This window comes from Halomonas shengliensis (genome assembly GCF_900104135.1).
Lineage (GTDB): Bacteria > Pseudomonadota > Gammaproteobacteria > Pseudomonadales > Halomonadaceae > Halomonas > Halomonas shengliensis.
Window position 1 is genome coordinate 57,672 of the sequence record NZ_FNIV01000007.1, and the last position, 54,473, is coordinate 112,144.

Consider the following 54,473-nt stretch of genomic DNA (forward strand, 5'->3'; position numbering starts at 1 on the left):
TGGGACGGCCTCGACGACTACGAGCGGCGCCGCGCCGACATGCTCGCCGAGCTTGGCTACGACGCCTTCGCCGCCGACCTCTATGGCCAGGGCAATCGCCCGGTCGAGACCGAAGCCAAGAAGGCCGAGACCGCCCGCCTCTACGAGGACCGCGAACGCATGCGTGCCCTCACCCTGGCCGGCCTGGCCGAGGCCCGCGCCCAGGGGGCCGCCGCCCCCGCGGTGATCATGGGCTACTGCTTCGGCGGCGCCGTGGTGCTGGAGATGGCACGCTCCGGCGCGGCCGAGGACGTGGCCGGCTACGCCACCTTCCACGGCGGGCTCGCCACCCCCGAGGGGCAGAGCTGGCCCGAGGGCGCCGGCCCCCTCCTGATCGCCCACGGCGGGGCCGACCAGTCGATCTCCCTGGACGACGTCGCCACCCGCGGCGAGGAGCTCGAGGCCGCCGGCGCCACCTACGAGATCGAGGTCTACTCCGGTGCCCCCCACGCCTTCACCGTCTTCGGCAGCGACCGCTACCAACAGCGCGCCGACGAACGCTCCTGGGACGCCTTCCTCGACCTGCTGCAGGAGGCGCTTTAACCCTGCCCCCCAGGCCGGCGCCCTGCCGGCCCCACAGCTTCCTTGCCCCCACCGACCGCGGCCTGAAGCGCCTCCATGACGCAGAGCATGGAGGCGCTTTTTTTGCGAGAACAGCGAAGGGTCTTTCTGTAGAATCGCCGCCCGTTGCGAAAGATCCACCATAAAGCCAACTTTCTACAGCAAGGAGTCATGTCATGCCTCAGTCACCCGACGCCACCGAGGGCAACCTCTGGCGGCGCATCCCGCTATGGCAGAAGATCCTCGCCGGCCTGCTGCTCGGCGTGCTGGCCGGCGCCCTGATGGGCGAGGGCGCCAGCGTCTTCAAGCCCATCGGCGACATCTTCATCAGCGCCATCAAGATGCTGATCGTGCCGCTGGTCTTCTCGACCCTGGTGGTCGGCATCACCGCCATGCGCGACCCGCAGAAGATGGGCCGCATCGGGGTCCGCACCATCGCGCTCTACCTGATCACCACCGCCTTCGCCATCGCCATCGGCCTGCTCGCCTCCTGGCTCTTCCAGCCGGGTGTCGGCATGGAGATGAGCTTCGAGTCCGGGGTCGAGGCCAAGGAGGCGCCCAGCCTGGTGGAGATCCTGGTCGGCCTGGTGCCCCAGAACCCCGTCGACGCCCTGGCCAGCGGCAACATCCTGCAGATCATCGTCTTCGCCATCGGCCTGGGCATCTCGCTGACCCTGATCGGCGACAAGGGCGAGCCGGTGGTGCGGGTCTTCGAGAGCTTCGCCGAGGCGATGTACAAGCTCACCGGCATCGTCATGGCCTTCGCCCCCTTCGGGGTGTTCGGCCTGATCGCCCATGTCGCCGGCAGCTACGGCCTCGAGGTGCTGCTGCCGCTGGCCAAGGTGATCGGCGTCGCCTACCTGGCCAGCGTCCTGCACGTACTGGTGGTCTACTCCGGTCTGCTGGCGCTGCTGGGTCGCCTCAACCCGCTGCGCTACCTGCAGGGCATCCTCGACGCCCTGGTGGTGGCCTACTCCTCCGCCTCCTCCTCGGGCACCCTGCCGGTCTCCATCCGCTGCGCCCAGAAGAACCTCGGCGTCTCCGAGGGCGTCTCGGGCTTCGTGCTGCCGGTGGGCGCCACCATCAACATGGACGGCACCGCCATCTACCAGGGCGTGGTGGCGGTGTTCATCGCCCAGCTGCTCGGCGTCGACCTGAGCCTGGCGGACTACGGCATGATCATCGTCACCGGCACCCTGGCCTCCATCGGCACCGCCGGGGTGCCCGGCGCCGGCCTGGTGATGCTCTCCATCGTCATGGCCCAGATCGGCCTGCCGCTGGAGGCGATCGCGGTGATCGCCGGCATCGACCGCATCCTCGACATGGCTCGCACCAGCGTGAACGTGGCCGGCGACCTGATGGTCACCACCCTGGTCGCCAAGAGCGAGGGCGAGCTCGACGAGACCCTCTACAACGCGCCGCGCAAGAGCTGACCCTTCGGGGGCCGGCGCCCTGCCGGCCCCACCGACGCCTCCATGCTAGAGTGACCGCCACACCCCGACGCGCGGAGGTCACCATGCAGCTCACCCAACTCACCGGCAGCCGGCGCGAGATCGGCGTGGGGCACGGCCGTGCCCATGCCGGGCTGATTCGCTCGAGCATCGCCGTCTACGACCGCCTCTTCCAGGACTTCGTCGGCCTCGACTGGGGCCAGGCGAGGCAGGAAGCGCAGCGCTTCGGCGCCATGATCGAGGCGCGCTTCCCCGCCATCCTCGAGGAGATGGCGGGCATCGCCGAGGGCGCCGGGGTCGACACCGCCGATATCCTCACCCTCAACTGTCGCAGCGAGATCTCGCTGACCCAGGCCAGCGGGGGCTGCTCCGCCTTCGCCCTGGCCCGGGAAGGCCACCAGTGGCTGGCGCAGAACTGGGACTGGCGCGCCGACCAGCTCGACAACGTGGTGGCGCTGCGCATCGAGGGCGACGACGCCCCGCCGCTGGTGAGCATCGGCGAGGCGGGCATGGTGGCCAAGATCGGCATGAACGCCCACGGCATCGGCGTCTGCCTCAACGCCATCCGCTCGCGAACCTGCGGCGAGGGACTGCCGATCCACGTCGCGCTGCGCAGGATCCTCGAGAGCCCCGACATGGCCGGCGCCCTGGCGGTGGCGGAGCAGGACCGCGTCTGCTCTCCGGCGCACTTCCTGGTGGCCGGCGCCGGCGGCGAGGCGCTGGGGCTGGAGGTGCACCCGGGCGAGCCCGGCCGGCTGCCGCCCCGGGGCGGCGTGGTCACCCATACCAACCACCTCTGCGCACGGGAGGTGACCTGCCGGGTGGAGGACTTCCCGCGCGTCGACTCCCGCCCACGCCTGGCCCGGCTGGACGCCCTGCTGGACGAGCTGCCGGACGATGTTGCGGTGAACGAGGGACGCCTGTTCGAGATCCTCGCCGACCACCACGGCCATCCGCTGTCGATCTGCCGCCACTTCAACCCCGACCAGCCGGCGGAGGAGCGCATGGAGACGCTGTTCGGGGTGGTGATGGACCTCGACGCCCGCCGCCTGATCCTGCGCCACGGCAAACCCTGCGAAAGCAAGACGAGCCTCGAGGTGACGCTGCCGGCGGCCTGACGCAGGAAAGTCTGACGCAGAGCAAAAAAGACTCAGGCGCAAATAACAATGCTTGTCATTATCCTGGATGACGACTAAGGTTATCGCTGACAACGATTCTCATCGACAGCGAGGACACCCCATGAAGAAGCTGCTGTTCACCGCCCTGTGCTTCGGCCTGCTGGGCACCGCCGCCAATGCCGACGAGCAGGAGCGCGCCGACCACTTCGAGGGCGAGAGCGCCGAGACCCTGGAGCAGGCGGTCACCCACTTCACCGAGACCAACCGCCGGCTGGCCGAGCTGCTGGCCCAGGACGAGCTCAGCAACGCCGACCTCGGCACCATCCACGAGCTCACCTACACCCTCGAGAACGCCCTGGCCAGGATCGACGAGGAACTCGACACCATGGCCGTGGACCTCGAGGAGGTGCACCTCGGCTCCGAGACCCTGGAACAGGAGCGCGTGCGTACCCACGGCGCCGCCTACCTCGAGGCCGCCCAGACCCTGGCCGAGTAGCGCGATCGCCACCCTCCCCCGAACGCACGACGGGCGAGCCATCCGCGATGGCTCGCCCGTCGTCATGTCTGGCCTGGTGCTGCGGGGCTAGCCCGCCAATGCCTCCTCCACCAGGGCCCGCGCTTCGCCGCTCATCGGCAGCCCCAGCGCCAGCTCGTGGGCCCGCGGCGACATCTTCTTCCAGGTCTTCTGCACGATGCGGATCAGGTGGTCGTGGTCGATCTGGCGAGAGAAATCGGCGAAGTAGTTCTCCAGGAACACCAGGCAGGCGCAATCCTCCACCGCCTGGGCGCCGGCATCGCGCCCCAACCCCTGCTTGCGGATCATCCGCGCCACCGCCTCGGCCTCCTCCTCGCCATAGCCCGCCTCGCGCATCAGCCGTGCGGTGGTCTCGCCGGCGCGCTGGCCCTGGTCACGACGCCAGGTCAGGTAGCCCACCCGGCCCTCGGGATAGTCGCCGCGCGGCACCGTCCAGCGCTGCAGGTGCTGGCCGCGCACCGCCAGCCGCATCCGCTCATCGGGGGACGCATGCAGCCGCTCCAGCCAGGCGCTCATCCGCCCGGCATGCCACAGCTCCTGGGGCAGGCGCTCACCCGCCACCTCGACCCGGCGGGGGTCCTCGGCGTGCAGCGCATCCAGGGCGGCCATCACCCGGTCGAAGGGGGAGGCATCGGTGGGCAGGTCGGCAGGCTGATCGGCAGACATGGGCAGGCTCCTTGCGGGGGCGGGTTCCAGGCCCCTCAGCATACCCATGCCGCGGAGATAAAAAAGGTCCCCCGAAGGGGACCAGGAGGAGCACGCCAGCTCACTTGGGAATCGCCACCGTCGGCGGCGACTCTGCCCAATGTATTGCGATTAGCGGGCCACTCCCGAAATAGCCATTTGATAACAGTGAATTAACGAGAATATTGCGACAGCGGCCAGGGCCAGCCGTCGGCAGAATGCCTCGTCGCTGCACCGCAGCAGGGCGACGACAGGGCCGCCTGCGCCATGATGGCGCCCGGCAGAGCCGACCAGCCAGGCAGAAGCCCCTCGGCCATCGCGTCGCCGGGCCGGGATCTCCGCCTGGGAGGCACCAGGCCGACAGGGGTCAATCGCCCTGACCGCTCTCCTGCTCGGCAGGCGCTCTGCCCCAGCCCGCCGGTATCTCGGCGTCCTGCAGCCCCTCGAAGCGATCGGTCACGTAGGCGCTGTGACAAGCCACGCAGGATTCGGTCATCTGCGCGTACAACGCCACCTGCCGCGCGGTGTCCCGGGACTGGCCTGCCTCGGCCAGGGACGCCGAAAGCTCGTGCAGGTAGCCATCCATCTGCAGGAACTCCGGCGGCACGGCGGCCTTCAGGTCCTGACGGTCTTCATCGGTCAGCGACTGTGCCAGGATGAAGCTGTCGTGAATCGCCTGTCCCTTCTCGGCCACCACGGCGTGGCGCCCCTGGATGATGGCGCTGTAGATCTCGTGCATGGCCAACTCGATCTGGATCATCTCCTTCTTCAGCAGCCCCTGCAGCTTGGGAGTCAGGTCAGGCCTGACGGGCTCCGCCGCAAGGCTCGCGGCGCTCAACCCAAGTCCTAACACCGTGCCGGCAGCGATGACCGCGGTCCGGCTGCGATGGCAAGCGCGGTCGAGCGGGCGTTTCGACGTGACGTAGCACATGGTCAGCCTCCTGGGATCGGATAATCATGGATTGACGATGCTCCTTCCTGCCAGGGTAGCCGTTGCCACGGGGGAGTGAGTTGAGTCAGGTCACATCACCCTGGAAGTGCTGGCATCAGCCGCCACACAGCAGGCCGCTGCCGCGGATCGCCGCCAGGCGCCCTTCGCCGATGCCAGAGATCCGCGTCAGCTCCCCCGGCGAGCGCCACGGCCGGCCGGAGACGATCGCCTCGGCACGGGCCGGCCCCACATGGGGTAGCTCGGCCAGGCGCTCGAGGCCGCTGGCGTTGAGGTCGATGCAGCTCGGCCCGCCCTGGCTCGCCATCAGCGCGCCCCCGTCGGCGGCGCGGGGCGCCAGGCTCGCCCCGTTCAGCGCCACGTAGACCGGCACATGGTCCGAGACCCGGTCGCGCGCCTCCTGGTGGGCCAGCGGCAGCAGCGTCGGGAAGCGCAGCACGCCCCGCTCGTTCGGGGCGAGGCGCTCGGCGTCGTACCAGAGGTTGTCGTAGAGGTTGGCGTAGCGGCCGGCGGTGGTCGCCAGGGTGGAGGCGCCCTCGGTCACCGCCGGCACCGCCCCCTGCTCACGCAGGGGTGCCCAGCCGGCATGGTCCGGCGCCAGGTTGAAGTCGCCCATCAACAGGCGCGGGGTATCGGCATGCGCCTCGCCCAGCCACCGCCAGTAGTCGGCCAGCGCCGCGATCTCCGGCAGCCGGTCGCTCACGCTGTCGCCGTAGACCACATGCACCGTGGCCGCGGTGAACCGGTCACCGGTCTCCACATCGCGGAAGCGTGCCGAGTAGGGCTCACGCGAGAAGACATCGCCGTGGTCGATGAACACCACCGCGCCATCCTCGTAGGCCACCTCGCTCTCGCGCCACAGGAAGCCGTAGTGCTCCTCGTAGGAGCTGCGACCCAGCGCATGGCTGGCCATGGAGGACCACGCCTCGCCGGAGAGCGCCTCGAGCTCTCCTTCCAGCGCCGCGAGCGCCGCCGGGTCCATCAGCTCCTGGATCGCCAGCAGGTCGAAGTGGTTGGCCACATGGGCCACCTGGCCCACCGCCTTGTCGTTGTTCCAGCCCAGGTGCTTGATGTTCCAGCTGCCCACGACGACATCCCCCTGGGCCATCAGGGGAGCGAGGGCCAGTAACCCGGCCAGCAGAGAGCGGCGCATGAATCCTCCACGCAAAAGGCCGCCATGCTGCCGGCTCCGCGCAGAATCATCAATGGCTTAACAAGGAAAGTCGCAAAGGGAAGCCGTCTCAACCCTTCAGGTGGAGAAACAGCGCAAACCCCGCCATCGCCAGCAGGAACAGCGTCAGGCCGATGCGACGCACGGGGAGGCGCGACGGGCCAAACTGGGCGAGGCGCGGATCATCCGGGGCGTGGCGCACCTCCAGCGCCTTGCCGACGGGATAGTCCCGCAGCCAGGCCTGTGCCGCCTCTCGGCTCCGGAAGGAGGGCGCCGCGTCGAAGCGACGATTATCGGTGGCGACCGCCTCGCCGGCCACCTCGAAGCGCACCGCCACCCGGGCCAGGTAACGGCGCTCCTGCTCGGGCCCCTCACGATTCTGCACCCGCGACCCGAGCTCGATCACCTCGGTGGCGACCACCTCGGCTGTAGCCCGGGGCCAGGCATTGACCGCGCGGCGCCGCCATACGCCATAGGCGGAGAACGCCGCTCCGGCCAGGGCGGCGATGGCGATCAGCAGGGGAAGTTCGGGCATGGGCGGGCTTCCTTTTCCGAGGGACACGCCATCACGGCGCCTCCCGCCATGGAGGTGTGAAGATCCTGCCGCAAACGCCGATCACCGCAAAGCCCCAGGGGGATGGATTATCCTCAGGGGTGAATCCATTCTCCGACCAGAGGCGCCCCATGAAATACCTCTTCGAGGTGCATATCCGCGACGGCTACACCGCCGAGGACTACGCCGATGCCTGGGTGCGCGCCAGCGAGCTGATCCAGCAGGCGCCGGGCGCAAGCGGCACCGAGCTGCACCGCAAGATCGGCGACCCCAGCACCCTGATCGCCATCGCCCACTGGGACAGCAAGGCCAGCCGCGACGCCATGGAGGCCCAACCGGCGCCCCGGGTGAAGGCGATCATCCAGAGCGCCGCGCCCTTCTGCGAGATCCGCGTGATCGGCGAGTTCGAGGAGCCCGAGTGGGTGGTGATGCCGCCGGGCCAGGGCGACGCCCCTGGCCGCGGCGCCGGTTCGTGACCGACCGCTGACGTCTCCCGCCCTGGCTGGCCAGGGTCGGGAGCGCCCCTTATACTCCGCTCGCCTTTCCCGGGCACCCGCTCGCCTCGCGCCTATGCGCGTAAGACGTGCCGACAATCACTCATGGTTCAAGGAGGAATCGCATGGGGATGTTCTGGGGCCTGAGCTTCCTGCTGCTGGTCGGTCTTCTCGTCCACCACCGTCATACACAACGCTGGCGTGGCGAACCGCTCGAGATCACCGGCATCGACGCCCAGTACCGGGAGCGCAAGGTCACCTCGCACGACCAGGATAGCGGCGTGGTGTTTCACCACCGCCTGGAGCTCGGCATCCCCGGCGTCAAGGCGCTGGATCTCACCCTCAAGCGGGAACGCTGGTGGGATCGCCTGTTCCGCAGGCTCGGGGTGATCGTGGAGTGCCAGACCGGCCGACCAGACCTCGACAGCCGCCTGCATATCCTCTCGGACAGCAGCGCGGCATGCCGCATGCTCAAGACCCAGCCCGAGCTGCTGGACCGCTTCGAGCAGGTGCTGCAACGCTGCCGGCGGCGTGCCGTCGGCTTCCGCGCCCTTCACCTGCGCCAGCGACGCATCTGGGTGCAGCTGGACCCGCAAGGCGCCGGGCCCCATGACGCGCACATCCAGCTGCTCTTCAGCGAGCTGGTTCCCCTGCTGGACGAGATCCGCCAGGCGCTGGAGACCTACATGGCCACCGCCAGCCCGCAGGCCCTCAAGGACCGCTCGGCCGGGCGCGCAGCCATCTTCCTCGGCACCAGCAGCGCCCTGATATTCGGCGGCACCGCGGCGATCATCGCCATGGCCATGACCCACCATGGCAACATCGACCAAGGCGTGATCAGCGGCCATGCCTGGCAGGTGGCCTGGGCAGTGATCGCCACCCTGCTCGCCGCCGCCTTGCTGGTGCTGCGCCGCAGTTCCCGCCTGCATCTCGTCGCTCTCGAGCTCCTGCTGGTCGGGCTGCCCGGCGCCACGCTGTTGGCCGGGGCTGGCCTCAACTATGCCAATGCCGCCTGGGACCGTGGCGAGACTCAATGGCACCGCGTGGCCATCGTCGCCAAGGAGCAGGCGTCCTGGGGACGCGGGAGGATGTTTCCGGCGCGGACACTCGTCCTCGAGGAGTGGATGGGCCGGGACGACTGGAGCCTGAAGGTGGACAAGGCCACCTTTGAAGACTTCGATCCCAGCCGACACCGCCGCTACGCGCTGCTGGAGGTCTCGCCCGGCCGGTTCGGGGTGCGCTGGGTGAAGCAGAAGCGGCTGGAGGAGTAGTCGGCATGGCTCGACGCTTTGCAGGCTGCCTCGCCATGGCGACCTCAAGGCGACGGCGCTTCCTGGCTGCCGAGCGCGGCGAGGATGCCGCGCAACACCGCGCGGTCCCGGAAGTAGGCCTTGTGGGTGACACCGGTCAGACGGTCGACCAGCGGGGCATCGCGCTCCAGCCGATGGCTCTGGAATGCCCCGTCATGCTGGGCGGCATCGAACATCGTCGTGCACATCCAGTCCTGCTCCGAGTAGTAGTCATGCCACTCGGCGATCACCGGTGCGCCATAGGCGCGCTCGAGGGTTCGCCGCAACCAACGCGAACGGTAGGCGAGGACCCGTGCCGGTGAGCCCAGCGTGATCAGCCTCAGCGGCCGCGCTACCGGGGCGGACATTTCGGCGATCAGATCGGTAGCAATGACGGTGCCGAAGCTGTGGGCGACGATCACCACCCGGTCATAGCCCTGTCCCTCGGTGGACCTCAGGATGCGATGGACACGCCCGCGAATGACGTCGCGAAGCCCCGTCTCATCGGCGGTGGCCATGTTGGTCAGATAGCGGCGCGTGAACCCGGCAATCGCCACCAGCGCATTGACCGGCATCAAGGCGAGCAGGCCGGCCACCGCCACCCATATCGCATGGCCACCGATCGCCTCGGCCACCGCGCCGGCCTTGGCGCTAAGCGCACCGAGGCTGCCGTCGGCGCCGATCGCGGCCAGCCCGGCGGTCAGGATACCGACATACCACAGCAGCAACAGCAGGGAAGAGAGCACCAGGCTCAAGGTCAGGAACCGCGACTGCCTGAACGCGGGTCGCAGGCTGGGGTGAAGCCAGTAGGCCAGCAGCTGGAACCCCTCGAGGATGGCCCGCGCCGGCGTCTGCTGCTCGGGCCGCGCCACCAGATCGCCCCACCACGCCTCGTACACATGCACCGTGGTGCCCTGCTCGCTGCCATCCTCGACCTGCAGGCAGGCCGCCCGCTCGTCGGGCACCCCGGCGTCGCCCCACTCGAGGATGCTGACCGACGCCTCGGCCGTGACAAGGTTGCGCACCAGGACATCGCGATAGTGGTCCTGCTGGACCGGGTCGAGCCCGGGAAGGAGTATCAGTGCACACTTCATCGGTTCACCCCCCACCCTGGAGACGATGCCCCAGGGTTGCCTTGCCCCTCATCGCCCGGGACACAGCACCACAGAAAGCAGCCAGGGCGTGCTGGGCCCGGCATTGGGTAGCGCATGCACGGGCAGCTCAGCCACGGGCGCCAGCCGTTCCTGCAGCCCCTCGACCTCGGCCGCCTCCCCATGCCCCGCATCGTAGATCAGGGTGGCGGCCCCCTTGAGTTCACTCTCGGGCAGTTCCTCGTACAGGGCGCCATCCCATACCTTCAGCACGATGCGCCCGTAGTGCCCCGACCCCTCCAGGGTGCGATGCACCTTCTCCACCAGCGCCTGAGCCTCCAGGCTGGTCCTCGCCGAGCCGCAGACGAAGAGGTCGATATCGGTTCGGCTGGCATTCTCCGCACTACTGGGGGTCAGGCTTACCCGCTCGCCGCTCTGGATAAAGGAGGTCACCTGGGGCGGTTCCCGCGGGGTGTCCCCCTCGAAGTACTGCTTCAGTCCCTCGCGCGTCTCCTCGTTGGCGATCAGTCGTGCATCCACCAGCAGCCGCAACGACTCACGCCGGGACTCCACCGACGGTGAACCCAGCGCGTCGAGGATCAGCTGGGAATCCAGCCTGGCGCGCTCGAGGTAGAGATCCGCCACCCCCTTGGCCCCGACCCCGGCGATCGCCAGGAAGCCCGACACCAGGGTCACCCACAGCCCCTTCGATGTATCCGCCATTTGACACCTCCCGGCATCGCCTGCCCGGCACCCTGGCCTCCGGGCCGCCCAGACGCACGACACGATACAAGAAGCTTAGGTAAACCCTTGCTGACCCGCGAGAGACGCAGAGCGACGGCGGCATCGGGCTATCCCCGCGCCTGCGGGGACCGGACGGCGGAGAGTGTCGAGACCGAGCCACGGGCTCAGCAGGTCGAGATTACCAACCGGCAGTCACTCGCAAAGTGGATCAACTGGGAGTAGCCACCTTGGCCTCGGCGTCCAGCCGCTGGGCGGTCTGGTCCACGCCACGCAGCCAGATCAGCAGCACCGCGCCCAGGGCGACGAAGCCGCCGGCCAGCCACAGGCCGGTGTCGTAGTGACCGCTGGCCTCGGCGAGCATGCCGGTAAGCGCCGGGGCGAGGATCTGGGCGGCGCCGTAGGCCAGGGTCATGCGTCCCATCAGCCGTGCCGGGCTCTGCGGGTAGAGCCGGCCGGCCATGGTCAGCACCAGGCTGACACAGCCCAGGAAGGTGCCCCCGTAGAGCACCGCGCTTACCAGCACGCCGGCCAGGCTGTCGGTGAGCGCCGGCAGCACGATCCCCACCACCTGCAGCGCCATGGCGGCGATCAGCGCACCGAGGTAGCCGATCCAACGCGCCACCAGGTCCCACAGCATCACCGCGGGGGCGGCCGCCAGCCCCACCAGGGCGAAGGTCCAGTTGCCGGCGCCGGCCAGCAGCGGCTCGCGCTCGACGATGGCGACGATGAAGGTGGCGCTGATCACGTAGCCGTAGCCGGCGCAGAAGTAGGCGGCCAGCATCAGCCGCATGAAGGTGCGACTGGGCGGCTGGGCCTGACGCTGCCCACCGGAGCTACCCTCAAGCGGCCTGGCCGGCCGCGGCAACCAGGCCCAGGCGGGCACCAGCAGCGCCACCGCTAGCAGGGCGAAGCCCCACCACTGGGCCTGCCAGTCGAGGGCCAGGCCCAGCATCAGCTCCACCGCCAGGGCCGCCAGCAGCATGCCCAGCCCCACCCCGGCGAAGTGGATGCCCAGCTCACCGCGCTGACCGTGCTGGATCAGCCAGTGCAGGATCAGCCCCGAGGCGAGCAGCATGGCGCCGCTGCTGGAGAACCCCGCCACGAAACGCAGTGCCGCCCAGGGCCAGAAGCTCTCGGTCAGCGCCATGCCGGCGGTGGAGACGAGCGCCAGCACCAGGGTGAGGCGATAGAGGGTGTCCTTGAGGCGGATGCTGCCGATGGAGGCGGCGGTAAGCGCGCCGAGCATGTAGCCGGCATAGTTGAGGGCGGCCAGCCAGCCACCGTCGGCGTCGGAGAGCCAGGTCTGCTGCTGCATCACCGGCAGCAGCGGGGTGTAGGCGAAACGGGCCACGCCCACGCACAGCAGCTGGCTGAAGAGCCCCGCCAGCAGCACGCGGTAGCGCGGAGAAAGAAGAGAGGACTTGGCCATGCCTGGCGCTCCGTAATCCTTTTCAGGTGGCGCCGCCGGGCGCCTGTCACGGGCTACCCTACCGCATGCTCGGGTCAGGAATGGCGTCGTTCGACCAAATGGGCAGACGTGACGCAAAAGGGGCCCGCCCCCGGGGTGTCAGGGTGCGGACCCAACAAACAGATCTGCTGCGAAGGACGTAAGGCGCGTCCTTAGAACTTGATGCGCATGCCGGCCAGGTAGCCCACGTCGGCGTTATCCTCGTCGGTGTCAGCGATCTCGGCGAACACGGTCACGTTCTTGTGGGCCGGGAAGGCGTAGGTGACGTTGGCGTACCACTCGGTCACATCCTCTTTGCCGACCAGGTCGTCGTAGCTGGTCTCGGTCATGCCGATGGCGATATCGGTGGTCTCGGCGGCGGCGAACACGGCGGCCAGGTTGTACTGGTCGGCGTTATTGTCCGTGGTATCGTCGTTGGAGTCGGACTCACTGTAGTCGGCGGCCAGGGTGGCGATACCGAAGTCATAGGCGGCGCTGACACCCCAGGTGTCGACGGTTTCATCGTTACCACCATCCGCTTCGTTCCACTCCTGGTAGGCCGCGGCCAGCTCCAGCCCACCGAACTCGGTGGAGGCGAACAGGTCGACGTACTCGCCGTTCTCGCTGTCGTTACCCTCGGACTCCAGTTCGTAGGAGGCCACCAGGTAGAAGTTGCCGAGCTGTGAGTCGATGCGGATGACGTCATCACCGTCGGTCGCACCTACCGCGTCGAAGCGATCCTCGTCGGTGTGGGTCTCGATGGCCTCCTCGATGCCGAACTCATCGCCGGCGGTGTTCTGCTTGCCGAAGGAGATGGAGGTACCACCGAAGGCCATACCCACATAGGCCTCTTCCAGATCGCCGCTGTCGGCATCCGCTTCGTCGTTGGCGGCGTCCTTGAAGCCGAAATCGACGCGGCCGAAGGCGGTCATGTCATCGTTGAGCCGGTAGCTGACGTAGTTCTTCAGCTCCAGGTCGTCGAACTCGATATCCGGGTTCTTGTCGTCACCGGATTTCTGACGCAGCTGAACCTGAAAGTCACCGTTCAGCTTGTACTCGAAGCCACCGTTCTCGTAGATGGTGGCGGCATGGGCGGAACCGGAGGCCGCGGCTACGGCGGCGGCGAGGAGAAGCTTACGCATGATGGATGTTCCCTTTGAATGGAGTCTGAGGATCACTGGCTCTCGCTGAGCCAGCGCTGGAAGTCGTTTCTTGTTGTTGAACTGGCTTGCTGGTACCAGAACTTGAGCATCTTCCCGACCATCTGCTGGTCGGACATGCCGTCATTGGTCGCGCCCTGGGGCATGTCGGACGGCATCGCTCCCGCCACGCTGGCGGCCGCCACGGGGGAGTCGAAGGCGAAGCTCTCCCTGCCCAGGGCCGCCACGGCGGCGGGGGAAGCGGTGCGATTGAAGCGTCGGAGTTCGGCTTCATAGTCCCTATCAAACTGCAGGCCTTCCTTCTCCAACACGGCAGAGCGATAGGGGACTCGCTCACCACGGTTGTCCACCAGCCGCCAGCGGTTGCCCTCGTCGAAGGCACGCATCTCGTGGCGGCTACGAATCTCCGGGGCCATCAGGCGGAGCTGGGCTTCCTGTGCCTCGAACAGCAGGACCTGGGTGGTGCTGGTATCGAGCACGGTCTCGTTGCCGGCGTCCCGGATCTCCGTGGTGTAGGCGACGAGGATCTGGTTATTGCCATCCTCCAACCGCAAAGGGTTGGCGCTCGCCTGGCGGTCTTCTTCATCGACCTCTTGGCCATTGATGGCCAGCACCTCGATGCCTTCTTCGCGGTCCAGCAGGACGTCTGCCATCGCGATGGATGCCGTCATCGACACCATCACGCCAAGAAATGCCGAGCAAAGAATCTTCATCATGACCGCCTTTTCACTTGTCGCTGGCGGCACAGTAATCGTGGATCACTACAGAAAAGTGACGGTTTTATAGATCGCTTTATTATTTTATTTTCATGCTAATGAAACATGCCGGTGGTAATGGATCGGCCATCATTTTTCTGTCACAGCAAGCCAATACCGTGCCTCTTCCATCCAGTTCATTCGTCTCATGTTGGGAGATCCCCCCTATGCCCTGCCGAACCCTTCGCCTCTCCGGCCTGGCCCTGGCCATCGCCATGGCGTCGACCGCCGTCTCGGCGTCTGCCGCCAGCTTCAACCGCCTTCTCAGTTTCTCCACCGCCGACAACCTGCCGGCGTCGGAGCGAGAGCAGGAGACGTCGGCGGAGATCATCACCGCCACCGCCAGCGGCGAGATGCTGATCTACAGCGACAGCCCGCGCGGCGGGATCGGCTACATCGCGCTCGAGGAGGACGGCTCGCCCCGTGCGGCAGGCTTCACCGCGCTGGAAGGCGAGCCCACGGCGGTCAGCGCCGTGGGCGAGGATGTGGTGGTGGGGGTGAACACCTCGACCAGCTTCACCGAGCCTTCAGGCTTCGTTGCCCTGGTCTCCGGCGCCAGCCAGCAGGTGCTGGGCCGGTGCGAGCTGGGCGGCCAGCCGGATTCGGTGGCGGTCTCGCCCGACCAGGCGTGGGTCGCCGTGGCGATCGAGAACGAGCGTGACGAGGACCTCAACGACGGCGAGATCCCCCAGCTACCGGCCGGTGACCTGGTGCTGGTGCCGCTGAGCGAAGGGGCGCTGGATTGCGAGGGCCTCAAGCGCGTGGACCTGACCGGCCTGGCAGAGATCGCCCCCAGCGACCCGGAGCCGGAGTTCGTCGACTTCAACGCCCAGGGCGAGGTCGTGGTGACCCTGCAGGAGAACAATCACCTGGTGATCGTGGATGCCGACAGCGGCGAGATTCGCCACCACTTCTCTGCCGGCAGCGTCGACCTCGAGCAGATCGATACCGAGAAGGATGGCGCCCTCACCTTCACCGAGTCCCAGCAAGGTGTGCTGCGCGAGCCCGACGCCGCCCAGTGGCTGGATGACGAGCGCTTCGTGATCGCCAACGAGGGCGACTATCAGGGCGGCGCCCGCGGCTTCAGCATCTTCCACAAGAGCGGCGAGCTGCTGTTCGAATCCGGTGCCGCCTTCGAGCATGAGGTGGCCCGCGCCGGCCACTATCCGGACAAGCGCTCCGGCAAGAAGGGGGGCGAACCCGAGGGGCTGGAGGTCGGCCACTTCGGCGAGGACACCTATATCTTCGTGCTCTCGGAGCGGGGCTCGGTGATCGGCGTCTATCGCGATACCGGCGCCGAGCCAGAGTTCATGCAGCTGCTGCCCTCGGGCATCGCGCCGGAGTCCGCCGTGGCGATTCCACAGCGCAACCTGCTGGTCAGTGCCAACGAGAAGGACCTGGTGGAAGACGGCGGCCCACGGGCTCATGTGATGTTCTATCAGCTTGGCGATGATGCGCCCGCCTATCCGCAACTGGTCTCGGCGAACGATGCCCAGGGCGCGCCGATCGGCTGGGGTGCCCTCTCCGGTCTGAGCGCCGACCCCGAGCGAGCCGGCATCCTGTATGCCGTGAACGACAGCTTCTACGCCAACCAGCCGCGCCTCTTCACCATCGATGCCAGCCAGCACCCGGCGCGCATCACCGCGGCGCTTTCGATCACCCGCGACGGCCAGCCAGCCGAGGCGCTGGACCTGGAAGGCATCGCCGTCGATGGCGAGGGCGGCTTCTGGGTCGCTTCCGAAGGCGATGCCGAGAAGCAGGTGCCCCATGCCCTGCATCACGTGAACGCCGAGGGGGCCATCGCACGGACGGTGGCGCTGCCGGAGGCGCTGCTCGAGCACCAGACACGCTTCGCCGCCGAGGGCATCGCGCTGCATGAGGGGGCGCTGTGGATCGCCATGCAACGGCCCTGGCAGGACGACCCCGCCGGCCACGCCAAGCTGCTGCGCTTCGACCTCGCCAGCGGCGAGTGGCGCGCGGCGCACTACCCGCTGGAGACCAGCGAACGCGGCTGGGTGGGCCTCTCCGAGCTCGAGATCGCCAACGGCACCCTCTACGTGGTGGAGCGCGACAACCAGATCGGCGAACGTGCCGCCATCAAGCGTCTCTATGCGCTGGACCTGGCCAGCATCGAGACCGCTCCCCTGGGCGGCGAGCTGCCGGTGCTGGAGAAGACGCTGGTCCGCGACCTGATGGAGGACCTAGCGGCCCTGAACGGCGTTGTCACCGACAAGGTCGAGGGCTTCGCCATCGACGCCGCGGGTGAGGGCTTCTTCGTCACCGACAACGACGGCGTCGACGACAGCTCCGGCGAGACGCTGTGGTGGTCGATCGGCCGGATGGAATAGGCCTGACGGCATCGACGCCAAGGCGTGAAAAGCAGAAGGGGGAGGCATCTGGCCTCCCCCTTCTGCTTGTGGTGTCCCCCTTGGCGGGGTCAGCGAGCCGAACCGGCTTCTCGGCGTCCCTCCGTGTCAGAAGGAGTGCCGCGCCGCGGCAGCATGCGCACCAGCACGTCCTCATCGGCCATGCGGCGATGCAGAAGGGCCATGGCGACATGGCCGACGATCAGCGCCAGCAGCGCCCAGCCCAGCAGGCCGTGGAAGATGCCGCCGACCGCGGCCATCCACTCGATCTCGCCCTCGAAGCCCGGCATCAGCGGGATGCCGAAGGGGGCGAAGGCTCGCCCGGAGCCGTACTGGCGCAGCAGGGCCACCAGCGGCACCGCCACCATCAGCAGGTAGAGCGCCAGATGGCCGACGCAGGCGGCCAGGTTGATGGCGGCCGGGCGCCGCGCCCGCTCCACCAGCGCCCACCCCAGGCGCACCGCCACCAGCAGCATCAGCAGCGCCCCCAGCGGCTTGTGGGCGCCCCACACGGCCGCCTCCAGGGCAGTATCCGGCAAGGCGAAGCGCACGATGGCGGTGAGGAACTGGAAGGCGAACAGGGCCGCCATCCCCCAGTGCAGCAGGCGACTGACGCGGCCGTAGTGAGCGGCGTTGACCGACATGAGGAACTCCTTGGCGATGACGATGAAGACGCTTCGCAGGCTAGCGACCCATCGCGCAGGAATTGTGGCACCAGTGTGGAGCGAGCGAGTCCGGGTGGCGCCATGGCGCCGCGGATCTTGGTACTCTCACAGGTCGAATCCACGGCAACGCGAGGACGCCCCCATGTGGGATGAGCGCTACAGCACCGACGACTACCTCTACGGCACCGAGCCCAACGACTTCCTGCGCGAGCACGCCGCGCTGATCGGCGAGCCGCCGCGGGACGTGCTCTGCCTGGCCGACGGTGAGGGGCGCAACGGCGTCTACCTGGCCGGGCTCGGCCACCGGGTCACCTCGGTGGATGCCTCCGCGGTGGGCCTGAAGAAGGCGGCGCGGCTGGCCGAGGAGAAGGGCGTGGCGCTGACCACCCTGCACGCCGACCTCACCGAGCACGAATTCGCCGCCGAGAGCGTCGATGCCGTGGTGTCGATCTTCTGCCATGTGCCGGCGGCGGGGCGTCCCCACCTTCACCGCCAGGTGATCCAGGCACTGCGGCCGGGCGGCGTACTGATCCTCGAGGCCTACACCCCGGCGCAGGTGCCGCGCGACACCGGCGGGCCGGACACCCCCGACCGCACGCCTACCGCCGCCGAGCTCGATGCCGCCTATGCCGAGCTCGCCATCGAGCTCAGCCGCGAGTGCGAGCGCCTGGTGGTGGAGGGGCGCGGCCACACCGGGCCCGGCTGCGTGGTCCAGTTCATCGCCCGCAAGCGCTGACGCCAGTGCCCGCTCACCAGGAGATCTCATGCCACAAGGAGACCCCATGAATCCCGTGACCGACCGCCTCAAGGCCATCGCCTCCCCCGCCATCGGCCTGGGTTGCATGAACCTCTCCCACGGCTACGGCCAGCCGGTGGAAGAGGCCGAGGCAGTGCGCGCCCTGGGCGAGGCCTTCGAGATGGGCTATCGCCACTTCGATACCGCCACCCTGTACGGCGCCACCGCCAACGAGCGGGTGGTAGGCAAGGCGCTCGCCGGCAAGCGCGACGAGATTCTGCTGGCCAGCAAGTGCGGCATGGCCATGGACCCCGAGCTCGGCCGCAAGGTGATAGACGGCCGCCCCGAGACCCTGCGCCGCCAGTGCGAGGCGAGCCTCGAACGCCTGCAGACCGACCATATCGACCTCTACTACCTGCATCGCTGGGACAAGGGCGTGCCCATCGAGGAGAGCGTAGGGGAGCTGGCGCGGCTGGTGGCAGAGGGCAAGATCGGCGCCATCGGCCTCTCCGAGGTCTCGGCGGCCACCCTGCGCCGGGCCCGCAGCGAGCATCCCATCGCCGCGGTGCAGACGGAGTACTCGCTGTGGACCCGCAACCCGGAGATCGCGGTGCTCGAGGCGTGCCGCGAGGCGGGCACCCTGTTCGTGGCCTTCAGCCCGCTGGGGCGCGGCTTCCTCGCCGGGGCCATCCAGGTCGACACGCCCCTGGCCGAGGGCGACGTGCGCCGCGGCATGCCGCGCTTCAGCGCCGACAACCTGGCCCGTAACCTGCCGCTGCTGGCCGAGCTGGACACCATGGCCCGCGAGTTCGAAGTCACCAGCGGGCAGCTGGCACTGGCCTGGCTGCGCGCCAAGGGGGAGGACGTCCTGCCGATTCCCGGCACCCGCAACGTGGCCCATATGCGCGAGAACCTGGCCGCCGAATCGCTCACCCTCGCGCCGGAGCTGGTGGCACGCCTGGACGAGGCGTTCGCTCCCGAGCGTATCGTCGGCGAACGCTACGCCGAGGCGCTGCAGGCGGAGGTGGATACCGAGGAGTTCGCCTGAGCCACCCCACACACACGACAGGCCGGGCAAGGTGCCCGGCCTGTCGTGACGCCAGTGCCGCTGGCTCAGTTGTCGGTGGCCTCCTCGATCGAATCACCGGCCTCCTCGACCGCCTGGTCGATCTCCTCGCCGGCCTCCTCGGCAGGGCCCTGTTCCTCCTCGCAGGCCGCCAGGCCCAGGGTCAGCAGGCCCGCCAGCAGGGCCAGGGCGACTTTCCGTGACAGCGTGTGTTGCATGCCATTCTCCTCCTGAGAAACGAAAGGGTCGGGTGGCGCGGGGGCCACGCCCTCAACCTAGCGCCCGCGGCGGCGGCCTGCCACCGCAGTGCGTAACGCTGCGTAAAGGCACGTGAACGGCATGAAAGCGAGACGGGAAAGAAAAAAAGGGCGCACCCCCGGAGAGACGCGCCCATATGACCACTCGTATGACTCAAACAGCCATTTCATCCTAGCCAAGGCGACGGCGATTTTCAAACATTCGTTTTAGCGCCTTCGCGCCCGCCCCCGGGCGCCCCGCATGACGCCGCTGCGGGCCGGGTGCTATGATCCATGACCAATCAACGATCGCGAACTCGTAGACACCAACAGCACAACGAGGAATCCGGCTTGTCACACTTACCGGTGATCGTCGGCATGGGCGGCGTGAACCCTGCCGGCAGAACCTCGGGCCACCAGGCGTTCCGCCGCACCGTGCTCGACGCCCTGCCCGTGGAGGACCAGGCCCGCACCCTGCTGGGCCTGGCCGCCATGATGCGCCTGGCCAGCGGCCACGAGGACGGCAGTTGGCAGACCGCCGACGGCGAGGCCCTCGACCCCGCCGCCATCGTCGAGCAGACCCGCCAGCAGGTGCTCGACCATACCCTGATCCGGCGCATCGAGGATCCGCGCTTCAACGACGCGGGGCTGCCCGCCAACCGTCGCGCCAGCCTGGCCCTGGAGGCCCCGCTCACCTTCCGCATCCGCCGGCGCCAGCTGCCCCGCGACCTGCCCCCTACCTGGCAGGTGCGCGAGCTCGACCGCAAGCTGTTCGAGGTGACCGTGCCCGCCGGCGAGATGGACGTGATGCTGCCCGAGCATCGCCCCGCCCAGGTGCGCGCCGCCGGCCAGCTGCCCAGCGGCTTCGAGCCAGAGCGCCTCTACCGCAGCGTGCACCACCCGCGCGGGCTCTCCATGGCGATCTTCGCGGCGAGCGACTGCCTGGGCGACAGCGGCCTGGCCTGGGACACCCTGCGCGACCGGCTCGACCCCGACGAGGTCGCCGTCTACGCCGGCAACTCCATCGGCCAGCTCGACGACGAGGGCTGGGGCGGGCTGCTCAAGAGCTTCGTCTCCGGCAACCGCGCTACCTCCAAGCAGATGCCGCTGGGCTACGGCCAGATGCCCGCCGACTTCCTCAATGCCTATGTGCTGGGCAGCGTGGGCGGCACCGGCGCGGCGCTGGGCGCCTGCGCCAGCTTCCTCTACAACCTGCGCCTGGGGGTCGACGACATCCGCGCCGGCCGCCGCCGGGTGGTGATGGTGGGCACCGCCGATGCGCCGGTGACCCCCGAGATCATCGAGGGCTTCCGCGCCATGGGGGCCCTGGCCGACGACGACAGCCTGCGCGCGCTGGACGCCCTGGAGCTGCTCACCGACACCGATTACCAGAAGGCGTGTCGTCCCTTCGCCCGCAACTGCGGCTTCACCATCGCCGAGGCGAGCCAGTTCGTGATGCTGATGGACGACGCCCTGGCCCTCGAGGTGGGTGCCGAGATCCTCGGCAGCGTGCCGGACGTCTTCGTCAATGCCGACGGCTGGAAGCGTTCCATCTCGGCGCCGGGCATCGGCAACTACATTACCCTGGGCAAGGCCGCCGCCCTGGTGCGCGAGATGCTCGGTGACAAGGCCCTGCGCGAGCGCACCTTCCTGCACGCCCACGGCACCAGCACCCCCAAGAACCGGGTCACCGAGTCCCACGTCTTCGACCTGGTGGCGCGGGCCTATGGCATCGAGGCGTGGCCGGTGGTGGCGGTGAAGGCCTACGTCGGCCACTCCCAGGGCAGCGCCGCCGGCGACCAGCTGGCCAGCGCCCTGGGCAGCTTCGCCCATGACCTGCTGCCGGGCATCGCTACCCTCGACGCGGTGGCCGACGACGTCCATGCCGAGCGCCTGCGGCTCTCACGCGAGGCCATGCCCTTCGCCGCGGATGCCGCCTTCATCAACGCCAAGGGGTTCGGCGGCAACAACGCCACCGGGGTGGTGCTCTCGCCCGTGGTCACCGAGCGCCTGCTGGTGCAGCGCCACGGCGAGGCCGCGGTGACCGCCTGGCAGGTGCGCCGCGAGGCGACCCGCGAGGCCGCCGCCGCCTATCGCCGCCAGGCCGACCAGGGCCGCTTCGCTCCCCGCTATCGCTTCGGCGAGGGGGTGCTGGAGGGCCCGGAGCTTGAGGTCAGCGACACCGAGATCCAGATCCCCGGCTACGCCCGCCCGGTCTCGCTGGCGGTGCACAACCCCTTCGGCAGACTCGAGGAGTGACGGCGATGAACATCGCGGTATACCCCGGCACCTTCGACCCGATCACCAACGGCCACTTCGACCTGATCGAGCGCGCCGCCCGGTTGTTCGACAGGGTGGTGGTGGCCATCGCCACCAGCCCCGGCAAGGGCCCCGCGCTGGATATCGACACGCGCATCGCCCTGGCCCGGGAGGTCACCGCCGGGCTCGACAACATCGAGGTGATCGGCTTCTCGGGGCTGATGACCGAGTTCATGAAGCAGCAGCAGGCGCGCGTACTGCTGCGCGGCCTGCGTGCGGTCTCGGACTTCGAATACGAGCTGCAGCTGGCCAACATGAACCGTGCCCAGATGCCGGAGCTGGAGACCGTCTTCCTTACCCCGGCAGTGGAGAACTCCTATATCTCCTCCACCCTGGTGCGCGAGATCGCCAAGCTGGGCGGCGACGTCTCGCAGCATGTCCATCCAAGGGTCGCCGCGACGCTGAAGAGCCATTACAATACCTGACCACAAGGCTCGGGATTGCACCGAGTCACCCCCGACGACCGCGGCCAGCGACTTCCGCGAGGTATCCCCATGGCCCTGATGATCACCGACGAGTGCATCAACTGTGACGTCTGCGAACCCGAATGCCCCAACGGCGCCATCTCGCCCGGGGAGGAGATCTACGTCATCGACCCGGAGCTGTGCACCGAGTGCGTCGGCCACTACGACGAGCCGCAGTGCCAGCAGGTCTGCCCGGTGGACTGCATCCCCCTCGACCCGGAGCGCGAGGAGAGTCGCGAGGAGCTGATGGCCAAGTACGAGCGCATCACCGCCGCCTGACGCCCTCCCGCGCAGACCACACGACCACCGACACCACGACGCCCCGCTCCTGAGAGCGGGGCGTCGTCTTATTGGGGGCCTGGCGCCCGGACTGGAGTGCTGCGTCGGCGGCGGCTCAGAGCTCGTCGGCGCGCTTGCTGACCGTGCAGCCCAGGCAGCGGCGGAAGGCCGCCTCGGCCGGGGTCTTGATCAGGGTTTCGGCGGCGGTATCCACGCCACCGCCCAGGGCGGTGAAGGGCAACGACACCAGGAACACCGCGGTGCCGGCCACGGTGGCCACCGCCAGCAGCGGCCTTGCGATCACCGCATCGGCGATCATCGCCCCGCCGCTCGGCTGGGCCTCCATGCGCTGCTCTTGGGCCATCGCCGGGGTCGTGCCCAGCAGCGCCACCAGCGCCAGTACGAAGAAGAATACGGTCCGCTTGCCCATCGCTTTCACTCCCTGCTCCCTGCAGTCTCTGCTGCCGTTGTCGCCCTGCCAGTACCAGCCAACCGATATGCCGGGTATGGCACTAACCATTGTTAGCTTCTAGAATGCCCGAGGTTACATCCTTTCACAGGATCTTACATCAGGGTAGACGGCTTTCGCCGACCGCCCAACCCGCAGGCCCTGCCTGCTCCCACCATGCAAAGGAGCGCATGATGAAGCGTCTGATCGCCACCGCCGCCCTGGCCACCCTGGTCGCCAGCCCCGCCTTCGCCCAGAGCTATCAGTACAACCCCAACGAGGGGCCGTATATTGGAGTCGGCCTTGGCAACGCTGAGCTGGATTTTGATATGGCGGGCTACTATGAAAGCCTTGGCTATCCAAATGTCAGCTCGGATGATAGCGATACTGCCTACAAGCTATTCGCGGGCTACCAGTTCAACCCCAATTTCGCAATCGAAGCCGGGTACGCCAACTTCGGCGAATTTTCGGCCAGCTCTTCAGCACCTGGCTACGCAGGTCGGTCAGAACTCAGCATCGAAGGCTTTACGGCTGGTCTGGTTGGCAAACTGCCCATTCAGAATGGCTTTAGTGTTTACGGCAAGCTGGGCATGATCGCTTGGGATGCCGAGCTGGACGAAAGTGAGAGCTCTGTTTGGGGGAGCGGGTCTCTGACTTCAAGCGATGATGGCGCTGACCCCTTCTACGGCATCGGTGCTGAATATGTAGTGAATCAGGCCGTCATGCGGCTCGAATACGAGCGTTATGACATCGAGTCTGAAGGAGTAGGTCTTGAAGTCGACCTGATCTCGGCGGCCATCGGCTACCGCTTCTAAGCGAAAACCGAGCCACCCCGCCACAGCCGCCCCGCCACAGCGCGGGGCGGTTGCGTTATATGCCGCCGCCGGCCATGCTGCGCGGCTTTCCACCCTCGGGAGCCCATCGTGAGCCGCTCGGAACCTTCGTCACCCGCGTCCGCGCGCCGGCGCATCCTGACGCTGGCCTGGCCGATTATCCTCTCCAATATCACCGTGCCGCTGCTGGGGCTGGTGGATACCGCCGTGGTCGGCCACCTGCCGGACTCCCGCTACCTGGCCGCGGTGACCCTCGGTGCCACCCTGTTCAGCTTCCTCTACTGGGGCTTCGGCTTCCTGCGCATGGGCACCACCGGGCTCACCTCCCAGGCGGTGGGCCGCGAGAACGACACGGAGGTGCGCAACCTGCTGGGCCAGTCGCTGCTGCTGGCGGCGGGCATCGGCGCGGCGCTGATCCTGCTCTCGCGACCGCTCATCGCCCTGGGGCTGTGGCTGCTCGACGGCAGCGAGGTGGCCACGGCGCTGGCCGCCGAGTATGCCGAGATCCGCATCCTCTCGGCGCCGGCGGTGCTGGCCAACTACGCCATCCTCGGCTGGTTCCTGGGCCAGCAGAACTCGCAGGTGACCCTGGCGATCCTGGTGCTGACCAACGGCGTCAACATCGTCCTCGACCTGCTCTTTGTCGTCGGCCTGGGCATGACCAGCGACGGCGTGGCCTGGGCCACGGTGATCGCCGACTACACCGCCTTCGCCTTCGGCCTGTGGCTGGTCTCGCGCCAGCTCAGGTGGCTCTCGGGGCGCTTCCTGCGCAGCCGGCTGCTGGCGCTGGCCGCCTACGGCGAACTCTTCTCGGTGAACGCCAACCTCTTCGTGCGCACCCTGGGGCTGCTGTTCGCCATGGCCTTCTTCACCTCGCGGGGGGCCGCCCAGGGCGACACCGTGCTTGCCGCCAACGCCGTGCTGCTGCAGTTCATCATGCTCACCAGCTACGCCCTGGACGGTTTCGCCCACGCCGCCGAGGCGCTTACCGGGCGCTCGGTGGGCGCCAGGCGCTGGGAGGAGTTCGCCCAGGCGGTGCGCGGGGCGGCCTGGTTCTCGCTGGCCACCGCCGGCCTCGCCGCGCTGGCCTTCGCCCTGGGCGGCGAGGCACTGATCGCCCTGCTCACCGGCCTGCCGGCGGTGCGCGACACCGCCGCCAGCTACCTGCCATGGATGGTCGCCATGCCGCTGATCGCGGTGTGGAGCTACCTGCTGGACGGGGTCTTCATCGGCGCAACGGCGATCCGCGAGATGCGCAACAGTATCTTCGCCGGGCTCGCCGTCTACCTGCCCGCCTGGTGGCTCGCCCAGGCAGTGCTGCCGGAGGCCCTCACCAACCATGGGCTGTGGCTGGCCTTCACGCTGTTCACCCTGGTGCGCTCGGCGACCCTGATCGCCTACTATCGGCGACGGCGCCGCAGCGACTGGTGTGACAAGCCTGCTGGACCGTTGGCGGCGAAATAACGCAAGATACTGACGCTGCGCTAGTTTCTGTGTTGAACCACCAAGAACACTCACAACAGTAAGGGAACGCCATGCTCAAGGCCCTCTCGAGACCGGCGGTGAAGCTGGTCGAACGCTACCTGCCCGACCCCTATATCTTCGTGCTGCTGCTGACCATCATCGCCGCGGTGGCCGCCATCGCCGTGGAACGCCAGACGCCGCTGGCGGTGATGCGCATGTGGGGCGACGGCTTCTGGAACCTGCTGACCTTCTCGATGCAGATGCTGCTGGTGCTGGTCACCGGCTTCATGCTGGCAAGCTCCCCCCCCGTGAAGAAGCTGCTGCAGCGCCTGGCCGCCCTGGCCAAGGGGCCCGGCGGCGCCATCCTGCTGGTCACCTATGTGTCGCTGGCGGCCAGCTGGATCAACTGGGGCTTCGGCCTGGTGGTGGGCGCGCTGTTCGCAAAGGAGCTCGCGCGCCTGGTGCGTGTCGACTACCGCCTGCTGGTGGCCAGCGCCTACTCCGGCTTCGTGGTGTGGCACGGCGGCCTGGCCGGCTCCGTGCCGCTGACCATCGCCACCGACGGCCACTTCAGCGCCGACCAGATCGGTGTGATCGGCACCGGCTCCACCATCTTCGCCTTCTTCAACCTGGCCATCGTGGTGATGCTGTTCATCGCCGTGCCGCTGGTCAACCGCATGATGCTGCCAGACGAGAACGAGAGCGTCTTCGTCGACCCCAAGCTGCTGGGCGATGACGAGGAGGAGCGCGTGCGCATCACCCGCCCCGCCGAGCGCATGGAGAACAGTGTGGTGCTGGCCTGGCTGGTGGGCATCCCGGGCCTGATCTTCCTGGTCGACCACTTCTTCCTGCGCGGCGGCGGGCTGAACCTCAACGTGGTCAACTTCCTGTTCCTGTTCCTGGCCATCGTGCTGCACCGCACCCCGCGCAGCCTGCTGACCAGCCTGCAGGAGGCGATCAAGGGCGGTGCCGGCATCGTCATCCAGTTCCCCTTCTACGCCGGGATCATGGCGATCATGGTGCAGTCCGGCCTGGCGGCGACCCTCTCCGAGGGCCTGGTCTCCTTCGCCACCGAGACCACCCTGCCCTTCTGGACCTTCATCAGCGCCGGCATCGTCAACCTCTTCGTGCCCTCCGGGGGCGGCCAGTGGGCGGTGCAGGCGCCGGTGATGCTGCCCGCCGCCGAGGCGCTGGGAGTGGAGATCCCGCGGGTCGCCATGGCCGTGGCCTGGGGTGACGCCTGGACCAACCTGCTGCAGCCCTTCTGGGCGCTGCCGGTGCTGGGTATCGCCGGGCTCAAGGCCAAGGACATCATGGGCTTCTGCCTGATCCAGCTGCTTATCACCGGGGTGCTGATCTCGGTCGGCCTGACCTGGTTCTGACGCCCACCCTGCCCCAAGGCAAAACGCCTTGTCCCCAGACCGGGGGCAAGGCGTTATGCTGTGGATAACCCACCAGGAGACCGCCCATGGACGCCCACCCCCTGCCCGGCCAGCACGAGCTCTCGATGACGGTGCTGATGACCCCCGACATGGCCAACTTCAGCGGCAAGGTGCACGGCGGCGCCATCCTCAAGAAGCTCGACGAGGTGGCCTACGCCTGCGCCAGCCGCTACGCCGGCCACTACGTGGTCACCCTCTCGGTGGACCAGGTGCTGTTCAAGCAGCCGATCCACGTCGGCGAGCTGGTCACCTTCCTGGCCTGCGTCAACCATGTCGGCCGTTCCTCCATGGAGATCGGCATCAAGGTGGTGGCCGAGGACATCCAGCACAAGCTGATCCGCCACACCAACAGCTGCTACCTGACCATGGTGGCGGTGGACGCCGACGGGAAGCCGGCCCCGGTGCCTCCCCTCAGGCTGGAGACGAAACTTCAGAAGCTGCGTTTCGAGAAGGCCGCACTGCGCAAGAAGCTGCGCAAGCAGGCCGAGGAGGAGGAGCGCCGCACCCAGGACGAGCACGGCGCCAGGGAAGAGCGCGACTAGCCGCAGGCGATCTCGGCGATGACGTCGTCCTCGTCGAGGCGCACGTTGAGGCGCTCCGGCCGGTAGTCGAGGGTCACCGCCTCGCCGGGGCGCACCACGCGCATGCTCACCGCCCCGCTCTCGGCGCGGATGGCCTCGCCCAGCGCCGCGTCATAGGCGCGGCCGATGCGATCCTGGACGCGCTCGGCCCCGCAGGCGTCACCGTCCGCCACCCGGGGCGGCGGCGGGGCAGGCTCCGGACTGGGTGCCGTGTTCAGGCCCCCGCAGCCCGCCAGCAGCAGCGCCAGCCCGAGCCCCAGTGGAAACCAGCGTCTCTCCCTCATGCCTTGTGCTCCCTGTCATTACGCCAAGCAAGGCAGCGCCGGGGCGGGCTGGCCGCACCGGCGCTGCTGTTCTTGTCGTGCCGGTATCCGACTCAGGACGCGGCGTCCTGGACCGCCTCGCCGCCCTGCTCGATGTCCTGGCCGGCACCACGGATGGTGTTGCAGCCGGAGAGCAGCGAGACGGCGAACAGCGCCGCCATCAGCATCGCCAGTGATCGTTTCATGGGGCTATCTCCTTGCGGATTGGGAGTGTTGCAAGGGGTAATTTAGCAGCTGACGGCACACCCTGCCCTACCCGAGCAGCAGCCGCAGGATGATCGCCGCGATCACCGCCACGGTGAGCCACTTGACCACGAAGGCGCCACGCGGGCTGACGTTGACCTTCACCGCGAGCCAGGCGCCGGTCATGCTGCCCGCCGCCAGCAGCAGGCCGTAGCCCCAGCGCACCTGGTCGTTGACCAGGAAGAGCGCCAGCGCCGGCAGGGTGTAGACCAGCACGATCAGCACCTTGAAGACGTTCACCTGGGCCAGGTCGATCCGCAGCATGCGGTAGAGCACCACGATGAACAGGATGCCCACCCCCACCTGGATGAAGCCGCCGTAGAGGCCGATGGCGAACATCGCCAGGTAGACCGCCGGGGTCAGCCGCTCGGGGGTCAGCGGACGGGTCTCCAGGCGCGGCTGGGGCAGCAGCATCAGCAGCGCCGCCCCCGCCATCACCACGATCAGGATCGCCTCGAAGAGGGCGTCGCCGGTGCGCATGGCCAGCCAGGCGCCCGCCAGCGAGCCCAGCACCGCCGGCACCGAGAGGCGCAGCGACAGCCCCACATGGCGCGCTCCGGCACGGAAGAAGTGATAGACCGCCGAGACGCTCTGCAGCGCGATGGAGACGCGATTGGTGCCGTTGGCCTCCTGGGGCGGCAGGCCGAGGAACATCAGCAGCGGCAGAGTGAGCATGGAGCCGCCGGCGGAGAGCACGTTGATGAAGCCGGCCAACGCGCCGATCAGCAGCAGGGCCAGCGCCTCGATCAGGGTCATGGGAGCGTCCTTTGCGGGTCGGGCCGCACAGCTTAGCCGTCGCGGCCACAAGGGGAAACTCCCCGCCGACCTGTGGCATGATGCGGGAGAGGCCACGCGCCCTGCTCACGACACGGGAGAGCCCCATGGATCACTTCGAGCCCGATGCCCGCCTGGTGGAAGACAGCTACCCGGTCACCGAACTGCCGCTGTGCCAGCTGCGGCTGATGAACGACACCCGCTTCCCCTGGCTGGTGCTGATACCGCGGCGGCGCGGTGTCAGCGAGGTGTTCGAGCTGGACGAGGCGGACCAGCAGCAGCTGTGGCGGGAGGCGGGGCGCCTCGGCCGCGCCTTCAAGACCCTGATGGAGGCCGACAAGCTCAACGTGGCGAGCCTCGGCAACCTGGTGCCCCAGCTGCACCTGCACCTGGTGCTGCGCCGCGAGGGGGACGCTGCCTGGCCGGGACCGGTATGGGGCCAGGGCGAGGCGGAACACTACGATCTGGACGCTCTGGCCGCCATGCGCGACCGCGTGCTGGCCATGGTGGAGGGGCTCGACCTCGACGGCACGGCGGAGAAGGCGAGCTGAGGCCGCCCGCCGGGACCCATGGCCGCGATCAGTCGGCGGCCGTGAGCCTGGCGGCGATCTCCGCCGCCAGCGCCTCCAGGGTGCGCGGCGGCAGCGCGCGGCCACCGCGGGTGGCGGCCAGCCCCAGCCGGCTGCGCTCGCCTTCCCCCTCGACCTCGACCAGCACCCGATAGCCCGGCCAGCGCGAGAACACCGCCTCCAGCCGGCCCAGGGAGGCGTCGGCATGGCGCACCACATAGCCCCCCGCGATCAGCGCCTCGGCGGCGGCCTCCAGGGCCGCCTCGGGTGGCGCGGCCAGGGCCAGCTCGGTAGGCGACGCCGCGGGCCGCGGGGTGGCGCACCCGGCGAGCAGCAGGACCAGCAGCAGCGCCCCCAGTCGATGGCTCATGGGGTACCTCCCGCCGGCATGGCGCGCCGCAGCGCCTGGCAGAACGCCTCGGTGCTGGCGCTGCGCGCCTCTACCAGCCGGCCGCGCCAGTCGATGACCTGCAGGTCGCGGCTGACCCGCACCTCCTGGCCGCTGACCAGCAGCGAGACCCGCTCCAGCTGGGTGGCATCGCGGGTCAGGCTGCCCACCCCGCCGAAGCCGATCATCACCCCGCCGCCGATGCCGCCGCTGCCCCCGCCCAGGCCGATGCCGCCGAACACGCCGTGGCGCTCCCAGTCGTCGTAGCGGCTGCCGTAGCCGGGCAGCAGGCGGGTGCGCTCGGCACTCACCAGCACAGGCGCGGTGGCCGTGTGGCGGATCAGGAAGCCCTCGGCCTCGAGGGCATCGACCGCCCGCGCGAGGATCTCCCGCGGCGACGCCTCGCCGACGGGCCACCGACAGGCGGCCGCAGGCGGCGGCTCGGCCACGGGCAGGGTCGAGGGAACGGTCTGGCAACCGGCCAGCGCCAGCAGGAGAAGCAGCGGCCAGGGTCGCATGGGGTCACTCCTGGAGTGGAATGGCTCCAGTGTAAGCCAGGGAAGTCGCAGTTATCGACAGGGTGATAGCGAAAGGCGCCGGGGACAGGTCGGAGAGGGAGTCCTATGCCAGGGGTGAGGAGCACTGCTCCGAACGGGCTGGCCATGGATGGCCAGCACCGGGCCTGCGAGCGGAGCGGGACGCGAGAGCGAAGCAAGGCATCGGTAGCGCCCAGGGATGGGTTCACAGCGCCCCCTCGTAGGCCTGTCGCCGGAACAGCCTTGAGCGGTACTGGCATCTGCGATAGCTCCGCACTGTTGGCGCGGCAGGGTGACGCAGGTCACTTGAAATCGGCCTCGCCCGCCAAGATGTCATGCAGCAAGGCTATGATCCCCATGGCCAGGTTTCGCTGGCCGCCGGGCGGCGGCGCGGCGACCATGGACAGACAGCGACCAAGGAGGCGACCCATGAGCGACACCAACCGAATCGGCCTGCACGAGGCCAGCGCCAGCCAGCTGGCCGAGAAGCTCAACGAGCTGCTGGCCAACTACCAGATCTTCTACATGAATGTGCGCGGCTACCACTGGAACGTGAAGGGCCCGCAGTTCTTCCAGCTCCACGAGAAGTTCGAGGAGCTCTACACCGACCTGCTGACCAAGGTCGACGAGGTCGCCGAGCGCATCCTCACCCTGGGCCACCAGCCGGTGCACGCCTACAGCGACTACGTCGAGATCTCGCGGATCCGTGAGGACAAGAACGTCTCGGACGGCAAGGCCTGCGTCGAGGGCGTGCTGGCGGGCTACCAGGTGCTGATCGAGCTGCAGCGCGAGCTCCTCTCGCTGGCCGCCGACGCCGACGACGAGGGCACCGCCGCCCAGGCCGGCGACTACATCCGCGAGCAGGAGAAGACCGTGTGGATGCTGGCCAGCTACCTGGCCTGATACCGAACGGCACTTCCCCAACGACGACGCCGGGCCCTTGGGCCCGGCGTCGTCGTGTCCGGCGGGTGACCGGTGCCTAGGCCACAGGACGGGCCAGGTCCTCCACCAGGGCACGCAGCAGCGTCCAGAACTCCTCTACCGATTCGACATCGACGCGCTCGTCCGGCGAGTGGGCGCCGCGGATGGTGGGGCCGAAGGAGATCATCTCAAGCCCGGGGTACTTGCCGCCGAGGATGCCGCATTCGAGGCCGGCATGGATCACCTTGACCGCCGCCTCGCTGCCCAGCCGCTCGTGGTGCACCCGCCGGAAGCGCGCCAGCAGCTCGCTGTCCGGCTGCGGGGTCCAGCCCGGATAGCCGTTCTCGATGCGCACCCGGGCACCGATCAGCTCGAACAGGGCGCGCAGGCGGTCGGCGAGGTCCCGGGTGGCGCTGTCGCGCAGCGAGCGCACCAGGGCGCCGAGCTGGAAACGCCCCTGCTCCAGGCTGACCACACCGAGGTTGTTGGAGGTCTCGACCACCCCGGGCACTTCCTGGCTCATGCGCTCCACGCCGCAGGGGGCGGCGTGGAGGGCGGCCAGCAGCAGGTGGGTGGCCTGGGCGGTGAGCGGCTCGTCGACGGCTCCCTCGGCGGCCGCCAGGCTCAGCGACAGGGTCTCATCGACCCCGGCCAGCTCGTCGCGCAGGGTGGCCTCGAGGGCCGCCACCTCGGCCATGGCGGCCTCGCGCTCCTCCTCGGGCAGCGCCACCACGGCGAAGGCCTCCCGCGGCAGGGCGTTGCGCAGGGTGCCACCCGCGTAGCTCGCCAGGCGCGCATCGAAGCGCTCCAGGGCACGCAGCGCGCGCACCAGCAGGCGGTTGGCGTTGCCCAGCCCCTTGTGGATGTCGATGCCGGAGTGGCCGCCGCGCAGGCCGGTGAGCGACAGCTTGAGCACCACCTCGTCCTCGGCCAGGGGGGCGGTGGGCAGCTGCGCCTCCACCACCACGTCGGTGCCGCCGGCGCAGCCGATGAACACCTCGCCGCGATCCTCGGAATCGAGGTTGAGCAGATAGCGCCCGGTGAGCCACTCCTCGGCGAGGTTGAGTGCCCCGCCCATGCCGGACTCCTCCTCCAGGGTGAAGAGCGCCTCCAGCGGGCCGTGCTCGAGATCATCGGCCTCGAGGATCGCCAGGGCGGCGGCTACGCCGAGGCCGTTGTCGGCACCCAGGGTGGTGCCGCTGGCTCGCAGCCAGCCGTCGTCGCCGAGGCGGGTCTCGATGGGGTCGCGGGTGAAGTCGTGAGGGTGGCCGCTGTTGGCCTGGGGCACCATGTCGAGATGGCCCTGGAAGATCACCCCCGGGGCGTCCTCGCGGCCCGGAGTGGCGGGCTTGCGAATCAGCAGGTTGCCGAAGGCGTCGCGCTCGTGGGCGAGGCCGCGGGCGTCGGCCCAGGCCTCGAGGCGCGCCGCCAGGGCGGCCTCGTGGCCGGAGGGGCGCGGGGTCTCGCACAGGGTCCGGAAGTGGCGCCACAGCGGCTGCGGCGCGAGCCGGTCGAGATGTTCGTTCATGGAGATCCTTCCTGATTGACCGACCTACCTTACTCAGCCCGCTCCGGCAGGGGAAGCCGTGGACCGAACAACGTTTGGCGGCGCGAGGCTTACCCGGCGACAGGTCTGTTCGGGGGCGCTATGAACCCGTCCATGGGCGCTACCTCGGCCCTGCGGCGCTCTCGCGTCCCGCTCCGCTTGCAGGTCCGGTGCTGGCCATCCATGGCCAGCCCGTTCGGAGCAATGCTCCTCACCCCTGGTCCTCGGACCCCCTCCAGACCTATCCCCGGCGCCTCGCTGAGAGCATTAACCGAGCTACCGCCTGGCGCAGCCGGGCGGTGGCCTGGCGCCGACCCGGTACGCCGAGGCGCCGGGCCAGGGCCTCGCCGGCGAGGCCCTGGAAGCCCCAGGCCACCAGCAGCGCCAGGTCGGCGTCCTCGGGGGGCATGCCGCGGGCCAGGGCGTGACGGACCAATGCCTGCAGCGCGGGTCGCGCCAGCGCCGGCTCGCGGTGGCCGGCGGCGACGTCCTCGGCATCCTGGCGATCGTCGTCGGTGAGGGCCGGGGCGCCGCCCTCCGCCAGCAGGGCGGCGGCAACCTCCGGGGCCAGGTCGCGCAGCTCGAAGGCGAGCAGGCCCGGCAGGACGCGCTGGAAGCGCTCGGTCAGCGCGGCCAGCAGGCGCTCGCCGCCCTCGCCGGTGGGCCGGGCCACCATCAGGGCGTGCTCGCCGGTAGCGGTCTCGCGGGTCAGGCCAAGGCGCACCGCACGAAACCCAAGCCGGCGCCAGAAGGCGATCAGCCCCGGCTCGGCGCCGAAGCTGGCGCCCAGCAGGTCGCGGCCCTCCCCCCGGGCCCGCGACAGCTCCGCCTCGATCAGCGCCTGCCCCAGCCCCTCGCGACGCCGCTCCGGGGCCACGGCGATGCGCACCACCCGGCGCAGGCGGCCGGTGAGCGCCGCGCGCACGCCGGCGTGGGCGGCCAGCGACTGGGCCATCAGGTGGCCGCGGGGGCGGCGCTCGCCGCGGGCCACCCGCTCGGCCAGCGCCGCCTCGAAGCCGCCCTCGTCGGCGGTGAGCGCCACCGCCAGGGGCGCCTCGCCGGCCTCCAGCACCGTCACGGCGAGCCCCGGGCCATCCAGCAGCAGGCGCAGGTCGCTCGGCGTGGTGCGGTAGTGGGCCTGCACCAGCAGGCCGAACAGGCCGCGCAGGCGCGGCTCGTCGGCGGCCAGTGCCTCCCTGGACAGCCGCCTCGGCAACGGCGCGGCGTCGGCCCACGAATCGCTCGCCGCGGGCGGCTCGGCATCCAGCATCAGCAGGCGATGGAGCAGCGGCTCCAGGGGGTCGTCGGCCGCCCAGCGGATCGGCGCCGCCAGGTGCAGCCCGCGCCAAGCCGGGGTGGCACGTTCCAGGCGTTCGCGGAAGCGCAAGGCGAAGCCGCGACCGGAGCCCTCGTAGCCGTGTACGGTGGTGGAGAAGGCGATGCGCGGGAAGGCGTCGAGCCACTCCCCCAGCAGCCCGGCGGGGATCGCCGCCGCCTCGTCCACCAGCAGCAGGCGCCCGGCGCCACCGACCTCCCCGGCCCGGGCCAGCTCGGCCAGGGCATCGGGGGCCACGAAGCGCACCACCCCTCCCTCGGTGACGAAGTCGTTGCCCTGGCGCTGCCCCTCGGGACACAGCGCCGCCAGGCGTTCGAAAAGGCTCTCCACGGCCGCAGGACGCGGCGCGGTGACCAGCACCTCGGGCTCGCCGGCGGCCAGCCAGCGGGCACAGGCGATGCCCAGGGCGGCGCTCTTGCCGCGGCCACGATCGGCGGTGATCACCAGCGGGCGACGGCGGCGCAGCCGGGCGAGCCTTTCCACCGCGGTGGCCTGGTCGGCGGTCAGGCAGTCGGCATCCGCCACCGGCGACGAGGGGGATGACGGGCGGGCGGGCAGCCGGGGGAGTCGCGGCGTCTCACCGGGGCACCAGCGGATCACCTCGTCGGCGGCCGTCAGCAGGCGCGCCAGCCGCGCCAGGTAGCGGCTGGTGAGCGCCTCGGGACGCCAGGGGTGCTCGGCAAGGCGGGTGTAGTCGGCGTCGGGGCGCGCGCCCCAGTCGAGTGAGGTCATCAGCACCAGCAGGCCACCGGCGCGCAGGGTGCCGGCGAGCGCCGCCACCGCATCGGGGTCGAGGCCGGCAGCGGCGGAGACGGCATCCACCACCAGCAGGCCATGCTCGCCCCCCAGGCGGGTGCGGGCCCGGGCCGGCGGCAGCCAGGCCGGAGGCGTGAGCCGCTCCGGCGCCTCGGGACCGAGCCACAGCGGCGCCGGCCAGCCGCCGGCCCCCCACAGCTCGAGCGCCGCGGCCCGGCAGGCGGCGGGCGTCCCCTGCAGCCACACCAGGCCACGCCAGCGGCGGCGCCCCAGGCGCCGGGCATGCGACCGCAGCACCCGCACGGCGGCTTCCTCACGGCGATGCATCCTCGCGCCCTCCCGGCTCACGCCTTTCGTCTTGCACTTTGGTCGCATGTCGGCACCCACCTTCAACGCTGGGCGCCTCTCGAAACTCGCTGTTTACGTTAACGTAAACTTATCGCAAGCGATTGATTTCATGCCGCTTGCGACCTGCCTCGGGCCGCTGCCGAGGCACCGGACGCGGCCGGCAGGGGCCGACACCGCCGCCACCATCTTCACATAAGCGCAATCGAATCTCGCGCCACTGGCATGCTAGCTTTGAGCCGTCGCCGCGCGGCTGCCGAGGGTACGGAACCCTGGCCCCGCGGCCTCGCATTGCCAAGCGGTGCCGCCCGGCACCGACTGCTCGGACCCTGAAGGGAGAACAACATGAAAGCACTGCGCACCTTCACCCTCACCGGCCTGGCCGCCGGCGTGGCCCTGGCCACGCTGAGCACCACCGCCCAGGCGCAGGAAGAGTGGACCATGACCACCACCTGGCCGGACAACCTGGACCTGATCCAGATCGACCGCCACTGGGTCGAGCTGGCCAACAAGCTGGCCGGCGACGAGCTCACCATCGATTTCCGCGCCGGCGGCACCCTGATGCCCGGCAGCGAGGTGTTCGACGCCACCCAGACCGGTGCCATCGAGGCCGCCGGCGACTGGCCCGGCTACTGGGCCGGCCTGAGCCCGGCCTTCTCCCCGCTGGCCACCACCACCAGCCTGTTCAACGGCGTCGACTACCTCAACTGGATCAACCAGTGGGGCGGCTGGGACCTCTACCAGGAGGTCTACGGCGAGTACGACATGGTCTACCTGCCCTACGGCATCACCAACAACGAGTCGGGCTTCATGGGCGGCACCCCCATCGAGAGCATCGCCGACCTCGAGGGCAAGCGCCTGCGCCTCTCCGGCCGTGACCAGGGCCGCGTGCTCGAGCGGCTGGGCGGCTCCCAGGTCACCCTGGCCGGCGGCGAGGTCTACCAGGCCATCGAGCGCGGCGTGATCGACGCCGGCGAGTTCTCCACCCCGGGGGTGGACTACAAGGCCGGCTTCGGCGAGGTGGCCGACTACTGGTCCACCCCGGGCTGGCACCAGTCCGCCAGCGTGTTCGGCGTGATGATCAACAAGGACGCCTGGGACGCCCTCTCCGAGGAGACCCAGGACAAGCTGAAGATCGCCGCCGAAGCCACCATGGCCTGGTCGCTGGCGTGGTCCGAGCGCGGCTCCACCGATGCCACCGTCAAGTTCAAGGAAGATGGCATGACCATCAACCAGCTGCCCGAGGAGGATCTGGCGCGCATCCAGGAGGTCACCAACGAGGTGATCCTGCAGGGCGCCTGCGAGGACCCCATGCACGCCAAGGTCTACCACTCCATGGTCAGCTACCTGGAGCACTACGCCAACTGGCGTGACGTGACCGTACCCTTCAACATGAGCCGCACCATGGACAACCTGCCGTCCCTGGAGGAGCTCGAGGCCTGCATGAACCAGTAAGCGGGAAGATCGCCGGGCCCTTCGGGGCCCGGCTCCGCTGCGGCGCTCGGGAGCCCCTGGCGCCGTCTTTCGTGTGATTCGCCTGTTTCCGAGAGCCTCACCATGAACGCCATTGCCAGGGCCATCGATGCCCTCAACGAGGGGTTCGGACGCCTGATCGCCCCACTGCTCGCCGTGATCACGCTGATCGTGGTCTACGACATCGCCATGCGCTTCTTCATCGGACGCCCCAGCGACTGGGCCTTCGATGTCACCAAGATGCTGTTCGGCGCCCATTTCATGCTGATGGCCGCCTATGGCCTGCGCCATCACGCCCACGTCGAGGTCGACGTGCTCAAGCGCCTGCTCTCGCGGCGCAAGCAGGCCGCCCTCTCGATCGTCTGCTACCTGCTGTTCTTCGTGCCCTTCATCTGGATGCTGCTCACCCTGGGCTGGGCCTTCTTCGAGCGCTCCTTCAGCCGCGGTGAGACCACCTACGGCATGATGGCCATCCCCGTCTACCCGGTTAAGGGCGTGATCGTGGTGGCCGCGGTGCTGCTGCTGCTGCAGGCCGTCGCCATCGTCATCCGCGCCTTCGATGAACTGCGCAAGGAGACCCCCGCATGAGTGCCGAGCTGCTCACCCTGTTCATGTTCGGCGGCCTGCTGCTGGGCCTCTTCCTCGGCCACCCGCTGGCCTTCGTGCTGGGCGGCGTCGCCGTGGTCGCCGCCTGGCTGGGGCCCGGCGCCAAGACCCTGGGCATCCTGATCAACAACATCTACGGCAACTCCATGGACAACTATGTCCTGGTGGCCATCCCGCTGTTCATCCTGATGGCGCGCTTCCTCAACGACTCCGGCGTCACCGAGAAGATGTTCGAGTCGATGCGCCTGCTGCTGGCCAACCTGCGCGGCGGCCTGGCGCTGACCGTGGTGGTGGTCTCGGTGCTGCTGGCCGCCACCACCGGCATCGTCGGCGCCTCCATCGCGGTGATGGGGATGATCGCCCTGGTGCCGATGCTCAAGTACTCCTACAACAAGCAGCTCAGCGCCGGGGTGATCATGGCCAGCGGCTGCCTGGGCATCCTGATCCCGCCCAGCATCATGCTGATCCTGATGGCCAGCTACTCGCCGGTCTCGGTGGGCGCGCTGTTCGCCGGTGCCCTGGTGCCCGGGCTGATGCTCGGCTTCATGTACGCCCTCTACGTGCTGGTGATCTGCCATGTGAAGCCGAGCTACGGCCCCGCGGTGCCCGCCGAGGAGCGCGCCGAGGTCTCCACCGGCGAGCTGCTGATCATGCTTGGCAAGTACGTGCTGCCGCCGATGTCGCTGATCCTCGGCGTGCTGGGCTCGCTGTTCCTGGGCATCGCCACCGCCACCGAGGCCTCGGCCATCGGGGTCTTCATCGCCTTCCTGCTGTTCCTGATCTTCGGCGACCGCAAGGCCTCGACCTGCTACCGCACCCTGATCGAGGCCAGCAAGACCACCACCATGGTGATGCTGGTGGTGGTGGGGGCCACCGCCTTCACCGGGGTATTCTCCATCGGCGGGGGCATGGACGTGATCTCCGAGGTGGTGATGGCGATGCCCGGCGGCACCACCGGGGCACTGATCCTGATGCTGTTCCTGGTCTTCATCCTGGGCATGTTCCTGGACTGGACCGGCATCGTGCTGCTCAGCTTCCCGATCATGCTGCCGATCGTCGAGAGCATGGGCATCGACGTGCTGTGGTTCGTGGTGATGGTGGCCGTGGTGCTGCAGACCTCCTTCCTGACGCCGCCCTTCGGCTATGCGCTCTTCTACCTCAAGGGGGTGGCGCCGCCCGGGGTGGAGACCCTCGACCTCTACAAGGCGGTGGTGCCCTTCGTGGCGCTGATCCTGCTGGCCTGCGTGCTGATGGCCTTCTTCCCGGCCCTGATCACCGGCCTGCCCTCGGTGCTGCTGGGCTACTGACCCTCTCAAAGGCCCAGGCTCGACGCCCGCCGTCCCGTGACGGCGGGCGTCGTCGTGTTGACGCTGGTCAGGCGATGGCGGCTGCAGGCAAGGCGGGCAACTGATACCATTTGCCGGCGCCAACGTCTCGCATTTGCAACCCCGCCCCGCAAGGAGCCTGCCTTGTCCCGACCCACCCCCGGCAGCCTGTCCGCCCTTCCCCGCCGGCTGCTGCCCGCCCTCACCCCCTGGACCGCGCTGCTGCTCGGCGTGGCGTTGATCGTGGCGCTGCCGGTGCTGGCGGTGCTGGCCCATATCGTCATGCCCACCGACGGCGTCTGGCAGCACCTGGCCAGCACGGTGCTGCCGCGCTACCTGGCCAACACCCTGTTCCTGGTGGTCACGGTTGGGCTGGGCACCCTGATCCTGGGCACCGGCACCGCCTGGCTGGTGGTGATGTGCCGCTTCCCCGGGCGGCGGCTGTTCGAGTGGGCGCTGCTGCTGCCGCTGGCGGTGCCGACCTACGTGATCGCCTACGCCTACACCGACTTCCTGCAGTTCTCGGGGCCGCTGCAGGGGTGGCTGCGCGAGCTGTTCGGCTGGGAGCATGGCGACTACTGGTTCCCCGCCATCCGCTCCCTGGGCGGCGCCGCCACCCTGATCACCCTGGTGCTCTATCCCTACGTCTACATGCTGGCCCGGGCCTCCTTCATGGAGCAGTCGGTGTGCATGCTGGACGTCGGCCGCACCCTGGGCCGCGGCCCCTGGCGGCTGTTCGGCAGCGTGGCGATCCCGCTGTCGCGCCCGGCCCTGGTGGGGGGCGTGTCGCTGGTGCTGATGGAGACGCTGAACGAGTTCGGGGCGGTGCAGTACTTCGGCGTGGACACCTTCACCACCGGCATCTACCGCACCTGGTTCGGCCTCGGCGAACAGGTCGCCGCCGCCCAGCTGGCGGCCTGCCTGCTGGCCTTCGTGATCGCCCTGGTGCTGCTGGAGCGCTGGTCCCGGGGCAAGCGCCGCTACTTCCATACCTCGAGCCGCTACCAGCAGCTGCCGGAGTTCCGCCTCGGCGGCTGGGCCTCGGCCGGCGCCTTCCTGGCCTGCCTGCTGCCGATCCTCGGCGGCTTCCTGATCCCCAGCGGCATCCTCACCCAGCTGGCCATCGAGCAGGGCGACTCGCTGTTCGGCGCCGCCTTCATCGGCTATGCCCGCAACAGCCTGACCCTGGCCGCCATCGCCGCGCTGATCGCGGTGACCCTGGCGGTGGTGCTCAGCTACGGGGTAAGGCTTAACGATACCCGCCTGACGCGCACCGCCACCCGCATCTCGGCGATGGGCTACGCGATCCCCGGCTCGGTGGTGGCGGTGGGCATCCTGATCCCCTTCGCCTGGCTGGATAACGCCATCAACACCTGGGTGCTGGCGCGCGGCGGCGAGGTGATCGGGCTGATCTTCAGCGGCTCGGCGTTCATCCTGATCTACGCCTATGTGGTGCGCTTCCTGGCGGTGTCGTTCAACGCCGTGGAGGCGAGCCTGGGCAAGGTGACCCCCAGCATGGACGCCGCCTCACGCACCCTGGGGCACACGGCGACCGGCACCCTCAAGCGGGTTCACACGCCGATCATGCGCGGCAGCCTGCTGGCGGCCTGTATCCTGGTGTTCGTGGACGTGATGAAGGAGCTGCCGGCGACCATCATCCTGCGCCCCTTCAACTTCGATACCCTGGCGGTACGCGCCCACAGCCTGGCGGCCGACGAGCGCCTCGCCGAGGCCTCGACGGCCTCACTGGCCATCGTGGCCGTAGGCATAATCCCGGTGATCCTGCTCAGCCTGGCCATGCGCCGTTCGCGCCCCGGCGGCGGCTGAGGGGAAGACGAACACCTGGGAGGGGTCCAGGCGCAGGGTGACCGGCTGCCCCTCGGCGGGCAGGAAGACCCCCGGCACCCGGGCGTGGATATGGGCCTCGTCACCCTCATCGCCGTGGGCGCAGATATGCAGCAGGCTGCTGCGCCCCAGCAGCTTGGCCATGACGATATGGCTGTGGCTGTGCGCCTCGGCCGGCGCATCCAGCGCCTCGACCTGCAGCGCCTCCGGGCGCACCAGCACCCGCGCGGTGCTGCCCTCGGCCAGCCAGCCCGCCTCGATCACCCCGACCGGGGTGTGCACCAGGCCGTCGCGCACCACGCCGGTAAGCTCGTTCACCTCGCCGAAGAAGGTAACCACGAAGGGGTCGCTGGGATTGCAGTAGAGCTCCCGGGGCGTGCCCACCTGGATGATATGGCCGTCGCGCATCAGGGCGATGCGATCGGCCATGAACATCGCCTCCTCGGGATCATGGGTCACCAGCAGGGTGGCGGCGCCGACCTTCTTGAGCACGTGCAGGGTGTCGTCGCGGATCTGGTCGCGCAGCCGTGCATCGAGGCTGGAGAAGGGCTCGTCGAGCAGCATCAGCTGTGGCGCCGGCGCCAGGGCGCGGGCCAGGGCGACACGCTGCTGCTGGCCGCCGGAGAGCATGTGTGGATAGCTCTCGGCATGCGCCGCCATGCCCAGCTGCTCGAGCAGCCCCAGGGCGCGGCGACGGCGCTCCGCGGCAGGCAGGTGCTTGAGCCCGAAGGTGACGTTCTCCAGCACCGAGAGATGGGGGAAGAGCGCGGAGTCCTGGAAGGCGAGGCCGACGCTGCGCTTCTCGGGGGGCACCTGGCGCCCGCCGGCGCCGGCCACCTCGCGACCCTCCAGGGTCACGCGGCCCTGCTGCAGGGTCTCGAGGCCGGCGGCGATGCGCAGCAGGGTGGTCTTGCCGCAGCCGGAGGGACCCAGCAGACAGACCACCTCGCCGGGCAGCACCTCAAGGTCGACCCCCTTGACCACCTCGCGCCTGCCGAAGGCGTGGTGGATCCCCTGCATCGAGAGCGCCGTGGCGCCGGACGCGAACGGTGGCTTGAGATTCTGGTGCATAGGCCCTCGACGTCGTGTGGGTGGAGAGGGTGTCGCTGAAGCTTGCCTCCATCATAACCGATCGTGGGCGGTAATGCGTTTGAAAGCGACTCGCATTCCGCCGCTTCCTGCTCCAAGCCAGGAAAACCTCGATTCGCCCCTTGACGGAGCCCGCCAGGGGCGCTTCAATGAAGCCGTCAATAATGCAACGTATTATCATTCGATATACCAACATTCACCGCACTGCTCACGAGGTCACGATGATCCAGCACGTTCGTCTCGCCGCCCCCATCGCCGTCGCCCTGGCCGGCTCCGCCTTCGCGTCCGCCGCCTCCGCCGACGAGCTGAACATCTATTCGGCGCGCCACTACGACTCCGATGCGGCGCTCTACCAGGCCTTCACCGAGGAGACCGGCATCGAGGTCAACCTGCTGGAGGGCGACTCCGACCAGCTGATCGAGCGCATCAAGCGCGAGGGCGTGGCCAGCCCCGCCGACGTGATGATCACCGTGGACGCCGGCCGCCTGTGGCGCGCCGAGCAGGAGGGTGTCTTCCAGGGCGTGGAGTCCGAGGTGCTGAACGAACGCCTGCCCGAGTCGATGCGCCACCCCGAGGGGCTGTGGTTCGGCTTCAGCCAGCGCGCCCGCGCCATCTTCTATGATCGCGACGGCTTCGACCCGGCCGAGATCGGCAGCTACGAGGAGCTGTCCGACCCGCGGTTCGAGGGCGAGGTGTGCATCCGCTCCTCCAACAACATCTACAACCAGTCGCTGCTCGCCTCCCTGGTGGAGCACCACGGCGCCGAGGGGGCCGAGGAGTGGGCCCAGGGCGTGGTGGCCAACATGGCCCGCGACCCCGAGGGCGGCGACACCGACCAGATCAAGGGCGTGGCCAGCGGCGAGTGCTCCCTGGCGGTGGCCAACCACTACTACTACGTGCGCCTGCTGCACTCCGACGACGAGGCCGACCGCGAGGTGGCCCGCCAGGTTGGCGTGATCTTCCCCAACCAGGACGGCCGCGGCACCCACGTCAACGTCGGCGGTGCCGGCGTGGTCGAGGGCGCGCCGAACCGCGAGAACGCGGTGCGCTTCCTGGAGTTCCTGGCCTCCGATACCGCCCAGGAGATCTTCGCCAACGGCAACTACGAGTTCCCGGTGGTCGAGGGCGTGAAGATGAACCCGGTGCTGGAATCCTGGGGTAACTTCAAGAAGGACAGCCTCAACATCAGCAAGCTGGGCGAGAACAACCCCGAAGCCATCAAGATCTTCGATCGCGTCGGCTGGCGCTAAGCCTTACGGCCCTCGCCTCAACCGGAAACGCCACCGCAGCCGCGGTGGCGTTTTTGATGGTCAGTGCGCCTCGTCCCAGTTGGCCCCCGACTCGGCCTCGACGATCAGCGGCACCTCGAGCTCGGCGGCGCCCTGCATGCGCGCCTTGACCTGCTCGATGAAGCGCTCCACCTGCCCTTCCGCCACCTCGAACACCAGCTCGTCGTGGACCTGCATCACCATCCAGGCATCCAGCTCGCCCTGGCGCAGCCAGGCGTCGACGTCGATCATCGCCCGCTTGATGATGTCCGCCGCCGTGCCCTGCATGGGGGCGTTGATCGCGGTGCGCTCGGCCCCCTGGCGACGGGCACGGTTCTGGGAGCGGATCTCCGGCAGGTGGAGGCGCCGGCCGAACACCGTCTCCACGAAGCCCTCCTCGGCGGCCTGGGCACGGATGCGCTCCATGTAACGCGCCACCCCGGGGTAGCGGTCGAAGTAGCGGTCGATATAGACCTTGGCCTGGCCCTGCTCGATATGCAGCTGCCGGCCCAGGCCCCAGGCGCTCATGCCGTAGATCAGCCCGAAGTTGATCGCCTTGGCGCTGCGCCGCTGGTCGGGGGTGACCTTGTCGAGCGCCACCCCGAACACCTCGGCGGCGGTGGCGGCGTGGATGTCGCGCCCCTCGGCGAAGGCCGCGAGCAGCCCCTTGTCGCCGGAGAGGTGCGCCATGATACGCAGCTCGATCTGGGAGTAGTCGGCGGCGACGATGCGATAACCGGGCCGGGCGATAAAAGCCTGGCGGATCTTGCGCCCTTCCTCGGTGCGGATCGGGATGTTCTGCAGGTTGGGGTCGCTGGAGGAGAGCCGTCCGGTGGCGGTAACCGCCTGATGGTAGCTGGTATGCAGCCGCCCGGTGGCCTTGTTGACCAGCCGCGGCAGCTTGTCGGTGTAGGTGGACTTGAGCTTGGCCAGGCCACGGTGCTCCATGATCACCTTGGGCAGCGGGTAGTCCAGCGCCAGCTCCTCGAGCACCGCCTCGGCGGTGGAGGGGGCCCCCTTGGGGGTCTTCTTGAGCACCGGGATGCCCTGCTCCTCGAAGAGGATCTGGCCGAGCTGCTTGGGCGAGCCGAGGTTGAACTCGCGCCCGGCCAGCTCATGGGCGCGGACCTCAAGGGCGTCGATGCGCCGGGCGAGCTCCTGGCTCTGGGCGTGGAGGCGCTCCGGGTCCAGGGCCACCCCGGTGCGCTCCATGCGCGACAGCACCGGCACCAGCGGCAGCTCGATCGCCTCGAGCACCTCGGCCAGGCGCCCCTCTTTCGCCAGCCGCGGGCGCAGCTCGCGATGCAGGCGCAGGGTGATGTCGACGTCCTCGCAGGCGTAGGGCACCGCCTGCTCCAGGGCGATCTGGTTGAAGGTGAGCTGCTTGGCGCCCTTGCCGGCGATCGCCTCGAAGGAGGTGGTCGCCTCGCCCAGGTACTTGAGCGCCAGGGAGTCCATGTCGTGGCGGGTGGCGGTGGAGTCCAGCACGTAGGACTCCAGCATGGTGTCCTCCAGCGGCCCGGCCACCGCGATATCGACGTTGGCCAGCACCGAGATGTCGTACTTGAGGTTCTGGCCGACCTTGGTCTTCGACTCATCTTCCAGCAGCGGCTTGAGGGCGGCGAGCACGGCGTCGCGGTCGAGCTGCTCGGGGGCGTCGAGGTAGTCGTGGGCCAGGGGCACATAGGCGGCCTCGCCGGGCTCGAGGGCCAGGCCCACACCGACGATCTGCGCCTCCATGTAGTCGAGGCTGGTGGTCTCCAGGTCGAAGCAGAAGGTATCGGTTGCCTGGAGCCGCGCGAGCCAGGCGTCGAGGTCGGCCTGGGCGAGGATGACGTGGTCCTCGCGGCTCGCCGAGGTGCTGTCGCCGGCATGCTCGCCGTCGACGTCCGGGGTGGCGGTGCCGCCGGCGACGTCATCCACGCCCTCATCCTTGCCCTCCAGCAGCTCGGCAAGCCAGGCCTTGAACTCCAGGCGGCGGTAGAGCTCGAGCAGCGCCTCGCGGTCGGGGTGGGCGATATCGAGGTCATCGAGGCCCGCGGGCAGCTCGCAGTCGGTCTTGATGGTGGCCAATTGGTACGAGAGGAAGGCCTGGTCGCGGTGTTCCTCGAGCTTCTTCGGCAGGGTCTTGGCGCCGCGGAAGCCCAGGGTCTTGACCTTCTCCAGGTCGGCGTAGATGGCGTCGAGGCCGCCCCCCATGCCCTGCAGCAGGCCGAGTGCGGTCTTCTCGCCCACACCGGGCACCCCGGGGATGTTGTCGACCTTGTCCCCCATCAGCGCCAGGAAGTCGATGATCAGCTCGGGGGGCAGCCCGAACTTCTCCTTGACCCCGGCCACGTCCAGGGTCTCGTCCTTCATGGTGTTGACCAGGGTGATATGGGCGTTGACCAGCTGGGCCATGTCCTTGTCGCCGGTGGAGATCACCGCGTCGCGTCCCGCCTCGGTGGCCTGGCGCGCCAGGGTGCCGATGACGTCGTCGGCCTCCACCCCCTCGATGCACAGCAGCGGCAGCCCCAGCGCCCTCACGCAGTCGTGCAGCGGCTGCACCTGGTCGCGCAGGTCGTCGGGCATCGGCGGGCGATGGGACTTGTACTGCTCGAACAGCTCGTCGCGGAAGGTCTTGCCCGGGGCATCGAAGACCACCGCCATGGGGCTCTGCGGGTAGTCCTTGATCAGCCGCTTGAGCATGTTGAGCACGCCCTTGATGGCGCCGGTGGGCTGCCCCTCGGAGGTGGTCAGCGGCGGCAGGGCGTGGAAGGCGCGGTAGAGGTAGGAGGAACCGTCGACGAGAACGATGGGGGTATCGGCCATGGAGGCATCCGTTGCAGCTGTTCGGGAAGTGACTCTGGTCAACCATGATACGCATTGCGCGGGGGTTTTGCCGCGGCCGGTGTGCGCCGGGGCGGGAAGGCCCTACACTGGGGGCAGACCCATCATTCCCCCGCTCCGGCGGCCTGGAGGTTCCCATGCGCACCCTTCGTTCCCTCTCCGCCCTGCTGCTGGCCCTGGGCCTGATCGTCGCCGCCCTGCCCGCGCTGGCCCAGTCCGACGAGGCCCTGGCCCCGGACATCACCATCCGCCAGGAGGAGGAGCGCACCATCCGCGAGTACCGGGTCAACGGCGAGCTCTATGCCATCGAGATCCGTCCCTCCAGCGGCCCCTCCTACTACCTGGTCGACCGCGACGGTGACGGCAACTTCGAGCGCCAGGAGGGCGACCGCATCGCGGTGCCCGAGTGGGTGCTGAAGACCTTCTGAGGCGGCACAGGGACATCGCAGATGGAAGCATCGCTCAAGGCTTTCCCGGCGACAGGTCTGCGAGGGGGCGCTGTGAACCCTTCCCTGGGCGCTACCGATGCCATCCCTGGCATAGGACCCCCTCTTCAACCTCTCCCCGGCGCCTTTCGCTATCGGCGCAAGGCTCACTGCGATAGCCCGGAGAGGCGTTAGACGACGCGTGCATCACACTCGCAAGTCGCTACAATAGGCGGCTTGGCATTCCCGGGTGAGAGACACATGGCCGTATTCACACCGCTGACCGAGTCCCAGGTCGAGGCCTTCCTGAGCCGCTTCGACGCCGGCTCGCTGGTCTCCCTGGAGGGCGTTCCTGCCGGCACCGAGAACAGCACCTTCTTCGTCACCACCGACCGCCGCGAGCTGGTGCTGACCCTGTTCGAGCAGGGTGAGCACGAGGAGCTGCCGTTCTTCGTCGACCTGCTCGACTACCTCGACGAGCACCGCCTGCCGGTGCCGGGGCCGCTGCACGACCGCGACGGCGTGGCGCTGCACAGCCTGGCCGACAAGCCGGCCCTGCTCTTCCCCCGCCTGCCCGGCAAGCATCCCAGGGACCCCAACCTGGCCCAGTGCCGCGCCCTGGGCGAGACCCTGGGGCGCCTGCACAAGGTGTCGCAGCATTTCCCCGGCCACCGTCCCAACCCCCGCGACCTGCACTGGCTGATGCCCATGCACCACAAGGTGCTGGCCTACCTGGCGCCCGAGGACCAGGCGCTGATGAAGGACGAGGTGGAGATCTACCAGGGTGCCTTCGGCGACGGCCCCGAGCTGCCCCAGGGCGCGCTGCATGGCGACCTGTTCCGCGACAACACCCTGTTCGAGGGCGACCGCCTGGGCGGCATCATCGATTTCTACAACGGCTGCACCGGCGACCTGCTGTTCGACCTGGCGATCGTGGTCAACGACTGGGCGAGCGACGAAGACGGCCGGCTGGATGTCGAGCGCCACGATGCGCTGCTCGCCGCCTACCAGTCCCGCCGCCCGCTGACCGCCGCCGAGCGCGACGCCTGGCCGATGATGCTGCGCCTCACCGCGCTGCGCTACTGGCTCTCGCGGCTGCTGGTGGTCTACGTGGACCCGCCCGCCCACGACCTCACCCCCCACGACCCCGAACGCTTCCGTACCATCCTCAAGGCGCGCCTCGCCCATGGCGCCCTGCCCCTGCCGGAGGCCAGCCGATGAGCCGCTCCATGGCCAGCACCACGAGTCCTGCCCGCCGTGCCCGGCGCGTCTGGAACATCGACCAGTGGGGCAGCGGCTACTTCGACGTCGACGACTCCGGCCACGCCCTGGTGCGTCCGCTGGGCAGCGAGACCGAGGGTCCTGCCCTGCCGCTGGACGACCTGGTGGCCGGGCTCAAGGCCGCCGGCCTGCGCCTGCCGGTGCTGGTGCGCTTCATCGACATCCTCCACGACCGGGTCGAGCAGCTGTGCGCCGCCTTCGACACCGCCATGGCCGAGGAGGCCTTCGATGGCGGCTACACCGCGGTCTACCCGATCAAGGTCAACCAGCAGCGCCGGGTGGTGGAGGAGATACTGGCCACCCCCGAGCGCGGCCGTGACCGCGTCGGCCTGGAGGCCGGCAGCAAGCCGGAGCTGCTCGCCGTGCTGGCGCTCTCCGGCGACGGTCCCTCGCTGATCGTCTGCAACGGCTACAAGGACCGCGAGTACGTGCGCCTGGCGCTGATGGGCGAGAAGCTCGGCCACCGCGTCTACCTGGTGGTGGAGAAGCTCTCGGAGCTGCCGCTGATCCTCGAGGAGGCCGCCGCGCTCGGCGTCACGCCGCGCATCGGCCTGCGTGCCCGGCTGGCCAGCGTGGGCCGCGGCCGCTGGCAGAACACCGGCGGCGAGAAGTCCAAGTTCGGCCTCACCGCCAGCCAGATCCTGGCGGTGGTGGAGCAGCTGCGCGAGGCCGACGCCCTGGCCAGCCTGCAACTGGTGCACTTCCACCTCGGCTCGCAGATCGCCAACATCCGTGACATCCAGCGCGGCCTCAATGAGTGCGCGCGCTTCTACCAGGGCCTGGTCGAGCTGGGTGCCCCGGTGGACACCGTGGACGTCGGCGGCGGCCTCGGGGTCGACTACGAGGGCACCCGCTCGCGCAGCTTCTGCTCGGCCAACTACTCGATGCTCGAGTACGCCCGCAACGTGGTCTACGCCTTCCGCCTGGCCTGCCAGGAACACAACCTGCCCCAGCCCCACCTGATCAGCGAATCGGGGCGCGCGCTCACCGCCCACCACGCGGTGCTGATCACCAACGTGATCGGCGAGGAGCGGGTCAGCGACGCCTCCCCCGAGCGCCGGGTCGAGGGCGACCCCCAGGTGGACGAGCTGTGGCGGGTCCACGACCTGCTCGGCGACGCCCCCGACCAGCGCGGCCTGGTGGAGGCGTGGCACGACCTGGTGCAGGCCATGGGCGACCTCCACGAGCGCTTCGTCATGGGACTGACGAATATCACCGCCCGCGCCGAGGGCGAGGCGGTCTACTTCGCCGCCTGCGCCCGGCTGCGCGCACGCCTCGATACCCGCAACCGGGTCCATCGCGAGATCGACGACGAGCTGGCCGAGAAGCTCGCCGACAAGCTGTTCGTCAACTTCTCGCTGTTCCAGTCGGTGCCCGACGTCTGGGGCATCCAGCAGATCTTCCCGGTCGTGCCGCTGACCGGGCTCGACCAGGAGCCGAGCCGGCGCGGGGTGATCCAGGACATCACCTGCGACAGCGACGGGCGTATCGACGGCTACGTGGACGGCCAGGGGGTGGAGACCACCCTGCCGCTGCCGGAGTGGCAGGAGGACGACGAGCGGCTGCTGGGCTTCTTCATGGTGGGCGCCTACCAGGAGATCCTCGGCGACCTGCACAACCTGTTCGGCGACACCGACTCGGTGGACGCCACCCTCAAGGCCGACGGCAGCTGGAGCTTCAGCCATATCCAGCAGGGCGACCGAGTCGCCGACGTGCTTAGCTACGTCAACTTCGACGCCGAGGTGCTGCGCGACCACCTGGCCGAGCAGCTCGCCGCCAGCGGGCTGGAGGTGGCCGAGCAGGAGCGCTTCCTCGACGACCTCTCCGAGGGCCTGGCGGGTTACACCTATCTCGAGTAGCCGGGCCCCCCACCCCCGACACGACGACGCCCCGCTCGAGCGGGGCGTCGTCGTCTGCGGCCAGGGCTCACGCCAGCCCAGGCCTTACTCCACCACGCGGGTGGTCACCTCCAGTCCGCCGGTCAGAGTGAAGCGCAGCTCGCTGCCGCGCTCCAGCGGGCCGACCCCGGCGGGGGTGCCGGTCAGCACCACGTCCCCGGGCTGCAGGGTGAAGTGGCGGCTCATCTCGGCCAGCAGGGTCGGCACCGGGAACAGCATGTCGGCCCCCTCGCCCTGCTGGCGCGGCTCGCCGTCCACCTCCAGGGTGAAGGCAAGCCCGCTCCAGTTGGGCACCTGGGAGAGCGGCAGGAAGTCGGACAGCGGGCAGGCGCCGTCGAACGCCTTGGCGATCTCCCAGGGGTGCCCCTTCTCCTTGAGGCGCGACTGGACGTCACGCAGGGTGAGGTCGAGGGCCAGCCCGATGCCCACCACGGCCCGCTCCGCCTCGTCGGCGGTGACATGGGTCAGCTCCTCGCCGATCAGCAGCGCCAGCTCGGTCTCGTAGTGCACCTCGCCGCGGGAGAAGGGGGCCTCGATGGGGGCGGCCAGGGGCACGGCGCTGGTCGCCGGCTTGATGAAGAGCAGCGGCTCGCTGGGCACCGGGTTATCGAGCTCCCGGGCATGGTCGGCATAGTTGCGGCCGACGCAGACGATCTTGCCGAGCCGCTCGGGAAAGGCCTGGCCGTCGGTGAAGCGGGGGACAAAGCGCATGGCGCATCTTCTCCTTCTCGTTAGGCGTGCCGCGGGCGCGACAGACCTCCCAGTCTACCGCAGCCCGCGGCACACGCCACAGCGCCGGCGTCACGAGGCCGTCACCGCGGGTCCCTCACCCCTCCGGCGCCCAGGCCTCGCCCGGGTCGTGGGCCAGGAAGCCGGGACGACGACGGCGCGCCGCGAAGGGCGCCACGCAGCGGTTGTCGCGGCGGTTGTAGACGAAGAAGGCGTTGCTGCGCGGGTCCGGCGACATGTTGGCGTTGGAGCCGTGCAGCACGTTGCAGTCGAACAGCAGCAGACCGCCGGCGGCCCCGGTGGGCGCCTCAATGCCATGGCGCTCGACCAGGGCGGCCAGCGCCTCGCGGCTCGGCACGCCGAGCTCCTGGGTCTTCAGCGACTGCTTGTGGTTGTCATCCGGCGTCTCGCCCAGGCAGGGCACGAACACCTTGTGGGAGCCCGGGATCAGCATCAGCGGGCCGTTGAAGTGATGGTTGTCGGTGAGCACGATGGAGGCGCTCACCGCATGCATCGCCGGCATGCCGTCCTCGGCGTGCCAGGTCTCGAAGTCGGAGTGCCAGTTGAAGCCCTTGCCCTCGAAGCCCGGCTTGTAGTTGATGCGCGACTGATGCACATAGGGCTCGCCGCCCAGTATCTGCCGGGCACGGCCGACCAGGCGCTCGTCACGGGCCAGGCGGGCGAAGCGCTCGGAGAGGAAGTGCATCGCGAACAGCGAGCGGATCTCGTTGCCGGAGGGCTCGGTGACGCTGAAGTCGCGATGGCGGTAGTCGGGGTTCTGCAGCAGCGCCGCCAGCTCCCGGCGCAGCTCGTCGAGCTCCTCGCCGGCGATGAAGTTGGGCTCGAACAGGAAGCCCTTGCGCTCGAACTCGTCGAGCTGCGCCTGGCTCAGGGGGCCCGCCTCGGCGCTTCCCTTCACCACCGCCTCGCGACGATTGAGCCAGGGCATGTCGAAGGGCTCGGCCAGGCGCGTCGGGTAGGGATCCTGGCCGGGACGCGGCGCGCTCTTCACGCGGCTCTGCGGGTCCGGCGAGTCGACGACACCATGACGGGAAACGGTCTTCTCAAACGCACGGTCAGACATCTTGACTGACATCCAATCACCTCCTGTGTGTCCGTGATCAGTCTCAGCAAAACTCGTGTTCCGACGGCGAGACAGCCGTGAGCGACCCCAGGGGGAAGGAGCCGCGACAACAGATGTGGGGATGCCCTGCCCATTTTCAAGGGACACAAAAAACCGCCTCGATGGGCGGTCATGGACGCGCAGCGGCGCGGAGTCTGGATGGTGCCGGCACCAGGAGTCGAACCCGGGACCTACTGATTACAAGTCAGTTGCTCTACCAACTGAGCTATGCCGGCGATGCCGCGCTTGCCACGGCGTGAGAGGATTCGGCCCTCTCAGCGAGAAAGACCGTGAACAGGGTCCACGGTCTTTCGGAAACGAGGTTGGCGATGGCTGGGGTACCAGGATTCGAACCTGGGAATGCCGATACCAAAAACCGGTGCCTTACCACTTGGCGATACCCCAGCAGCGTGGTGGCCAGAGACGGAATCGAACCGCCGACACGGGGATTTTCAATCCCCTGCTCTACCAACTGAGCTATCTGGCCCTTGCCAACGGTGCGTATTAAACCCTAACCGTCTTTCCCCGTCAACCCCTTTCGTTTCATCAGGATGAGGGCGGGACATAGCCCTCGGCCTGGTCGGTCTCGCGGTTGTCCAGGAAGCGCTCCATCTGCTCCATCAGGTACTCCCGGGAGGCCGGGTCGAGCATGTTGAGGTGCTTCTCGTTGATCAGCCGGGTCTGCAGCGCCTGCCACTCCTCCCAGGCCTGCTTCGAGACGCTGGCCTGGATCTCCTGCCCCTTCTTGCCGGGCAGCGGCGGGAACGGCAGGGCCTCGAGCTCCTGCTGGTACTTGCGACAGAATACGGTCTGGCTCATGGACTCTCCTCGGAAACGCTCTCTCGGGGGCTCGGCGGCGCCTCGAGGGTGAAGGGGGCCAGGCTTGCCAGCAGGCGCTTCACCGGGGCCGCCAGGCCCAGGGCATCGGGTCGTGCGGGATCGTACCAGCGGCGGCTCTCGCCGATCGAGTCGAGGCGAGCGATCCGCGCCGGTCGCGGGGTGATCTCCAGCCGGAAGTGGCTGAAGACGTGGGTGAAGGGAGCCCAGGCGGGCGCGAGCTCGCTGCCCGGCGCATGGGCATCCAGCCAGGCCTCGAGGGCCGGGGCATCATCGAACTGCGGTAGGCTCCAGAGCCCGCCCCACAGGCCGCTGGAGGGGCGCTGCTCCAGCAGCACGCGCCCTTCGGCGTCGCGCAGCAGCAGCATCTGGGTGGCGCGGGTGGGCAATGCCTTCCTGGGCTTCGATTCCGGGAAGCGGCGCTCCTCCCCCCGGGCATGGGCCAGGCACACGTCGGCGAAGGGGCAGCGCCCGCATTCCGGCGTGCCGCGCCGGCACAGTGTGGCCCCCAGGTCCATCATCGCCTGGGTGTAGTCGGCCAGCCGCTCATGGGGGGTGTAGTGCTCCGCCAGGGCCCACAGCCGGCGCTCCACCGCGGGGCGCCCGGGCCAGCCCGGCTCGGCGTGCAGCCGGGTGAGGCTGCGCTTGACGTTGCCGTCGAGGATCACCGCGCGCCGCCCGCGGCTCTGGGCGACGATGGCCCCGGCGGTGGAGCGGCCGATGCCGGGCAGCGCCGCGAGCGCCTCCACCGCCTCCGGCAGCTCGCCGCCGTGTTCGTCGACGATCACCCGCGCCGCCTTGTGCAGGTTGCGCCCGCGGGCGTAGTAGCCGAGCCCGGTCCACAGGTGCAGCACCTCGTCCTGCTCCGCCCCTGCCAGGGCAGCGACGTCGGGAAACCGCGCCATGAAGCGCTCGAAGTAGGGGATCACCGTGGTCACCTGGGTCTGCTGCAGCATGATCTCGGAGACCCACACCCGGTAGGGGGTGCGGTCACGCTGCCAGGGCAGGTCGTGGCGGCCATGGGTATCGAACCAGTCGAGCAGGCGACGCTGGAAGGCCTCGGGGGGCAGGACGGGGGTCGGCGTATCGCTCATCGGCACTCAAAAAAAGGCGCCGGCACAGGGCCGGCGCAGGGACTGACTTGGCTCACTCGAAGAGACCGCGCAGGGCGTCGCGGAGTTCCCCGCCGGCCTCCCCGCCGATGCGCTCCTCGAGCTTGTCGAGGGCGCCACCGAGGCGCTCCTCCACCTCCTCGCCGGCGCGCTGCTGCAGCTCCTGGCGCAGTGCCTCGCCGATGGCTCCCTGGAAGGCCTCGCGATCGAAGCGGCACCACTCGGCGCTGTCGCCGTCGAGGTTACCCTCGCAGCGTACCGGGAAGGGCAGGCGCTCGAGGCGCGGGTTGACCTCGCAGGCGAGGTCGGCGGTATCCACCACCCGGGCGGCGCCGCGCAGGTCGAAGCGCCGGCTGGTGAGGTCGAGCCAGCCTTCGCCGCCCATGTCGATGCCCGGCAGGGTAATGGTGAGGTCGTCGCTCTCCATCACCCCCTCGCGGAACACCAGGGTCGCCTCGGCGCGGTCGAAGCGGGTATCGGGGGCCCAGTCGCGCTGGGGCTGTTCGCCCTCCAGGGTCGCCACCGCGGTGCACAGTTCGCGGGAGACGTTGACCTCGAGGATGGCGCCATCGTCGAGCCGCGTGGCCAGGCGCCCGCCGAGGCCGCGACGCATCTCTGGCCAGGCGTTGCCACGGGTCGTCAGTTCGCCTTCGACGAAGGCACGGCCGCGCAGCGGCGCCTTCTCGTCGCCCTCGCCCAGCGCCTCCAGCAGGGCATCGACGCGCACCCGCTCCAGGCGGGGCGCCAGCCGCCAGGCGGCGGGCTCGCCGGTGAGGTCCAGCTCCCCCTGGACGGCGAGGCTGCCCTCGTAGAAGGCGGCCTCCAGCGTCTCCAGTCGGTGGCGCCCGTCGCTGCCCGCCAGCGCCAGGGTGACATCGGTGGCATCCAGCCCGGCCAGCCGCAGGCGACTCAGGCGCAGCTCGGCATCCAGCGCCAGGGGGCGCAGCCATGCCAGGGGCAGCGGTTGCGGCTCGTCCTGGGCGAAGGCGCGCGCCACGCCGGGGAGCGCCAGGCCGGCGCTCGCCTCGGCCTCGCCCTGGCCAGGCGGCAGGTAGGCATCCAGGTCGAGGCTGTCACCCTGCAGCTCGGCCTCCAGGCGCTCGCCGCCGAGGCCGGCGTCGAGGCGGCCGGTGAAGGTGCTGCCGTCCAGCAGCAGGGTCAGGCCGGTCAGCGCCACCCGGTCCAGGTTCCCCTCCAGGGGGCTGGTCAGGGCCACATCGGTGAGGGCCTCGGGGTCGGTGGTGGCAGGCAGGCGGTCGAAGCGCTCCAGCCAGGGGCGCAGGGAGAGGGGTGCCAGGCGAAGCTGGCCGTCGTAGCGGGGCGCCTCGCCCAGCCCGGCCAGGTTGAGGTTGCCGCTCAGGCGCAGGCCATGCTCGCCGGTCAGCTCCAGGTCGCGCAGGCGGGCGACGCCCTCCGCGAGGTCCGCCTCCATAGCGAGCGCCAGGGTGAGCGGCAGCGGCGACTCCCCCAGGACGGGATGCACCAGGGTCGCCTCCAGGGTGGCGGGCTCCAGACCCAGGCGGCGCTCGGCCATGTCGACCACCAGGCGCCCGCCCTCGAGCGCCAGGTCCTGGGCGGGCTCCACGCCGGGCAGCCGGTTGCTGGTGGCCAGGGAGAACGCCTCGAGGGTGTAGCGACGCTCGGCCAGCGCCAGGGTAAGGCGGCCGTCGAGCTCCACATCGCTGGCCAGGCGGGGCACGGTGTCGTCGAGCCCCGTCGAGGTGTCGTAGCCGAGCACCTGGAAGCTGGACTGCAGCGGGAAGGGATTCCGCGGATTGACGTTGCGACCGCTCACCGAGAGCCCCTTGAGACGCAGCGAGCGGTCGCCGGCCCGGTCACGGTAGTTCACCTCGCCATCCCTGACCTCGACACTGGCGATGTTGAAGGCCACCGCCAGGCCGCCACCGTCACCCGGCACCGGCGCCGAGGAGGCGTCCTCCGGCCGGGGGGCGCCGG

General features: G+C 69.2%; 52 protein-coding genes and 3 tRNA genes (2 of these 55 cut by a window edge). 26 read left to right on the plus strand and 29 right to left on the minus strand.

Features of this window, described 5'->3' with window-relative positions:
• From BLP95_RS11355 to BLP95_RS11370, 4 genes are all read left to right on the plus strand, one after another.
• Positions 1–582, plus strand: partial view of a dienelactone hydrolase family protein gene (locus tag BLP95_RS11355; protein WP_089679472.1) — the 3' portion only. 213 nt of this gene lie to the left of the window's left edge; the window shows 582 of its 795 coding nt (coding positions 214–795); its start codon lies beyond the left edge, outside the window; it ends in the stop codon at positions 580–582.
• A 194-nt stretch (positions 583–776) separates the two neighbouring features.
• On the plus strand, positions 777–2,033 hold the full coding sequence (locus BLP95_RS11360; protein ID WP_089679473.1) for a dicarboxylate/amino acid:cation symporter: 1,257 nt from the start codon (positions 777–779) through the stop codon (positions 2,031–2,033).
• Between the two features lie 83 nt (positions 2,034–2,116).
• Positions 2,117–3,169 carry a C45 family autoproteolytic acyltransferase/hydrolase gene (locus tag BLP95_RS11365; protein WP_089679476.1) on the plus strand — a complete coding sequence of 351 codons (1,053 nt, stop codon included), beginning with the start codon at positions 2,117–2,119 and terminating at the stop codon, positions 3,167–3,169.
• A 121-nt stretch (positions 3,170–3,290) separates the two neighbouring features.
• The gene (locus BLP95_RS11370) at positions 3,291–3,665 is read left to right on the plus strand and encodes a DUF6746 family protein (RefSeq protein WP_089679479.1); all 375 of its coding nucleotides are present in this window, start codon (positions 3,291–3,293) and stop codon (positions 3,663–3,665) included.
• An 87-nt stretch (positions 3,666–3,752) separates the two neighbouring features.
• Here BLP95_RS11370 and BLP95_RS11375 read toward each other — a convergent pair whose 3' ends face one another.
• The 4 genes from BLP95_RS11375 to BLP95_RS11390 form a co-directional block, all read right to left on the minus strand.
• Entirely contained in the window at positions 3,753–4,370 is a 618-nt protein-coding gene (locus BLP95_RS11375; RefSeq protein ID WP_089679482.1) for a DUF4202 domain-containing protein, read from the minus strand.
• Positions 4,371–4,755: 385 nt separating this feature from the next.
• Complete coding sequence (locus tag BLP95_RS11380) at positions 4,756–5,319, minus strand: hypothetical protein (protein ID WP_089679484.1); 564 nt, start codon at positions 5,317–5,319, stop codon at positions 4,756–4,758.
• 115 nt (positions 5,320–5,434) lie between these two features.
• Complete coding sequence (locus BLP95_RS11385) at positions 5,435–6,490, minus strand: helix-hairpin-helix domain-containing protein (RefSeq protein WP_176760277.1); 1,056 nt, start codon at positions 6,488–6,490, stop codon at positions 5,435–5,437.
• Positions 6,491–6,578: 88 nt separating this feature from the next.
• The gene (locus BLP95_RS11390; protein ID WP_089679487.1) at positions 6,579–7,043 is read right to left on the minus strand and encodes a DUF3592 domain-containing protein; all 465 of its coding nucleotides are present in this window, start codon (positions 7,041–7,043) and stop codon (positions 6,579–6,581) included.
• 149 nt (positions 7,044–7,192) lie between these two features.
• On the opposite strand from BLP95_RS11390, the gene BLP95_RS11395 reads away from it, so the two are divergent.
• Together BLP95_RS11395 and BLP95_RS11400 are read left to right on the plus strand one after the other, a co-directional pair.
• Entirely contained in the window at positions 7,193–7,537 is a 345-nt protein-coding gene (locus tag BLP95_RS11395; protein WP_089679489.1) for an antibiotic biosynthesis monooxygenase family protein, read from the plus strand.
• 143 nt (positions 7,538–7,680) lie between these two features.
• Complete coding sequence (locus BLP95_RS11400; protein ID WP_089679492.1) at positions 7,681–8,826, plus strand: hypothetical protein; 1,146 nt, start codon at positions 7,681–7,683, stop codon at positions 8,824–8,826.
• A gap of 44 nt (positions 8,827–8,870) precedes the next feature.
• On the opposite strand, the gene BLP95_RS11405 is transcribed toward BLP95_RS11400, so the two are convergent.
• The 5 genes from BLP95_RS11405 to BLP95_RS11425 all read right to left on the minus strand — a co-directional run bounded on the left by BLP95_RS11405 (position 8,871) and on the right by BLP95_RS11425 (position 14,002).
• Positions 8,871–9,938 carry a lipase family protein gene (locus BLP95_RS11405; protein WP_089679495.1) on the minus strand — a complete coding sequence of 356 codons (1,068 nt, stop codon included), beginning with the start codon at positions 9,936–9,938 and terminating at the stop codon, positions 8,871–8,873.
• 48 nt (positions 9,939–9,986) lie between these two features.
• Complete coding sequence (locus BLP95_RS11410; protein ID WP_089679498.1) at positions 9,987–10,658, minus strand: hypothetical protein; 672 nt, start codon at positions 10,656–10,658, stop codon at positions 9,987–9,989.
• A gap of 229 nt (positions 10,659–10,887) precedes the next feature.
• Complete coding sequence (locus tag BLP95_RS11415; protein WP_089679502.1) at positions 10,888–12,108, minus strand: YbfB/YjiJ family MFS transporter; 1,221 nt, start codon at positions 12,106–12,108, stop codon at positions 10,888–10,890.
• A 191-nt stretch (positions 12,109–12,299) separates the two neighbouring features.
• Entirely contained in the window at positions 12,300–13,268 is a 969-nt protein-coding gene (locus BLP95_RS11420) for a porin (protein WP_089679505.1), read from the minus strand.
• A 32-nt stretch (positions 13,269–13,300) separates the two neighbouring features.
• Complete coding sequence (locus BLP95_RS11425; RefSeq protein ID WP_089679508.1) at positions 13,301–14,002, minus strand: YccT family protein; 702 nt, start codon at positions 14,000–14,002, stop codon at positions 13,301–13,303.
• 206 nt (positions 14,003–14,208) lie between these two features.
• On the opposite strand from BLP95_RS11425, the gene BLP95_RS11430 reads away from it, so the two are divergent.
• Positions 14,209–16,389: an esterase-like activity of phytase family protein gene (locus BLP95_RS11430; RefSeq protein ID WP_089679510.1), complete on the plus strand. Its 2,181-nt coding sequence runs from the start codon at positions 14,209–14,211 to the stop codon at positions 16,387–16,389.
• Between the two features lie 89 nt (positions 16,390–16,478).
• Here BLP95_RS11430 and BLP95_RS11435 read toward each other — a convergent pair whose 3' ends face one another.
• Complete coding sequence (locus tag BLP95_RS11435; protein WP_089679514.1) at positions 16,479–17,051, minus strand: cytochrome b; 573 nt, start codon at positions 17,049–17,051, stop codon at positions 16,479–16,481.
• Between the two features lie 163 nt (positions 17,052–17,214).
• Between BLP95_RS11435 and BLP95_RS11440 the strand changes: the two genes are divergently transcribed.
• Positions 17,215–17,808 carry an SAM-dependent methyltransferase gene (locus tag BLP95_RS11440; protein WP_089679517.1) on the plus strand — a complete coding sequence of 198 codons (594 nt, stop codon included), beginning with the start codon at positions 17,215–17,217 and terminating at the stop codon, positions 17,806–17,808.
• Between the two features lie 46 nt (positions 17,809–17,854).
• Positions 17,855–18,856, plus strand: a complete 1,002-nt coding sequence (locus BLP95_RS11445; RefSeq protein WP_089679520.1) for an aldo/keto reductase — start codon at positions 17,855–17,857, stop codon at positions 18,854–18,856.
• Between the two features lie 65 nt (positions 18,857–18,921).
• Here the strand turns inward: BLP95_RS11445 and BLP95_RS16895 are convergent, their stop codons facing one another.
• Positions 18,922–19,092, minus strand: a complete 171-nt coding sequence (locus tag BLP95_RS16895) for a hypothetical protein (protein WP_023004473.1) — start codon at positions 19,090–19,092, stop codon at positions 18,922–18,924.
• 396 nt (positions 19,093–19,488) lie between these two features.
• Between BLP95_RS16895 and BLP95_RS11450 the strand changes: the two genes are divergently transcribed.
• From BLP95_RS11450 to BLP95_RS11460, 3 genes are all read left to right on the plus strand, one after another.
• A complete protein-coding gene (locus BLP95_RS11450; RefSeq protein ID WP_089679523.1) occupies positions 19,489–21,369 on the plus strand; it encodes a beta-ketoacyl synthase in 1,881 nt (626 codons plus the stop codon).
• A 5-nt stretch (positions 21,370–21,374) separates the two neighbouring features.
• On the plus strand, positions 21,375–21,854 hold the full coding sequence (gene coaD, locus BLP95_RS11455; protein WP_089679526.1) for a pantetheine-phosphate adenylyltransferase: 480 nt from the start codon (positions 21,375–21,377) through the stop codon (positions 21,852–21,854).
• 69 nt (positions 21,855–21,923) lie between these two features.
• Positions 21,924–22,172, plus strand: coding sequence for a YfhL family 4Fe-4S dicluster ferredoxin (locus BLP95_RS11460; RefSeq protein WP_089679530.1), 249 nt, complete (start codon positions 21,924–21,926; stop codon positions 22,170–22,172).
• A 115-nt stretch (positions 22,173–22,287) separates the two neighbouring features.
• On the opposite strand, the gene BLP95_RS11465 is transcribed toward BLP95_RS11460, so the two are convergent.
• Complete coding sequence (locus BLP95_RS11465; protein ID WP_089679533.1) at positions 22,288–22,602, minus strand: hypothetical protein; 315 nt, start codon at positions 22,600–22,602, stop codon at positions 22,288–22,290.
• Between the two features lie 212 nt (positions 22,603–22,814).
• Between BLP95_RS11465 and BLP95_RS11470 the strand changes: the two genes are divergently transcribed.
• The 4 genes from BLP95_RS11470 (at position 22,815) to BLP95_RS11485 (ending at position 26,901) form a co-directional block, all read left to right on the plus strand.
• Positions 22,815–23,435 carry an outer membrane beta-barrel protein gene (locus BLP95_RS11470; RefSeq protein WP_176760278.1) on the plus strand — a complete coding sequence of 207 codons (621 nt, stop codon included), beginning with the start codon at positions 22,815–22,817 and terminating at the stop codon, positions 23,433–23,435.
• 108 nt (positions 23,436–23,543) lie between these two features.
• The gene (locus BLP95_RS11475; protein WP_089679539.1) at positions 23,544–24,917 is read left to right on the plus strand and encodes an MATE family efflux transporter; all 1,374 of its coding nucleotides are present in this window, start codon (positions 23,544–23,546) and stop codon (positions 24,915–24,917) included.
• Between the two features lie 71 nt (positions 24,918–24,988).
• A complete protein-coding gene (locus BLP95_RS11480) occupies positions 24,989–26,299 on the plus strand; it encodes a short-chain fatty acid transporter (protein ID WP_089679542.1) in 1,311 nt (436 codons plus the stop codon).
• Positions 26,300–26,385: 86 nt separating this feature from the next.
• Complete coding sequence (locus BLP95_RS11485; RefSeq protein ID WP_089679545.1) at positions 26,386–26,901, plus strand: acyl-CoA thioesterase; 516 nt, start codon at positions 26,386–26,388, stop codon at positions 26,899–26,901.
• Here BLP95_RS11485 and BLP95_RS11490 read toward each other — a convergent pair.
• From BLP95_RS11490 to BLP95_RS11500, 3 genes are all read right to left on the minus strand, one after another.
• Positions 26,898–27,224, minus strand: coding sequence for an I78 family peptidase inhibitor (locus tag BLP95_RS11490; protein ID WP_089679548.1), 327 nt, complete (start codon positions 27,222–27,224; stop codon positions 26,898–26,900). The genes BLP95_RS11485 and BLP95_RS11490 overlap by 4 nt on opposite strands.
• Positions 27,225–27,316: 92 nt before the next feature.
• A complete protein-coding gene (locus BLP95_RS11495; protein ID WP_089679551.1) occupies positions 27,317–27,448 on the minus strand; it encodes an entericidin A/B family lipoprotein in 132 nt (43 codons plus the stop codon).
• Between the two features lie 67 nt (positions 27,449–27,515).
• The gene (locus BLP95_RS11500) at positions 27,516–28,262 is read right to left on the minus strand and encodes a sulfite exporter TauE/SafE family protein (RefSeq protein WP_089679553.1); all 747 of its coding nucleotides are present in this window, start codon (positions 28,260–28,262) and stop codon (positions 27,516–27,518) included.
• Positions 28,263–28,387: 125 nt separating this feature from the next.
• Between BLP95_RS11500 and BLP95_RS11505 the strand changes: the two genes are divergently transcribed.
• Complete coding sequence (locus tag BLP95_RS11505; protein ID WP_089679558.1) at positions 28,388–28,831, plus strand: HIT domain-containing protein; 444 nt, start codon at positions 28,388–28,390, stop codon at positions 28,829–28,831.
• Positions 28,832–28,859: 28 nt separating this feature from the next.
• Here the strand turns inward: BLP95_RS11505 and BLP95_RS11510 are convergent, their stop codons facing one another.
• Both BLP95_RS11510 and BLP95_RS11515 read right to left on the minus strand, forming a co-directional pair.
• Positions 28,860–29,219, minus strand: coding sequence for a hypothetical protein (locus BLP95_RS11510; protein ID WP_089679561.1), 360 nt, complete (start codon positions 29,217–29,219; stop codon positions 28,860–28,862).
• Positions 29,216–29,755: a hypothetical protein gene (locus BLP95_RS11515; RefSeq protein WP_089679564.1), complete on the minus strand. Its 540-nt coding sequence runs from the start codon at positions 29,753–29,755 to the stop codon at positions 29,216–29,218. Before BLP95_RS11515 ends, BLP95_RS11510 begins: the two co-directional genes overlap by 4 nt.
• A 447-nt stretch (positions 29,756–30,202) precedes the next feature.
• Here BLP95_RS11515 and BLP95_RS11520 point away from each other — a divergent pair, with 447 nt between their 5' ends.
• Entirely contained in the window at positions 30,203–30,676 is a 474-nt protein-coding gene (locus BLP95_RS11520; protein ID WP_089679567.1) for a Dps family protein, read from the plus strand.
• A 76-nt stretch (positions 30,677–30,752) separates the two neighbouring features.
• Here BLP95_RS11520 and BLP95_RS11525 read toward each other — a convergent pair whose 3' ends face one another.
• Positions 30,753–32,222, minus strand: a complete 1,470-nt coding sequence (locus BLP95_RS11525; RefSeq protein WP_089679572.1) for an aminoacyl-histidine dipeptidase — start codon at positions 32,220–32,222, stop codon at positions 30,753–30,755.
• A 259-nt stretch (positions 32,223–32,481) separates the two neighbouring features.
• Positions 32,482–34,659, minus strand: coding sequence for a tRNA(Met) cytidine acetyltransferase TmcA (locus BLP95_RS11530; RefSeq protein ID WP_089679575.1), 2,178 nt, complete (start codon positions 34,657–34,659; stop codon positions 32,482–32,484).
• A 363-nt stretch (positions 34,660–35,022) separates the two neighbouring features.
• Here BLP95_RS11530 and dctP point away from each other — a divergent pair, with 363 nt between their 5' ends.
• The 4 genes from dctP (at position 35,023) to BLP95_RS11550 (ending at position 39,908) form a co-directional block, all read left to right on the plus strand.
• Positions 35,023–36,132 carry a TRAP transporter substrate-binding protein DctP gene (gene dctP, locus BLP95_RS11535; protein WP_089679578.1) on the plus strand — a complete coding sequence of 370 codons (1,110 nt, stop codon included), beginning with the start codon at positions 35,023–35,025 and terminating at the stop codon, positions 36,130–36,132.
• A 102-nt stretch (positions 36,133–36,234) separates the two neighbouring features.
• Positions 36,235–36,738 carry a TRAP transporter small permease subunit gene (locus tag BLP95_RS11540; protein ID WP_089679580.1) on the plus strand — a complete coding sequence of 168 codons (504 nt, stop codon included), beginning with the start codon at positions 36,235–36,237 and terminating at the stop codon, positions 36,736–36,738.
• Positions 36,735–38,063: a TRAP transporter large permease gene (locus BLP95_RS11545; protein WP_089679582.1), complete on the plus strand. Its 1,329-nt coding sequence runs from the start codon at positions 36,735–36,737 to the stop codon at positions 38,061–38,063. The genes BLP95_RS11540 and BLP95_RS11545 overlap by 4 nt, the downstream gene beginning before the upstream one ends.
• A 162-nt stretch (positions 38,064–38,225) precedes the next feature.
• Complete coding sequence (locus BLP95_RS11550) at positions 38,226–39,908, plus strand: ABC transporter permease (RefSeq protein WP_089679584.1); 1,683 nt, start codon at positions 38,226–38,228, stop codon at positions 39,906–39,908.
• Here the strand turns inward: BLP95_RS11550 and BLP95_RS11555 are convergent.
• Positions 39,825–40,997, minus strand: a complete 1,173-nt coding sequence (locus BLP95_RS11555) for an ABC transporter ATP-binding protein (RefSeq protein WP_089679586.1) — start codon at positions 40,995–40,997, stop codon at positions 39,825–39,827. The genes BLP95_RS11550 and BLP95_RS11555 overlap by 84 nt on opposite strands.
• A 239-nt stretch (positions 40,998–41,236) precedes the next feature.
• Between BLP95_RS11555 and BLP95_RS11560 the strand changes: the two genes are divergently transcribed.
• On the plus strand, positions 41,237–42,265 hold the full coding sequence (locus tag BLP95_RS11560) for a Fe(3+) ABC transporter substrate-binding protein (RefSeq protein WP_089679588.1): 1,029 nt from the start codon (positions 41,237–41,239) through the stop codon (positions 42,263–42,265).
• A 60-nt stretch (positions 42,266–42,325) separates the two neighbouring features.
• Here the strand turns inward: BLP95_RS11560 and polA are convergent, their stop codons facing one another.
• On the minus strand, positions 42,326–45,094 hold the full coding sequence (polA, locus tag BLP95_RS11565) for a DNA polymerase I (protein ID WP_089679590.1): 2,769 nt from the start codon (positions 45,092–45,094) through the stop codon (positions 42,326–42,328).
• Between the two features lie 155 nt (positions 45,095–45,249).
• On the opposite strand from polA, the gene BLP95_RS11570 reads away from it, so the two are divergent.
• The 3 genes from BLP95_RS11570 to speA all read left to right on the plus strand — a co-directional run bounded on the left by BLP95_RS11570 (position 45,250) and on the right by speA (position 48,677).
• Positions 45,250–45,540 carry a DUF2782 domain-containing protein gene (locus BLP95_RS11570; RefSeq protein WP_089679592.1) on the plus strand — a complete coding sequence of 97 codons (291 nt, stop codon included), beginning with the start codon at positions 45,250–45,252 and terminating at the stop codon, positions 45,538–45,540.
• 258 nt (positions 45,541–45,798) lie between these two features.
• Positions 45,799–46,758 (plus strand): homoserine kinase, encoded by a 960-nt coding sequence (locus BLP95_RS11575; protein ID WP_089679594.1) that lies wholly within the window; start codon positions 45,799–45,801, stop codon positions 46,756–46,758.
• A complete protein-coding gene (gene speA / locus BLP95_RS11580) occupies positions 46,755–48,677 on the plus strand; it encodes a biosynthetic arginine decarboxylase (protein WP_176760279.1) in 1,923 nt (640 codons plus the stop codon). The genes BLP95_RS11575 and speA overlap by 4 nt, the downstream gene beginning before the upstream one ends.
• A gap of 84 nt (positions 48,678–48,761) precedes the next feature.
• On the opposite strand, the gene BLP95_RS11585 is transcribed toward speA, so the two are convergent.
• The 8 genes from BLP95_RS11585 to BLP95_RS11620 all read right to left on the minus strand — a co-directional run.
• On the minus strand, positions 48,762–49,427 hold the full coding sequence (locus BLP95_RS11585; protein ID WP_089679596.1) for a fumarylacetoacetate hydrolase family protein: 666 nt from the start codon (positions 49,425–49,427) through the stop codon (positions 48,762–48,764).
• Positions 49,428–49,542: 115 nt separating this feature from the next.
• Positions 49,543–50,394, minus strand: a complete 852-nt coding sequence (thpD, locus tag BLP95_RS11590; RefSeq protein ID WP_425402561.1) for an ectoine hydroxylase — start codon at positions 50,392–50,394, stop codon at positions 49,543–49,545.
• Between the two features lie 334 nt (positions 50,395–50,728).
• Positions 50,729–50,804: transfer RNA gene (locus BLP95_RS11595), tRNA-Thr, on the minus strand.
• Between the two features lie 94 nt (positions 50,805–50,898).
• Positions 50,899–50,973: transfer RNA gene (locus BLP95_RS11600), tRNA-Gln, on the minus strand.
• A 6-nt stretch (positions 50,974–50,979) separates the two neighbouring features.
• Positions 50,980–51,055 (minus strand) — tRNA-Phe (locus BLP95_RS11605).
• Positions 51,056–51,114: 59 nt separating this feature from the next.
• On the minus strand, positions 51,115–51,387 hold the full coding sequence (locus tag BLP95_RS11610) for an oxidative damage protection protein (protein ID WP_089679600.1): 273 nt from the start codon (positions 51,385–51,387) through the stop codon (positions 51,115–51,117).
• Complete coding sequence (gene mutY, locus BLP95_RS11615; protein ID WP_089679602.1) at positions 51,384–52,499, minus strand: A/G-specific adenine glycosylase; 1,116 nt, start codon at positions 52,497–52,499, stop codon at positions 51,384–51,386. Before mutY ends, BLP95_RS11610 begins: the two co-directional genes overlap by 4 nt.
• 52 nt (positions 52,500–52,551) lie before the next feature.
• Positions 52,552–54,473, minus strand: the 3' portion of a protein-coding gene (locus tag BLP95_RS11620; protein ID WP_089679708.1) for an AsmA family protein. It continues 433 nt past the right edge of the window; only the last 1,922 of its 2,355 coding nucleotides appear in the window; its start codon lies off the right edge, out of view; it ends in the stop codon at positions 52,552–52,554.

What these genes read in the sequence shown, in the direction of transcription:
- BLP95_RS11360 (WP_089679473.1), top strand. Translation starts at nt 777, where the DNA reads ATGCCTCAGTCACCCGACGCCACCGAGGGCAACCTCTGGCGGCGCATC.
- BLP95_RS11365 (WP_089679476.1), top strand. Translation starts at nt 2,117, where the DNA reads ATGCAGCTCACCCAACTCACCGGCAGCCGGCGCGAGATCGGCGTGGGG.
- BLP95_RS11370 (WP_089679479.1), top strand. Translation starts at nt 3,291, where the DNA reads ATGAAGAAGCTGCTGTTCACCGCCCTGTGCTTCGGCCTGCTGGGCACC.
- BLP95_RS11375 (WP_089679482.1), bottom strand. Translation starts at nt 4,370, where the DNA reads ATGTCTGCCGATCAGCCTGCCGACCTGCCCACCGATGCCTCCCCCTTC.
- BLP95_RS11380 (WP_089679484.1), bottom strand. Translation starts at nt 5,319, where the DNA reads ATGTGCTACGTCACGTCGAAACGCCCGCTCGACCGCGCTTGCCATCGC.
- BLP95_RS11385 (WP_176760277.1), bottom strand. Translation starts at nt 6,490, where the DNA reads ATGCGCCGCTCTCTGCTGGCCGGGTTACTGGCCCTCGCTCCCCTGATG.
- BLP95_RS11390 (WP_089679487.1), bottom strand. Translation starts at nt 7,043, where the DNA reads ATGCCCGAACTTCCCCTGCTGATCGCCATCGCCGCCCTGGCCGGAGCG.
- BLP95_RS11395 (WP_089679489.1), top strand. Translation starts at nt 7,193, where the DNA reads ATGAAATACCTCTTCGAGGTGCATATCCGCGACGGCTACACCGCCGAG.
- BLP95_RS11400 (WP_089679492.1), top strand. Translation starts at nt 7,681, where the DNA reads ATGGGGATGTTCTGGGGCCTGAGCTTCCTGCTGCTGGTCGGTCTTCTC.
- BLP95_RS11405 (WP_089679495.1), bottom strand. Translation starts at nt 9,938, where the DNA reads ATGAAGTGTGCACTGATACTCCTTCCCGGGCTCGACCCGGTCCAGCAG.
- BLP95_RS11410 (WP_089679498.1), bottom strand. Translation starts at nt 10,658, where the DNA reads ATGGCGGATACATCGAAGGGGCTGTGGGTGACCCTGGTGTCGGGCTTC.
- BLP95_RS11415 (WP_089679502.1), bottom strand. Translation starts at nt 12,108, where the DNA reads ATGGCCAAGTCCTCTCTTCTTTCTCCGCGCTACCGCGTGCTGCTGGCG.
- BLP95_RS11420 (WP_089679505.1), bottom strand. Translation starts at nt 13,268, where the DNA reads ATGCGTAAGCTTCTCCTCGCCGCCGCCGTAGCCGCGGCCTCCGGTTCC.
- BLP95_RS11425 (WP_089679508.1), bottom strand. Translation starts at nt 14,002, where the DNA reads ATGATGAAGATTCTTTGCTCGGCATTTCTTGGCGTGATGGTGTCGATG.
- BLP95_RS11430 (WP_089679510.1), top strand. Translation starts at nt 14,209, where the DNA reads ATGCCCTGCCGAACCCTTCGCCTCTCCGGCCTGGCCCTGGCCATCGCC.
- BLP95_RS11435 (WP_089679514.1), bottom strand. Translation starts at nt 17,051, where the DNA reads ATGTCGGTCAACGCCGCTCACTACGGCCGCGTCAGTCGCCTGCTGCAC.
- BLP95_RS11440 (WP_089679517.1), top strand. Translation starts at nt 17,215, where the DNA reads ATGTGGGATGAGCGCTACAGCACCGACGACTACCTCTACGGCACCGAG.
- BLP95_RS11445 (WP_089679520.1), top strand. Translation starts at nt 17,855, where the DNA reads ATGAATCCCGTGACCGACCGCCTCAAGGCCATCGCCTCCCCCGCCATC.
- BLP95_RS16895 (WP_023004473.1), bottom strand. Translation starts at nt 19,092, where the DNA reads ATGCAACACACGCTGTCACGGAAAGTCGCCCTGGCCCTGCTGGCGGGC.
- BLP95_RS11450 (WP_089679523.1), top strand. Translation starts at nt 19,489, where the DNA reads ATGGGCGGCGTGAACCCTGCCGGCAGAACCTCGGGCCACCAGGCGTTC.
- coaD (WP_089679526.1), top strand. Translation starts at nt 21,375, where the DNA reads ATGAACATCGCGGTATACCCCGGCACCTTCGACCCGATCACCAACGGC.
- BLP95_RS11460 (WP_089679530.1), top strand. Translation starts at nt 21,924, where the DNA reads ATGGCCCTGATGATCACCGACGAGTGCATCAACTGTGACGTCTGCGAA.
- BLP95_RS11465 (WP_089679533.1), bottom strand. Translation starts at nt 22,602, where the DNA reads ATGGGCAAGCGGACCGTATTCTTCTTCGTACTGGCGCTGGTGGCGCTG.
- BLP95_RS11470 (WP_176760278.1), top strand. Translation starts at nt 22,815, where the DNA reads ATGAAGCGTCTGATCGCCACCGCCGCCCTGGCCACCCTGGTCGCCAGC.
- BLP95_RS11480 (WP_089679542.1), top strand. Translation starts at nt 24,989, where the DNA reads ATGCTCAAGGCCCTCTCGAGACCGGCGGTGAAGCTGGTCGAACGCTAC.
- BLP95_RS11485 (WP_089679545.1), top strand. Translation starts at nt 26,386, where the DNA reads ATGGACGCCCACCCCCTGCCCGGCCAGCACGAGCTCTCGATGACGGTG.
- BLP95_RS11490 (WP_089679548.1), bottom strand. Translation starts at nt 27,224, where the DNA reads ATGAGGGAGAGACGCTGGTTTCCACTGGGGCTCGGGCTGGCGCTGCTG.
- BLP95_RS11495 (WP_089679551.1), bottom strand. Translation starts at nt 27,448, where the DNA reads ATGAAACGATCACTGGCGATGCTGATGGCGGCGCTGTTCGCCGTCTCG.
- BLP95_RS11500 (WP_089679553.1), bottom strand. Translation starts at nt 28,262, where the DNA reads ATGACCCTGATCGAGGCGCTGGCCCTGCTGCTGATCGGCGCGTTGGCC.
- BLP95_RS11505 (WP_089679558.1), top strand. Translation starts at nt 28,388, where the DNA reads ATGGATCACTTCGAGCCCGATGCCCGCCTGGTGGAAGACAGCTACCCG.
- BLP95_RS11510 (WP_089679561.1), bottom strand. Translation starts at nt 29,219, where the DNA reads ATGAGCCATCGACTGGGGGCGCTGCTGCTGGTCCTGCTGCTCGCCGGG.
- BLP95_RS11515 (WP_089679564.1), bottom strand. Translation starts at nt 29,755, where the DNA reads ATGCGACCCTGGCCGCTGCTTCTCCTGCTGGCGCTGGCCGGTTGCCAG.
- BLP95_RS11520 (WP_089679567.1), top strand. Translation starts at nt 30,203, where the DNA reads ATGAGCGACACCAACCGAATCGGCCTGCACGAGGCCAGCGCCAGCCAG.
- BLP95_RS11525 (WP_089679572.1), bottom strand. Translation starts at nt 32,222, where the DNA reads ATGAACGAACATCTCGACCGGCTCGCGCCGCAGCCGCTGTGGCGCCAC.
- BLP95_RS11530 (WP_089679575.1), bottom strand. Translation starts at nt 34,659, where the DNA reads ATGCATCGCCGTGAGGAAGCCGCCGTGCGGGTGCTGCGGTCGCATGCC.
- dctP (WP_089679578.1), top strand. Translation starts at nt 35,023, where the DNA reads ATGAAAGCACTGCGCACCTTCACCCTCACCGGCCTGGCCGCCGGCGTG.
- BLP95_RS11540 (WP_089679580.1), top strand. Translation starts at nt 36,235, where the DNA reads ATGAACGCCATTGCCAGGGCCATCGATGCCCTCAACGAGGGGTTCGGA.
- BLP95_RS11545 (WP_089679582.1), top strand. Translation starts at nt 36,735, where the DNA reads ATGAGTGCCGAGCTGCTCACCCTGTTCATGTTCGGCGGCCTGCTGCTG.
- BLP95_RS11555 (WP_089679586.1), bottom strand. Translation starts at nt 40,997, where the DNA reads ATGCACCAGAATCTCAAGCCACCGTTCGCGTCCGGCGCCACGGCGCTC.
- BLP95_RS11560 (WP_089679588.1), top strand. Translation starts at nt 41,237, where the DNA reads ATGATCCAGCACGTTCGTCTCGCCGCCCCCATCGCCGTCGCCCTGGCC.
- polA (WP_089679590.1), bottom strand. Translation starts at nt 45,094, where the DNA reads ATGGCCGATACCCCCATCGTTCTCGTCGACGGTTCCTCCTACCTCTAC.
- BLP95_RS11570 (WP_089679592.1), top strand. Translation starts at nt 45,250, where the DNA reads ATGCGCACCCTTCGTTCCCTCTCCGCCCTGCTGCTGGCCCTGGGCCTG.
- BLP95_RS11575 (WP_089679594.1), top strand. Translation starts at nt 45,799, where the DNA reads ATGGCCGTATTCACACCGCTGACCGAGTCCCAGGTCGAGGCCTTCCTG.
- speA (WP_176760279.1), top strand. Translation starts at nt 46,755, where the DNA reads ATGAGCCGCTCCATGGCCAGCACCACGAGTCCTGCCCGCCGTGCCCGG.
- BLP95_RS11585 (WP_089679596.1), bottom strand. Translation starts at nt 49,427, where the DNA reads ATGCGCTTTGTCCCCCGCTTCACCGACGGCCAGGCCTTTCCCGAGCGG.
- thpD (WP_425402561.1), bottom strand. Translation starts at nt 50,394, where the DNA reads ATGCCCTGGCTCAATCGTCGCGAGGCGGTGGTGAAGGGAAGCGCCGAG.
- BLP95_RS11610 (WP_089679600.1), bottom strand. Translation starts at nt 51,387, where the DNA reads ATGAGCCAGACCGTATTCTGTCGCAAGTACCAGCAGGAGCTCGAGGCC.
- mutY (WP_089679602.1), bottom strand. Translation starts at nt 52,499, where the DNA reads ATGAGCGATACGCCGACCCCCGTCCTGCCCCCCGAGGCCTTCCAGCGT.